This window comes from Achromobacter sp. UBA5777 (assembly GCF_002418565.1).
Taxonomy (GTDB): domain Bacteria; phylum Pseudomonadota; class Gammaproteobacteria; order Burkholderiales; family Burkholderiaceae_B; genus Achromobacter; species Achromobacter animicus.
The window spans coordinates 1,916-59,586 of sequence record NZ_DIEJ01000117.1; the positions used below are offsets into that span (position 1 = coordinate 1,916).

49 protein-coding genes (1 of these 49 cut by a window edge) are annotated in these 57,671 nt (G+C 65.3%); 25 read left to right on the plus strand and 24 right to left on the minus strand.

Annotated features, from left to right (window positions below):
- The 7 genes from B3446_RS08735 to B3446_RS08765 all read right to left on the minus strand — a co-directional run.
- Positions 1 to 1,243: 3-hydroxyacyl-CoA dehydrogenase NAD-binding domain-containing protein (locus B3446_RS08735; protein ID WP_291379852.1), on the minus strand; the 1,243-nt coding region annotated here is incomplete at its 3' end.
- A gap of 6 nt (positions 1,244 to 1,249) precedes the next feature.
- The gene (locus B3446_RS08740; RefSeq protein ID WP_291379854.1) at positions 1,250 to 2,230 is read right to left on the minus strand and encodes a Bug family tripartite tricarboxylate transporter substrate binding protein; all 981 of its coding nucleotides are present in this window, start codon (positions 2,228 to 2,230) and stop codon (positions 1,250 to 1,252) included.
- 39 nt (positions 2,231 to 2,269) lie between these two features.
- Positions 2,270 to 2,941: a CoA-transferase gene (locus tag B3446_RS08745; protein ID WP_191576359.1), complete on the minus strand. Its 672-nt coding sequence runs from the start codon at positions 2,939 to 2,941 to the stop codon at positions 2,270 to 2,272.
- A complete protein-coding gene (locus tag B3446_RS08750) occupies positions 2,931 to 3,608 on the minus strand; it encodes a 3-oxoacid CoA-transferase subunit A (protein ID WP_191576358.1) in 678 nt (225 codons plus the stop codon). The genes B3446_RS08745 and B3446_RS08750 overlap by 11 nt, the downstream gene beginning before the upstream one ends.
- A gap of 55 nt (positions 3,609 to 3,663) precedes the next feature.
- Positions 3,664 to 4,833, minus strand: coding sequence for a thiolase (locus B3446_RS08755; RefSeq protein ID WP_191576357.1), 1,170 nt, complete (start codon positions 4,831 to 4,833; stop codon positions 3,664 to 3,666).
- Entirely contained in the window at positions 4,830 to 5,228 is a 399-nt protein-coding gene (locus tag B3446_RS08760; protein WP_291379858.1) for a Zn-ribbon domain-containing OB-fold protein, read from the minus strand. The genes B3446_RS08755 and B3446_RS08760 overlap by 4 nt, the downstream gene beginning before the upstream one ends.
- Entirely contained in the window at positions 5,225 to 6,622 is a 1,398-nt protein-coding gene (locus B3446_RS08765; RefSeq protein ID WP_291379860.1) for a class-II fumarase/aspartase family protein, read from the minus strand. Before B3446_RS08765 ends, B3446_RS08760 begins: the two co-directional genes overlap by 4 nt.
- 124 nt (positions 6,623 to 6,746) lie before the next feature.
- Between B3446_RS08765 and B3446_RS08770 the strand changes: the two genes are divergently transcribed.
- A complete protein-coding gene (locus tag B3446_RS08770; RefSeq protein ID WP_191576354.1) occupies positions 6,747 to 7,478 on the plus strand; it encodes a GntR family transcriptional regulator in 732 nt (243 codons plus the stop codon).
- Positions 7,479 to 7,584: 106 nt separating this feature from the next.
- On the opposite strand, the gene B3446_RS08775 is transcribed toward B3446_RS08770, so the two are convergent.
- Positions 7,585 to 8,040 carry a fasciclin domain-containing protein gene (locus B3446_RS08775; protein ID WP_291379862.1) on the minus strand — a complete coding sequence of 152 codons (456 nt, stop codon included), beginning with the start codon at positions 8,038 to 8,040 and terminating at the stop codon, positions 7,585 to 7,587.
- Between B3446_RS08775 and B3446_RS08780 the strand changes: the two genes are divergently transcribed.
- Both B3446_RS08780 and B3446_RS08785 read left to right on the plus strand, forming a co-directional pair.
- Entirely contained in the window at positions 8,039 to 8,164 is a 126-nt protein-coding gene (locus tag B3446_RS08780) for a hypothetical protein (protein WP_291379864.1), read from the plus strand. The genes B3446_RS08775 and B3446_RS08780 overlap by 2 nt on opposite strands.
- 48 nt (positions 8,165 to 8,212) lie before the next feature.
- Positions 8,213 to 9,193, plus strand: a complete 981-nt coding sequence (locus B3446_RS08785; RefSeq protein WP_291379866.1) for a MerR family transcriptional regulator — start codon at positions 8,213 to 8,215, stop codon at positions 9,191 to 9,193.
- A gap of 114 nt (positions 9,194 to 9,307) precedes the next feature.
- Here the strand turns inward: B3446_RS08785 and B3446_RS08790 are convergent, their stop codons facing one another.
- The 5 genes from B3446_RS08790 to B3446_RS08810 all read right to left on the minus strand — a co-directional run bounded on the left by B3446_RS08790 (position 9,308) and on the right by B3446_RS08810 (position 18,046).
- A complete protein-coding gene (locus tag B3446_RS08790) occupies positions 9,308 to 12,319 on the minus strand; it encodes an autotransporter outer membrane beta-barrel domain-containing protein (RefSeq protein WP_291379868.1) in 3,012 nt (1,003 codons plus the stop codon).
- Between the two features lie 702 nt (positions 12,320 to 13,021).
- Positions 13,022 to 14,383, minus strand: coding sequence for a sensor histidine kinase (locus B3446_RS08795; protein WP_291379870.1), 1,362 nt, complete (start codon positions 14,381 to 14,383; stop codon positions 13,022 to 13,024).
- A 20-nt stretch (positions 14,384 to 14,403) separates the two neighbouring features.
- On the minus strand, positions 14,404 to 15,069 hold the full coding sequence (locus B3446_RS08800) for a response regulator transcription factor (RefSeq protein ID WP_291379872.1): 666 nt from the start codon (positions 15,067 to 15,069) through the stop codon (positions 14,404 to 14,406).
- An 88-nt stretch (positions 15,070 to 15,157) separates the two neighbouring features.
- A complete protein-coding gene (locus B3446_RS08805; RefSeq protein WP_291379874.1) occupies positions 15,158 to 16,780 on the minus strand; it encodes a methyl-accepting chemotaxis protein in 1,623 nt (540 codons plus the stop codon).
- Between the two features lie 156 nt (positions 16,781 to 16,936).
- Entirely contained in the window at positions 16,937 to 18,046 is a 1,110-nt protein-coding gene (locus B3446_RS08810) for a porin (protein ID WP_191576348.1), read from the minus strand.
- 343 nt (positions 18,047 to 18,389) lie between these two features.
- Between B3446_RS08810 and B3446_RS08815 the strand changes: the two genes are divergently transcribed.
- The 6 genes from B3446_RS08815 (at position 18,390) to B3446_RS08840 (ending at position 29,615) form a co-directional block, all read left to right on the plus strand.
- The gene (locus B3446_RS08815) at positions 18,390 to 20,279 is read left to right on the plus strand and encodes an amidohydrolase (RefSeq protein WP_291379955.1); all 1,890 of its coding nucleotides are present in this window, start codon (positions 18,390 to 18,392) and stop codon (positions 20,277 to 20,279) included.
- A gap of 12 nt (positions 20,280 to 20,291) precedes the next feature.
- Positions 20,292 to 20,720 carry a DoxX family protein gene (locus B3446_RS08820; RefSeq protein WP_291379876.1) on the plus strand — a complete coding sequence of 143 codons (429 nt, stop codon included), beginning with the start codon at positions 20,292 to 20,294 and terminating at the stop codon, positions 20,718 to 20,720.
- Between the two features lie 81 nt (positions 20,721 to 20,801).
- Entirely contained in the window at positions 20,802 to 21,485 is a 684-nt protein-coding gene (locus B3446_RS08825; protein ID WP_291379878.1) for a YoaK family protein, read from the plus strand.
- Positions 21,486 to 21,652: 167 nt separating this feature from the next.
- Positions 21,653 to 22,351, plus strand: coding sequence for a hydrolase (locus B3446_RS08830; RefSeq protein WP_191576344.1), 699 nt, complete (start codon positions 21,653 to 21,655; stop codon positions 22,349 to 22,351).
- A gap of 71 nt (positions 22,352 to 22,422) precedes the next feature.
- Positions 22,423 to 24,030, plus strand: coding sequence for an MFS transporter (locus B3446_RS08835; RefSeq protein WP_191576343.1), 1,608 nt, complete (start codon positions 22,423 to 22,425; stop codon positions 24,028 to 24,030).
- 125 nt (positions 24,031 to 24,155) lie between these two features.
- The gene (locus B3446_RS08840; protein ID WP_291379882.1) at positions 24,156 to 29,615 is read left to right on the plus strand and encodes an AAA family ATPase; all 5,460 of its coding nucleotides are present in this window, start codon (positions 24,156 to 24,158) and stop codon (positions 29,613 to 29,615) included.
- A 1-nt stretch (position 29,616) separates the two neighbouring features.
- Here the strand turns inward: B3446_RS08840 and B3446_RS08845 are convergent, their stop codons facing one another.
- The 3 genes from B3446_RS08845 to B3446_RS08855 all read right to left on the minus strand — a co-directional run bounded on the left by B3446_RS08845 (position 29,617) and on the right by B3446_RS08855 (position 31,915).
- On the minus strand, positions 29,617 to 30,300 hold the full coding sequence (locus B3446_RS08845) for a response regulator transcription factor (RefSeq protein WP_291379884.1): 684 nt from the start codon (positions 30,298 to 30,300) through the stop codon (positions 29,617 to 29,619).
- Positions 30,301 to 30,457: 157 nt separating this feature from the next.
- Positions 30,458 to 30,925: a hypothetical protein gene (locus tag B3446_RS08850; RefSeq protein WP_191576340.1), complete on the minus strand. Its 468-nt coding sequence runs from the start codon at positions 30,923 to 30,925 to the stop codon at positions 30,458 to 30,460.
- A 60-nt stretch (positions 30,926 to 30,985) separates the two neighbouring features.
- Positions 30,986 to 31,915 carry a LysR family transcriptional regulator gene (locus tag B3446_RS08855; RefSeq protein WP_291379887.1) on the minus strand — a complete coding sequence of 310 codons (930 nt, stop codon included), beginning with the start codon at positions 31,913 to 31,915 and terminating at the stop codon, positions 30,986 to 30,988.
- Positions 31,916 to 32,087: 172 nt separating this feature from the next.
- On the opposite strand from B3446_RS08855, the gene msuE reads away from it, so the two are divergent.
- The 3 genes from msuE to B3446_RS08870 all read left to right on the plus strand — a co-directional run bounded on the left by msuE (position 32,088) and on the right by B3446_RS08870 (position 34,818).
- Positions 32,088 to 32,669, plus strand: coding sequence for an FMN reductase (gene msuE, locus B3446_RS08860; protein WP_291379889.1), 582 nt, complete (start codon positions 32,088 to 32,090; stop codon positions 32,667 to 32,669).
- Between the two features lie 110 nt (positions 32,670 to 32,779).
- Positions 32,780 to 33,766 (plus strand): DUF1852 domain-containing protein, encoded by a 987-nt coding sequence (locus tag B3446_RS08865; RefSeq protein ID WP_279975817.1) that lies wholly within the window; start codon positions 32,780 to 32,782, stop codon positions 33,764 to 33,766.
- Positions 33,767 to 33,789: 23 nt separating this feature from the next.
- The gene (locus B3446_RS08870) at positions 33,790 to 34,818 is read left to right on the plus strand and encodes a methionine synthase (protein WP_291379892.1); all 1,029 of its coding nucleotides are present in this window, start codon (positions 33,790 to 33,792) and stop codon (positions 34,816 to 34,818) included.
- A 44-nt stretch (positions 34,819 to 34,862) separates the two neighbouring features.
- Here the strand turns inward: B3446_RS08870 and B3446_RS08875 are convergent, their stop codons facing one another.
- Together B3446_RS08875 and B3446_RS08880 are read right to left on the minus strand one after the other, a co-directional pair.
- On the minus strand, positions 34,863 to 35,744 hold the full coding sequence (locus B3446_RS08875; RefSeq protein ID WP_291379895.1) for a DMT family transporter: 882 nt from the start codon (positions 35,742 to 35,744) through the stop codon (positions 34,863 to 34,865).
- A gap of 6 nt (positions 35,745 to 35,750) precedes the next feature.
- Positions 35,751 to 36,722, minus strand: coding sequence for a bifunctional helix-turn-helix transcriptional regulator/GNAT family N-acetyltransferase (locus B3446_RS08880; protein ID WP_349680025.1), 972 nt, complete (start codon positions 36,720 to 36,722; stop codon positions 35,751 to 35,753).
- Between the two features lie 242 nt (positions 36,723 to 36,964).
- Between B3446_RS08880 and B3446_RS08885 the strand changes: the two genes are divergently transcribed.
- Positions 36,965 to 37,963 carry a Bug family tripartite tricarboxylate transporter substrate binding protein gene (locus B3446_RS08885; RefSeq protein ID WP_291379908.1) on the plus strand — a complete coding sequence of 333 codons (999 nt, stop codon included), beginning with the start codon at positions 36,965 to 36,967 and terminating at the stop codon, positions 37,961 to 37,963.
- 82 nt (positions 37,964 to 38,045) lie between these two features.
- Here the strand turns inward: B3446_RS08885 and B3446_RS08890 are convergent, their stop codons facing one another.
- Positions 38,046 to 38,978 (minus strand): LysR family transcriptional regulator, encoded by a 933-nt coding sequence (locus B3446_RS08890; protein ID WP_175123859.1) that lies wholly within the window; start codon positions 38,976 to 38,978, stop codon positions 38,046 to 38,048.
- Between the two features lie 114 nt (positions 38,979 to 39,092).
- Here B3446_RS08890 and B3446_RS08895 point away from each other — a divergent pair, with 114 nt between their 5' ends.
- The 7 genes from B3446_RS08895 (at position 39,093) to B3446_RS08925 (ending at position 46,423) form a co-directional block, all read left to right on the plus strand.
- Positions 39,093 to 39,776 (plus strand): RraA family protein, encoded by a 684-nt coding sequence (locus B3446_RS08895; protein WP_291379911.1) that lies wholly within the window; start codon positions 39,093 to 39,095, stop codon positions 39,774 to 39,776.
- Positions 39,773 to 41,155, plus strand: coding sequence for an amidase (locus tag B3446_RS08900; RefSeq protein ID WP_291379913.1), 1,383 nt, complete (start codon positions 39,773 to 39,775; stop codon positions 41,153 to 41,155). Before B3446_RS08895 ends, B3446_RS08900 begins: the two co-directional genes overlap by 4 nt.
- Positions 41,156 to 41,214: 59 nt before the next feature.
- On the plus strand, positions 41,215 to 42,273 hold the full coding sequence (locus B3446_RS08905; RefSeq protein WP_291379914.1) for a TRAP transporter substrate-binding protein: 1,059 nt from the start codon (positions 41,215 to 41,217) through the stop codon (positions 42,271 to 42,273).
- A gap of 16 nt (positions 42,274 to 42,289) precedes the next feature.
- Positions 42,290 to 42,898 carry a TRAP transporter small permease subunit gene (locus B3446_RS08910; protein WP_291379916.1) on the plus strand — a complete coding sequence of 203 codons (609 nt, stop codon included), beginning with the start codon at positions 42,290 to 42,292 and terminating at the stop codon, positions 42,896 to 42,898.
- Positions 42,899 to 42,901: 3 nt separating this feature from the next.
- Entirely contained in the window at positions 42,902 to 44,191 is a 1,290-nt protein-coding gene (locus B3446_RS08915; protein ID WP_291379918.1) for a TRAP transporter large permease, read from the plus strand.
- A gap of 237 nt (positions 44,192 to 44,428) precedes the next feature.
- Complete coding sequence (locus tag B3446_RS08920) at positions 44,429 to 45,406, plus strand: Bug family tripartite tricarboxylate transporter substrate binding protein (RefSeq protein WP_291379920.1); 978 nt, start codon at positions 44,429 to 44,431, stop codon at positions 45,404 to 45,406.
- Positions 45,407 to 45,445: 39 nt separating this feature from the next.
- Positions 45,446 to 46,423: a Bug family tripartite tricarboxylate transporter substrate binding protein gene (locus B3446_RS08925; RefSeq protein WP_291379922.1), complete on the plus strand. Its 978-nt coding sequence runs from the start codon at positions 45,446 to 45,448 to the stop codon at positions 46,421 to 46,423.
- Between the two features lie 11 nt (positions 46,424 to 46,434).
- Here B3446_RS08925 and B3446_RS08930 read toward each other — a convergent pair whose 3' ends face one another.
- Positions 46,435 to 47,364, minus strand: coding sequence for a LysR substrate-binding domain-containing protein (locus B3446_RS08930; protein WP_291379924.1), 930 nt, complete (start codon positions 47,362 to 47,364; stop codon positions 46,435 to 46,437).
- A 204-nt stretch (positions 47,365 to 47,568) separates the two neighbouring features.
- Here B3446_RS08930 and B3446_RS08935 point away from each other — a divergent pair, with 204 nt between their 5' ends.
- Positions 47,569 to 49,425 carry a CocE/NonD family hydrolase gene (locus B3446_RS08935; RefSeq protein ID WP_291379926.1) on the plus strand — a complete coding sequence of 619 codons (1,857 nt, stop codon included), beginning with the start codon at positions 47,569 to 47,571 and terminating at the stop codon, positions 49,423 to 49,425.
- Positions 49,422 to 49,934, plus strand: a complete 513-nt coding sequence (locus tag B3446_RS08940) for a GAF domain-containing protein (RefSeq protein WP_291379928.1) — start codon at positions 49,422 to 49,424, stop codon at positions 49,932 to 49,934. Before B3446_RS08935 ends, B3446_RS08940 begins: the two co-directional genes overlap by 4 nt.
- Positions 49,935 to 50,056: 122 nt before the next feature.
- Here B3446_RS08940 and B3446_RS08945 read toward each other — a convergent pair whose 3' ends face one another.
- Positions 50,057 to 51,466, minus strand: a complete 1,410-nt coding sequence (locus B3446_RS08945; RefSeq protein ID WP_291379930.1) for a PLP-dependent aminotransferase family protein — start codon at positions 51,464 to 51,466, stop codon at positions 50,057 to 50,059.
- A gap of 72 nt (positions 51,467 to 51,538) precedes the next feature.
- Between B3446_RS08945 and B3446_RS08950 the strand changes: the two genes are divergently transcribed.
- Positions 51,539 to 51,826, plus strand: a complete 288-nt coding sequence (locus tag B3446_RS08950; RefSeq protein WP_191576490.1) for a hypothetical protein — start codon at positions 51,539 to 51,541, stop codon at positions 51,824 to 51,826.
- Between the two features lie 92 nt (positions 51,827 to 51,918).
- On the opposite strand, the gene B3446_RS08955 is transcribed toward B3446_RS08950, so the two are convergent.
- A complete protein-coding gene (locus B3446_RS08955; RefSeq protein ID WP_291379933.1) occupies positions 51,919 to 53,523 on the minus strand; it encodes an MFS transporter in 1,605 nt (534 codons plus the stop codon).
- A gap of 69 nt (positions 53,524 to 53,592) precedes the next feature.
- Positions 53,593 to 54,297 carry a hydrolase gene (locus B3446_RS08960; RefSeq protein ID WP_291379935.1) on the minus strand — a complete coding sequence of 235 codons (705 nt, stop codon included), beginning with the start codon at positions 54,295 to 54,297 and terminating at the stop codon, positions 53,593 to 53,595.
- 337 nt (positions 54,298 to 54,634) lie between these two features.
- On the opposite strand from B3446_RS08960, the gene B3446_RS08965 reads away from it, so the two are divergent.
- Both B3446_RS08965 and B3446_RS08970 read left to right on the plus strand, forming a co-directional pair.
- Entirely contained in the window at positions 54,635 to 55,699 is a 1,065-nt protein-coding gene (locus B3446_RS08965) for an RDD family protein (RefSeq protein ID WP_291379937.1), read from the plus strand.
- Between the two features lie 29 nt (positions 55,700 to 55,728).
- Positions 55,729 to 57,264 (plus strand): tetratricopeptide repeat protein, encoded by a 1,536-nt coding sequence (locus B3446_RS08970; protein ID WP_291379939.1) that lies wholly within the window; start codon positions 55,729 to 55,731, stop codon positions 57,262 to 57,264.
- Positions 57,265 to 57,322: 58 nt separating this feature from the next.
- Here the strand turns inward: B3446_RS08970 and B3446_RS08975 are convergent, their stop codons facing one another.
- On the minus strand, positions 57,323 to 57,671 hold the 3' end of the coding sequence (locus tag B3446_RS08975; RefSeq protein ID WP_291379941.1) for a type VI immunity family protein. It continues 749 nt past the right edge of the window; 349 of the gene's 1,098 nt are visible here — the last part of the coding sequence; its start codon lies off the right edge, out of view; the stop codon is at positions 57,323 to 57,325.

Here is a 57,671-nt window from a genome sequence, read left to right on the forward strand (position 1 = left end):
CCTCTTGCAGGATCGCGCGCGCCTGGTCCCGCATGGCCGCGGACGTCACGGGCGTCAGCATGATCGTGCACCGCGTGTGAGTGAACAGCGGGTCGACGGCGACCACGCGCCGCGCGTCCAGATCCAGCCGGACGCACGCTGCCGTCGCGTCATCGCCAACAGGCAGCACCAGACAAAGCGCCGCGTCGGACGGCGTGTCCGCGGTCTCGAGCGTGGCGCCGCCCGCGGCCACGCGCGCCGCCAGCATGGCGCGGAAAGGAAGCTCGGACGGCGCGATCCACACGGGGATGCGCGGGTCCGCCACCACGGCCGCGCCGCAGTCGTCCTCCGCCTCCACGCGCTTGCCGTCCGCGTCGTACCGATAGAACCCCTGACCCGTCTTGCGCCCCAGCACGCCGCCCGCCAATCGCTGCCGCGTGATGATCGACGGCTGATGCCGCGCCTCGTCGAACCATTGGCGATAGATCGACTCTCCCGCCGGATGCGACACGTCCAGTCCGGTCAGGTCGAAGAGTTCGAAGGGGCCCATGCGAAAGCCGCACGCATCGCGCAGGATGGCGTCGATGCCGGCGAAGTCGCAGATCTGCTCGCCCGCAATGCGCAAGGCTTCGGGCTGATAGCCGCGGCTGGCATGGTTGGCGATGAAGCCCGGCGTATCGCGCGCCACGACGGGCGTGTGGCCCAGGCGACGCGTGAACGCCGTCAGCGTGTCGGCCAAGCCTGGCGCACTGCGCAGGCCGGGAATGACCTCCGCCAGCTTCATTCGCGGCACGGGGCTGAAGAAGTGCAGACCGCCGACCCGCTCCGGCAACGCGCATCCGCTAGCCACCTCGGTGACCAGGAGCGACGACGTGTTGGTCGCCAGCACACATTGCGGCGTGACGACCGCCTCCAGCTCGCGGAAGAGCGCCTGCTTGGCAGGCAGCGACTCGACAATGGCCTCGATCACCAGTTCGCAATCATGCAGATCCTGCAGCGCGTCCGCGGCGATCAGACGCGCATCGGCGCCTTCGGCCTGCTTCCGTGGAATCTTGCCGCGCGTGGCCAACGTCGCGAGCGACGCCAGAATGTCCTGCCGCGCCTGGCTGGCGGCGCCGGCGCGTGTGTCGTGCAGCCGGACCACGTATCCCGCCTGCGCGGCCACCTGCGCGATGCCGCGGCCCATCAGGCCCGCGCCCACCACGCCCACCTTCACGCCTGGCCGGTCCAGGTCAGGAAGACCCGTCGTCGATTCGCTACCCATATTGCCTCAGTCCAATTTGATGTTGGCGTCTTGAATGACCTTCTTCCAGCGTGCCGTCTCGTCGGCCACGAAGGTCCCGAATTCAGCCGGCGTCGAAGGCGTGACGATGTAGCCCAGCGGTTCAACCGTCTTGGGGAAGTCGGCGCCCTTGAGCACGTCGTTCAGCGCGCTGTTCAACTTGTCGATAACCGGTTGGGGGGTGCCCGCCGGCGCCACCAGGCCGTACCAGCCTGACACCTGGAAGCCGGGCAAGCCAGCCTCGGAGATGGTCGGCACCTCCGGCGCCAGCGACAGACGATCCTTGCTGGCAAAGCCCAGCACGCGCACGCGGCCGCTCTGCACCATATTCAGCGAATGCGGGCCGTCAAAGAGTCCGGAGACTTCGCCGCCCAGCGCCGCCGTCTGGGCCGGACCGCCACCCTTGTAGGGCACGTGCAGCAGGTCGATGCCGGCACTGGTCGCAAACAGCTCGATGGCCAGATGCGTGGTGTTGCCGTTGCCCGAGGAAGCCAGGGTCACCTTGCCCGGATTGGCCTTCGCGTAGGCAATCAGCTCGCCCACCGTCTTGGCCGGAAACTGCGAGTTGACGTAGAGCGCCATCGGCAGGGCGGCGATCTTGCCGACCGGCGCAAAATCCTTCTCGGTGTTGTACGGCAGGTTCTTGTACAGGCTGGGATTGATGGCATGCGCCGCCAGCACCAGGCCGACGGTGTAGCCGTCTGGATTGGCGCGCGCCACGGCCTGCGTGCCGATGCTGGAACCGGCGCCGGGCCGGTTCTCCACCACGATCGGCACGCCCAGCTTCTTGCCCAGCAAGACGGAAAGCGGACGCGCGACGACGTCGGCCGACCCGCCGGGCGGATAGCCCACGATGAGCTGGATGGGACGCTCGGGGTACTCCGCGTACGCCGTGGCCGATACGGCGGCCAATCCCAGCGACATGGCGGCCAGAACGCCGCCCTTCTTGATCTTGTGCAACAGGGTCATGGTGTCTCCTTCACTCGTTTTTATTGCGCGCGTTGCGCGTCAGGGTTCGATAAACGTCACTTCATCGGCGTAGGCCAGGGGCGCGGCGGTGGCCGCCTGCAACGCTTCGCGCGTCAGGCCGCGCAACATGCGGCGCACGACGAAGCCGCGCGCCGGATCGATGTCGATGACCGCCAGGTCCGTGTAGATCACGTCGGCCACGCCTGGACCGGTCAACGGCAGCGTGCAGGCGCTGACCAGCTTGGAATTGCCGTCGCGGTCGCAGTGCTGCATGGCAACGGCAACGCGGCGCGCGCCCGCCACGAGGTCCATCGCGCCGCCGATGCCGGGCACGTCGCCCGGCAGGCCAAGCGACCAGCTGGCCAGATCTCCGTTGGGCGCTACCTGAAAACCGCCCAGAATGGTCAGATCCAGATGCCCGCCGCGCATCATGGCGAACGACGTTGCCTGGTCGCAGATCGAAGACCCCGGCAGCAGTTGCACGGACACCTTGCTGGCGTTGATCAGGTCCGGGTCGGGCGTCTCGCCGTCGTGCAGACCGCGCAGGCCGAGGATGCCGTTCTCGCTGTGCAGAATGATCTCTTTGTCCGGCGCGATGCAGCCCGCCACCAGCGTGGGAATGCCGATGCCGACATTCACATAACTGCCGTCGGGAATGTCGTCCGCGACAATCTGCGCCACGCGCAGGCGGGAGAGGGGTTTAACCGTCATGGCGTGCCTCCAGGCGTACGACGCTTTGAACGAAGATGCCGGGCGTGTGCACGGCGTCGGCGGCGAGTCCGCCCAGCGGCACGATTTCGTTGACCTCGGCAATGGTGTGCCGCGCGGCCATCGCCATGACCGGTCCGAAGCCGCGCGCGGCCAGGCGGTAGGTCAGGTTGCCCCAGCGGTCCGCCTGATCGCCCTTGAGCAACGCAAAGTCTGCGGGCAGCGGATTCTCCAGCACATAGCCCTTGCCTTCATAGACGCGCTGCTCCTTGCCGTCGGCCACCGGCGTGCCGTACGACGTGGGCGTGAAGAACGGGCCCAGCCCGGCGCCGGCAGCGCGCATACGCTCCAGCAGCGTGCCCTGCGGCACGACTTCCAGTTCGATCTTGCCCGCGCGGTACAGGGCAGTGAACACGTCAGACCCCGACGACTTGGGATACGAGCAGATCACCTTGCGCACCAGGCCGGCCGACAGCAATGCCGCCAGTCCGTAATCGCCGGTGCCCGCGTTGTTGCTCACAATGGTCAGGTTGCGCGGTCCCGCGTCCTTCAACGCGTGCAGCAGCGCGCAGGGCAGACCCGAGTCGCCGAAGCCGGCCACCATCACGGTGGCCCCATCGCCGATCACACTGACCGCCTCTTGCAGCGAGGGAGATATCTTGTCGATCATGAACACTCCCTGCGGCGCGCGACACGCCGCAGGGCTCCAGGTTGGATGAATGAAATCAGAGCGCGGCCGCGGTGCCCAGCACGGCGGTGGACTGGCTGGACAAGGTGGCGCCGTTGCCGTGGACCAGCGCGATGTCGGCGGACCGCTGACGCGCGCCGGCCTGGCCGCGCAACTGCGCAACCGCCTCCAGCACCAGGAACACGCCGTACATGCCGGGGTGGCCGAACGACAGGCCGCCCCCATTGGTGTTGACCGGCAGCGACCCGCCGGGGCCGATGCGGCCGCCCTCCACGAAGCGGCCGCCTTCGCCCTTGGGGCAGAACCCCAGGTCTTCCAGGAACAGCAGCACATTGATGGTGAACGCGTCGTACAGGCAGACGAGGTCTACGTCCGGCACTTGCACGCCGGCCTGCGCCAGCGCCCGCGGCCCCGAGCGCGAGGCCGCGGTGACGGTCAGGTCCTGCATCGAAGAGATTTGCCGATGCCAGACCTCGGTGGCATTGCCCAACACATAGACCGGCGGTTGCGCCAGATCGCGCGCGCGGTCCGACCGCACCAGTACGAACGCGCCCGCGCCGTCGGTCAGGAGGCAGCAGTCGCGCACCGTCAGCGGATCGCACACCGGCCTTGCGGCCAGCACCTGATCGAGGCTGAGCGGATCGCGCGACCAGGCGTCCGGATTGAGCTGCGCCCACTCGCGCGCCGACACGGCCACCTGCGCCAGCTGCTCGCGGGTGGTGCCGTATTCGTGCATGTGGCGTGCGGCAGCCAGCGCGTAGGCGGTGATGGGCTGCAGCGGCTCGTACGGCGCCTCGAAAGGCTGCGGATCCAGCGCCGCGCGCATCTTGCCGACGGCGGCCCGGTTCATCGTGCCCGAGCGCTGCGTGCTGCCATAGCAGACCAGCACCGCGTTGCACTCGCCGGACATCAGCGCGTGGACGGCGGGCGCCAGGTGCGCGACGAAGCTCGAGCCGCCCAGCATGGTGCTGTCGATGAACGTGGGCTTGATGCCCAGGTATTCGGCCACCGGCATCGCCCACATCGTTGCCGACGCGCTGCACGTGCAGAGGCCGTCGATGTCGCTCATGCGCAGGCCGGCATCCGCCACGGCGCGCGCGCTCGCCTGCGCCAGGATTTCCATTTCAGTGAAGCCGGCGGCGTTGCCCAGGCCTGCGTGGCCGATGCCGGCAATCGCGGCCGCGCCGCGAAATGTGTTCTCTTTCATGCTTGCTCGTCCAGACTGAACACGACGCGGTTGGCGTCGCCATGGGCGCGCACCACGGCGCGCACGGCGTCGCCGATGCGGGGCCGGGCGGCAGGGGCGTTTTCGACGCGGCTCATCATGCGAAAGCCTTCTTCCAGATCGACGAGGCACACGTTATAGTCGCCGCCCGCCTCGGGCGAACGCCGGACCGTGGTGGTCGAATGAATGACGCCGCGGCCGCTCGGCTCGAACCAGTCAAAATCCCCGCCGCCGCACTGCGGGCAGATCTGGCGCGGATAGAAGACCGCCAGGCCGCAACCGCCACAGCGCGGCACGCGCCACACGCCCTGCGCCAGCGAACTGAAGTACGTCTGCTCCACGCCGACCGGCGCGTCCGTCTTGTGCACGGTGCTCATGCGCGGGCCTCCTGATGGGGATAGCCCAGCGCGCGCGAGCGGGCGCACGCCTGGTCGGCCAGCGCGGGCGCCTGGCCCAGATAGTTGGCGGGGTCGGTGATGCGCGCCAACGCCTCGCGGTCGAAGTGCTTGCTGACCTCGGGCGAATCCAGCAACGCCTCGGCCAGGCTGCACCCGCGTCCCAGCGCCGCGCGGCAGGCGTCGTAGACGATGTGATGCGCGTTGTGCCGGCCCAGCGCGGGCGCCAGCTCCATCATGACGGCCTCGGCCACGATCAGGCCGTGCGTCAGGCCCAGATTGGCGCCCATGCGTTCCACGTCCACGCTCAGCCCGCCCAGCGCGAATCGGGCCTGATGCAGCGCGCCGGCCGTCAGGATGAAACTCTGCGGAATGGCGATCCATTCCGCATGCCACGGCCCCGTTGCGCGCTCAAAGTCCTGCACCGCGGCATCCAGCATCAGGCCGGCGTGCTGGCGCACGGCCTTGGCCGCCGCGAGCATCAGTTCGCTAGAGATGGGATTGCACTTTTGCGGCATCGTGCTGCTGGCGCCACGGCCCTTCACGAAGGGTTCGCGCAGCTCGCCGAATTCCGTGGACGCCATGATCATCACATCGGTGGCGACCTTGCCCAGTGAACTGGCGATCAATGCCAACAGGTTGACCACCTCGGCCAGCGAGTCGCGCGCAACGTGCCAGGTCGTGGCCGGGACGGCCAGGCCCAGTTCCTTGGCCAGTTCGCGCTGCACCGCCAGTCCGTGCTCGCCCATGGAAGCCAACGTGCCCGCCGCCCCAGCAAGCTGCACGCACAGCACGCGATCGCGCAGCTGCGCCAGCCGTTCCTGATGCCGGTCGAACATCGACAGCCAGACGCCCGCCTTGTAGCCGAACGTGATGGGCAGCGCATGCTGCAAATGCGTGCGCCCAGCCATCGGCGTCGCGCGGTGACGCTCGGCCAGGCCCGCCAGCACTTCGCGCACTTCGGACAAGTCACGCTCGATCACGTCCAGGCCGGCGCGCACCTGCAACACGATGCCGGTGTCCATGATGTCCTGCGTGGTCGCGCCCCAGTGCAGATATCCGCCCGCGTCGCCGCATTGCGTGGCAAGCTGCTCGACCAGCGGGAGGATGGGGTAGCCCACGATGTCGGTCTGCTGACCCAGCCCGGGCAAATCCAGTTCGCCGGGCTTGACGCGGGCGGCGATCTGTTCGGCGGCCTCGGCCGGAATCAGCCCGAGTCGGGCCTGCGCGCGGGCCAGCGCGACCTCGACCTCGACATAGCGCGCAAGCGTCGCCTGATCGGAGAAAATCTCGCGGGCTTCGGCCGTGCCGAAGGCGTCACGAAAGAGAACAGAGTCGAGAACCGTGGTGGCCCCGCCCAGCAGAGAAACCGGCATGCTAACCTCGCTGAAACCACGAACATATCAATATGTTCGAACATATAGGAAGTCTAGGGATGCTTGGCGGACCGGGATATCGGGGTATACCCGCAGGTGCTTTGGAAAAGACTAGGAGCAATCCATGACACGGATGACAGCGGCGCGCCTGACGGCCGCGCTGAGCGAGGCGATCGTCGCGGGCCATCACAAGGTCGGCGACCTGCTGCCCACCGAATTGGAATTGGCGGCGCAGTACGACACCAGCCGGCACACGGTGCGGCTGGCGCTGCAAGAATTGCAGCAACTGGGTCTGGTATCGCGCCGCAAGAACGTCGGCACGCGCGTCGAGTCGGCGCGGCCCGCGGCCAACTACAAGCAGGCGCTGACTTCAATCGAGGGCGTGGTGCAGTTCGGCAAGGCGCACATGCGCGAGGTCATCGACGTGGCCGACGAAGTGGCCGACCTGACGCTGGCGCAGACACTGGGCTGTGCGGGCGGCACGCGCTGGCTGCGCATTTCAAGCCTGCGCCGCAATCGCGACGATGCGGCCAATCCGATCGGATGGACAGACGCATACCTGGACCCGGCCTATCGCGACGTCGTTCCGCGCGTGCGCGACAACCCGCAGGAATTGATCAGCAGCCTGATCGAGGCGAACTACGGCGTGAACATCGTGCAGATCCGCCAGGACATCGAAGCGGTCGCGCTGCCGGCGCGCGTGGCCGGTCCGTTGAACGCCGAGGCCGGCTCACCCGCGCTACGCATCTTGCGCAGCTACATCGACACGACGCGCCAGACCGTCGAGATCAGCGTCACGTACCATCCCGCCAGCCGTTTCCGGCTGACGATGGCGCTGGACCGGCATACGGAATAAAGCAAAAAAGGTAGGCCACGCACCGTCACGGTGGCCTACCAAGGCCGACATCGTTGCAGCCTGCGCAGTGCAGGCCGCGCATTGCAGCCCTCTCGTTGCAGCCCAATTACTTCGGCATGAGCACCGTGTCGATGACGTGGATGACGCCGTTATCCGCCACCACGTCCGTCTTCACGACCTTGGCGTTATCCACCATGACCGTCCCGCCATTGACCGTCACCGTCAGCGGGCTGCCTTGAACGGTTTTCACCTGGCCTGCCTTCACGTCCTTGGCCATGACCTTGCCCGGCACGACGTGATAGGTCAGGACCTTGGTCAGCGCCGCCTTGTCCTTCAACAGCGCGTCGAGCTTGTCCTTCGGCACCTTGGCGAAAGCCTCATCGGTCGGCGCAAACACGGTGAACGGCCCCGGACCCTTCAGCGTGTCCACCAGGCCGGCCGCCTGCACGGCGGTCACCAGGGTGTTGAACGACCCCGCGGATTTGGCGGTGTTGACGATGTCGGCGGCCTGCGCCGTGCCCAGCGCCAGGGTGAGCGAAATACCTGCCAGAAGACGTTTCATGATTGACTCCTTGTCCCGTGAACATCCGCGAAAAGCGGGGTTTGCGCAAAGCGGCGTCGAGATCGAAATTGAACCGCTTGAGGAGAAAATTTACGCGTCGGACGGCTTCTCGTCCACGTTTTGAACCGCTATTATTCAAACTTATCGGTTCAATATCGGGTCAACTGAAACCATGGAATCCAAGCAACCGGATGACGGCCGCATCACCTACCGCAGCGGCGTGGCGGCGCGGCTGGCGGGACTGTCGCCCGAGACCCTGCGCGTCTGGGAACGCCGCTACAACCTGTCGGGCGCGGAACGCTCGGCGCGTGGCCAGCGGCTTTATTCCGCCGAGCAGGTTCGCCGGCTCAGCCTGCTCAAGCAGCTGGTCGATCAGGGTCACGCCATCGGCGTGCTCGCCCCCATGTCCGTGGATCAGTTGCAGGAACTGGCGGGCGCCGCCGCGCACCAGCCCAAGACGCACGGGCCGTTGAGGCTGGGCGTGGTCGGCGCCAACCTGGCGCGGCGCATTACCGGCAGCGGACGCGACGGCCTGGACGTGATCGTCCAACACAGCTGGCCCCACCTTGAACAGGTCGCGCTCACGCCGCAGGACACCGGCGTCGAGGTACTGGTGATCGAACAGTCCGAACTGCACGAGAGCGCCTTGCCGCTGATCGTGGCCGCCGCGCAAGCATGCGGCCAAGCGGCCGTCGTGGTGCTGTACCGGTTCTGCGCCAGCGCGACCATCCGCGCGTTGCGCGCGCACGGCTGCCTGGCCGCCCGCGTTCCTGCCGACACCGGCGAGCTGCTGCAGTTGTGCCGGTCCGCGCTGGCGGGCGAGCGGTTGCCGACCGCGCCACAGCATCCGACCCTGGAGCTGCGCTTTGACGAGCATGCGCTCTTGACCATCATGGCGTCCGGTAGCGGCCTTGCCTGCGAATGCCCGAAGCACCTGGCCGATCTGTTGCTGATGGTGGGCAGCTTCGAACGCTACAGCGTCCAGTGCGCGTCCCGCAATGAAGACGACGCCCAACTGCACAGCGAACTCGGACGCGCAGCCGGGCAGGCACGCGCCATCCTGGAAGTTGCGATGGAACGCCTGGCCAGAGCCGAAGGGCTGCCGTTGCCGGCGGGGACGCCGAAGACCGACACCCAAAAGAAAACGCGCTGAAGGCAGAGCAGTAAGACCCTGCCTTCAGCGCGTGGCGCGTGCAAAGGAACGAGCCCGGATTCAAACCCGTTGCCGTACAGGCATCGGCATTGAACCGGCCCCGCCCCACGAGGCTCAGAAGCGCGTCATCAGCTTGAACATGCCCGACTGCTGGCGATTGCCGCCGCCAAACTGCGCGTCGTACGCCACGCCAGCCGTCGTGTTGCGCGTGATCGCCACTTCGGCGCCCAGGCCCAGCACGGCCGCGTTCTGCGCGATGGGAACGCCCGACACCGTGAAGGTGCTGCCGCCCTCGAAAGCCAGCTTCTGCGTGGGCTTCACATCGCCCATCGCATGGCGCCAACCCACCGTGGCCGTCAGGCGGCCCGGCGCGTCATCCGTGCCGATCAGCATGGCGCCGCGCAAGCCCAGCGTGGTGCTCGTCACATCGTCCTTGCTGCCCTCGCCGCGCAGGGCCGCGCTGCCGCCCGTTTCCTGGAAGTCGCGCGTGCGGACCTGGTTCCATGCCACGCCGGCAAAGGGTTCGATGGCGTAGGCGTCGCCTAGCGGCAGCTTGTAACCCAGTTCCGTGAACACCTGCGTTGACGACGCGTTATACGACGACTCGAGGCGCTGGTTCAGGCTGCCGGCCGCGATATTGCGCTTGGAATCGATCTCGTGCCAGGTGTAGGCCGCGCCCACCATGAAGCGCACATGTCCGGGACCGGCTTCAAAATTCTTGCCGCCGAAGACCGTGGCCGTGTAGCTGTCCACGCGCATGCGCGACGACACGTCGGAGATCGAGTTGTGGCTGCCGGTGTACCCGACCGCGCCGCCCAGACGCCAACCGCCGCCCACGTCGCCGTCACCGCCGACAAAGAGACCGCCCGCGGACTGATGCACGGTGGACGCATTGCCGTCGCCGCCGAAGGTGCTCCAGTTGCCGAAGGCCTGCGCCCAGATCGGCGATGCGCCGCTTTGCGGCAGGGCGTCTGACGACGACGCGCCCAATTGGGCCGTCGGCCGGCCGGCGCGCATCGGCGCGTCGAGGTTGCCGCGCAGATGCGACAGCGGCAGGGTGGTCACCGCATCACCCTGGCCTTGCAATACGCTGCCGGTGCTGGCGTACGCTTCGCCGGACAGTTGCTTCAAGGCCGCGCGCGCTTGCGCGGGAGACATGGCCAGCACGGCCGCCGTCACCTGGCTTGCACCCGTCGTCTTGCCTGCGCCATTGCCGCTGGCGATCAGCGACGAGTCGGCGCCGGGCGTGACGGGCGTGGTGACGATCGGGGCGGATTCATTGCCGTTGCCGGTGCCTGCCGCCGCCGAGCCATTGCCCGTCGTTGCCGATCCGTTGCCCGTCGTTGCGGAACCGTTACCCGTCGACGCCGAGCCGTTGCCCGCCGAGGCCGACCCATTGCCCGTCGATGCGGATCCGTTGCCCGCCGATGCAGAGCCGTCGCCAGCCGACGCCGAGCCATTGCCCGTCGACGCGGAACCGTTACCCGCCGAAGCCGAGCCATTACCGCTCGAAGGCGGCGCTTCCTGATCCAGCGCTCCACCGACGTTCGTTTCGTTCTCCGAACCGCCTACGCTGCCGATCGGCACGTCGTTACGCGAGAGCGTCATGAAAGCATTCTTCGCGTCATAGCTGAGCGACGGCGTCAGGAACGCGTAGTTGCTCGACACGCCCGTGAACCGGCCTTGAATGCCGCCGTCCGCGGTCAGGATGTTGTACGTCGTGCGCGGCGCGTAGTTGCCATTGGGCCCCACATGCGCGACCGTGCCGTCCAGCGTGGCAACGCCGGTCACATGGATGCGGTCGCTCAGCGTGCTGGTCGGATCGGCGTGCACGCGATAGATCGTGTCCTGGCCGAAGTTGAGATTGCCGTTGACCGTCAGCGTGCCCATCGGCGTGCCGTCGTTACCCGGCGAAATCACCGCCGTGGGGTACAGCGTCGTGCTGCCGACTTGGCCGACACCTGCCAGCACCACTTCGCGGCCGATGTCCATCGGGCCGTTCAGCTTGCCGTTGATCTCCAGCGCGCCGTCGGCGATGAAGATGGGGCCGGTCAGGTTGCTGCTGTCGCCGTTCAGGATGATGGAGCCGACGCCGGTCTTCACAAAACCTTCCGTGCCTTGCAGCGGGTTGTCGATGATGTCGACAAACTGGCCGGCCGCATACGTGCCGTCGCCGACGACGATGACGGGCGGGTTGCCGCCCGTGCCCGCCAGCGTGATCGGCGCGCCTTGCAGGCGATAGCGGTCCGTGGCGAACTGCAAGCCCGACGCACGCACCGGACCGGCGCTGCCGTCCACAGTGACCGTGCCCGCCGCGCCCGTGAAGATCGCATAGCCGCCGCTGGGCAGGGCGCCCGTGGCGTTCGTCGGGCTGCTCCAGTTGCCGCTCGTCGCCGTCCACGTACCGCTGCCGCCGCCCGCGGTTGCCGCGGAGGCCACACCATTGCCGTTCCACAGATTGGTGGTGCTGGGACCCAGGACCAGGTTGATGTGCTTGTCGCCGGTCAGCGTCTGGATCGTCGCGGCCGGCGCCGAGTCGCCGGAGACCGTGCCCAGCGTCAGTCCGCTGCCGCTCAGCGTGCCGCCGTACGACATGATGCGGTAAAAGCCCGCGTTGACCCCGTGCGTGCTGACCTTCACGTTCAACGTCGCGTTGTTCAGGGCAACGTTGCCGCCCACCTTGATGTTGTCGCCCGTGCCGGGTTGCGTGATGGGCAGTCCGGCGTAGCCGGTTTCGAAATCAAAGACACCGTTGTTGATCGACAGATTGCCGTTCACCACGAGATTGCCGTTGGAGACCCCCGTCGGCGTGTCCACCCAGTATCCCGGCGCCACGCGGGAATTTCCCGTCACGTTCAGGTCGCCACCGATCGACCCGAAACCCGCCACCGTGCCATTCGACATGGCATTGACGTTGCCGCCGATCGCCACGCCCGCACCGCCGCCATTACCGCCAATAACCGCCGTGCCGCCGTTGACATCAATGCCGCCGGGAAAGTTGGCCGACCCGTCAAACACCTGCGTATTGCCCGACCCGAGGGTCAGGTCCGCAGCGGTGACGTTCCCCACGTAGGACGCGCTCAGGGCGAGCGTCGCCGTCAGCCACTTCTTTGTGCCGTATGCCAAAACTTCAATCCTCCGGATTAATCGAGCTTCCTTTCACACATTGCCGATATGTTTAAAAAGTATCGACAAGTAATAATGCAGCCGGCGTGAATTTAGGGTCAGCTCTCGAAAAAAGGAGGCAATGTATAACGATTTTTTTACGTCCCCGTTAATAAATGGGGTTATATCCCGTTAATTATCAAAATAGGTCTACGGCATACGACCGATCTTTGTAGGAAGCACTACGCGCGGGTTATCCGAAGTATTTATATTGGTCGATCGGATACCATCTTTGCGAGGCGAACAGCCCAGTTGGATACCATCCGCTCCCCTTACGGTGCCGGTTATCGGACAGCGACTCACATACATTTCCGAAACAAAATGACACGACGGACTGGTCGACCCTTACCTTTTTGATTAATCCGGTCGGCGCTCCGCGCCCAACCTCAAAATGCGTATGAGCCGGGTGATTAATACCGCTAGTGAAAACGCCGCACGGGTTCTCACAGTTTTGGAACCGCATTCAGGGCACTGCGTGGCAACGTCGTGCCTCGCCACCAAGCGTTCCACGGACCACTTCAGTCCACCATTACGCTGCTCAAGCTGGCGGATCCGCTGCAATTCGTCCCGGCTTTGGACGGCGCGCAGATAAGCGCGCAGCCCGTCGAACGGTGGCCGTGTCTCACTGCGGCAGTCGGGCGTAACCATGTTCTCTCCACCCACCTATTGCGCCGGTGAGGCGGCGGCCACGGCGTCCGGCAGCGGAAACGTCACGCTCAAGCACACGCCACGCCCCTCGGCGCCGTCCTCCAACGTGACGCGCGCATTGTGCGAGCGGGCGATCCTTGCCACCAGGGCCAGCCCCAATCCGCTACCGTGGCTTGGCGCACCGGGCCCGCGGTAGAAGGGGTCGAAGATGCGCTCGCGCAGCGGCCGTGCGATGCCCGGGCCGTTGTCCGACACCGCCAACGTGACACTGTCGGCCGCCCGCTCCACCGCCACCCGGATCGAACTGCCGTCGCCGCTGTACCGGCCCGCGTTGTCCAGCAGGTTCCGAACCAGGATGCCCAGCGCATCGACCTGGCCCAGAATCTGGCCCGGGACGGCATCCACGGTGAGCTGCTGGCCGCGATGGACGAACGACGCCTGCATGTCCCGCAGCACAAAGCCCACGACGGAAGCGAGATTCACCGGTTCGAGCACGATGTCGTTCCTGTCGGTGCGCGCCAGGTCCAGCAGCTGCTCGACGATGCGCGCGCTGCGGCGGGTCGTCTCGGCGATCTTCTGCATCAGCATCTTCGCTTTGACGGGATCGTTGACCCGATATGCCGTATCCGCATACACGGCCAGCACCGCCAACGGCGTGCGCAGTTCGTGGGCGGCGTCGCCGATGAATCGCCGCTCGTTCTCGACGAGCGTCAGCACCCGCCGCTGCCGCTCGTTGATGGCGCGTATCAAGGGGCCCACTTCGGCGGGCACCGCGCGTTCGTCAACGGTCACGCCGTCGGTCACGCTGGCCTGCGCGATCTCCCGGCCGGCGCGGCCGAGCTTGCGCGTCGAACGGCAGACCACGAACATCGTGACGCTGCCGATTCCGGCAAACATCAGCAGCGTGATGATCGAGCCCAACTCGAAGCGGTCGGCAAGCCCCGCGTAGAACGCGCGCGTCGGCGTCGCGGCAACGATCTCAAAGCGTGCCGTCTCGTCCAATCCCGCATAAACGCGCCAGGTGTCGCCGCCCAAGAGGACGCACGAGAATCCGATGGAATTGACCTGCGCCATCCGCGTCCGTGGCGCGTCCGTCGACGCCAGCACCAGCCGGTTCGTCACGCGGTCCCAGACCTGGATCTCGGTCTTGCCGATGGATTGGCGCAACAGGACGGCGGGGACGGGCAGGTCGCGGGTGATGTCCTGCGTCACCGGCACCATCGCCAGAAAGAACGCAACGCTGTCGACCACCGCGCTCAGCTCATGATCGCGCGCCCCAGACTCTGTCCGCGTCAGGCTGCTCCAGTACAGACCGAACTGCACCAGCCACGACACCAGCAGCGCGCTGAAGATGCCCAGCAGAATCTGCGCGCGCATCGAATTCGTGACCCGGCGCATCAGCTGCCGTCCCGGGCCAGGCGATAGCCTTGGCCATGCACGTTCTCAATGGCGTCCTTGCCCAGCTTGCGCCGCAGGGCGTGAATGAACACGGCGATCGTATTGCTTTCGCCGGGCCGGCCGGCGCCGTAGAGATGCGCGCGCAGTTCTTCGGTGGACACCAGCCGGTCGGGATGCCTGAGCAGCATCTCCAGCGTGCGGAACTCCTGCTCGGACAGGCGCGTCGGCACCTCGTCGACAAAGGCCTCGCGGCGCCCGGGGTCCAGCTTCACATGACGCCAGGCCAACACCTTGTCGCCCGCCACGCCGCTGCGCCGGAGCAGCGCGCGCATGCGTGCAAAGAGTTCTGTGGGCTCGAACGGCTTGATGACGTAATCGTCGGCGCCCAGATCCAGCCCCTTGATGCGGTCGCTCAAGGCATCCCGCGCGGTGATCAGGATCACCGGCGCCGCGTCGCCACGCCGGCGCAGAAAGCGCAGCACGTCCAGGCCCGATCCGCGATGCAAGCCGATATCGAGCAGCACGATCGTGAAGGCATGCTCCAGAAGCAGCACCTTGGCGGCGTCGACTTCCTGCACCAGCGTCACCGCAAAGTCCAGCTCCTCGAGGGCCAGCGTCAGTGCGTCCGCGAACATCGCGTCGTCCTCGACCAACAGCACCCGCATGTCAGTTCCCCTCTGTGGGCGTTGTCAGCCTCTGCGCGGCGCGGCGGGCGTGCCGCGCATGCCGCATCATAAAAGGTCTGCCGCCGGCTCAGGCGTGCGCGGGCGCGGCCAACGCCAGCGGCTCGTAGCGCGCGCCCGGATGCGCCGCAGCCGTTCGCCGCTCCGTCTTGAAGCGCGCCACCGCCTGCAGCAGCTCCTTCGCCTGCGTGGCCATCGCGCCTGCCGCCGCGGCCGATTCCTCGACCAGCGCGGCGTTCTGCTGCGTCATCGTGTCCATCTGCGACACCGCCACGTTCACCTGTTCGATGCCACTGGTTTGCTCCGCCGAGGCCGAGGCGATTTCCACCGTCACCTCTTTCAGGCGGGCCACCGCGTCCAGCACCTTCTGCATCTGGTCGCCCGCCGTGGCCGCCAGCGACTCGCCGCCTTGCACCGCGCGCTTGGAATTCTCGATCAGGCCCTTGATCTCCTTGGCTGCCGTCGCGCTGCGTTGCGCCAGCGCGCGCACTTCGGTGGCCACCACCGCGAAGCCGCGGCCCTGTTCGCCGGCCCGCGCGGCTTCCACCGCCGCATTCAGCGCAAGAATATTCGTCTGGAACGCGATGCTGTCGATCACCGAGACGATCTCGCCGACGCGCTCGGCATCGGTCGAGATCGCACCGATCGCGTCCACCACCTGGCCCACCACGCGGCCGGCCTCAACCGTGAGCTGGCTGCAATCCACGGCGAGACTGCTGCCGCTGGCAGCGTTGTCCTGGTTCATCCGCACGGTCGAGGTCATTTCCTCGATGCTGGCGGCCGTTTCCTCCAGCGACGCAGCCTGCTCCTCGGTACGCTGCGACAGGTCGGCGTTGCCTTCTGCGATCTGGGCGGACGCCGTCGAGATGGACTCCGCCGCGCTGATGATGGTCCCCACCGTCGTCGCCAGTTGCATGCGCATCGTCTCCAGCGAATACATCAGGCTCGACCGGTCGCGTCCGTCCAGCGTGAGCGCAGTCGTGAGATCGCCGTTTGCAATGGCGCCTGCCAGCTTCTGCGCATCGGCAGGCTCGCCGCCAAGCTGACGCAGGATGCTGCGCGTGATCAGCCAGGCCGACAGCACACCGGCCAGCACGGCGATCGCCATGATCACGACGATTGCATTGCGCAGGCGCGCTGACGTCTGCGCGGCCTCTGCGGCCGATTCGTCACTGAGTTTGGTTTCCAGGTTGGCTAGCGCCATCAACTGGTCGAGCCAGGCGTCCTGCTTGGCGCGCAGCTCTTCACGCAGAATCCGGGCGGCTTCCTGCGCATTGTTCTGGCGCCCGGCTTCAAGGGCGCGCAGGTAGATGGGCGAGGCTTCCTGCTGCGCACGCTGCGCGGCGGCCAGCAGATCGGTCTCGGCGGGCAGCGTCCCTTCATCCTCGGCAAACATCTTTGCAAGCTGTTCGCTGGCTTGGCGATAGCGCGTCGCCATGTCTTCCGATCGGGTGATCTCATTCGCCACGGCTTGGGGGTCCGTGTACAGCACGATGTTGCGCACCACGATCGCCCGGCCCTGCACCAGCTCGCGCATCTGCAACGCCAGCTTCAGCTGCTGGTTGTTCACGTTGACGATGTCGGACATCGACTTGTCCAGCGTCCGCATGGCATACAGGGAAAGGCCCCCAAGCACCAGCAGCGCCAGGATAAGCAAGAGGAAACCGATAGCGAGGCGAGACCTCACTTTCATGGATGCAAGATTCATCATTCGCCTTTGTTGTGATCGGCAACCGGCTCATGACTACTCGCGCTATTGCAGCGCTGGCCCCACTGACAGGCGCCGCGCCGGCTGACGAGCGCGACTATAGCGAGGCAACAATTAATGAATCGTTAAGCCTCGCCAAGGCTAGAAGCTGTGCCGCAACCCCAACGCAATGGTCTGCGGGCTGGCGCCGGCGGTCACGCCAAGTTCATTGATGGCGAAATCGTAGGCCGCGTTCGAGCGATTCTTGATCTTCGAGTAATACGCATACACGGACGTGCGCTTGGACAAGGGCTGCTCGTAGCCGAGCGTGTATTGGACTGCGCCGGTGTTCTCGCCGCTGCGGACATAGCCCACCTGTTGCGTGGACGGCCCGGTACCGTTGGCGGCGTAGCCGACGGACGCATTGAGGCTGCCGGAACCCAGCTTCTGCACCAGCGACACGTAATAGCCCTTGCGGCGCAGATCGCCGGTGGCCGTCTGGTAGCGCAGTTGCTCGACGACAAGATTGATCGTGGTGGTCGGGAACGAATACGAGGCGCCCAGCTTGATGGCATCGTCGTGCGAGTCGGCCATCTGGTAGTTTCTGTGCAGTTCATAGGCCGCGACCAGCGCCAGCGGACCTTCCTTGTAGGCCGCGGACCACGAAAAGAGCTGGGGATTGCGCGGCGTCGTCATGCGCTCCTGCGGCAGGCCCCAAGTGAAGCCCGCGCTCAGGCCATGCCAGTCGGCCGACCGGAAATGCAGCGAGTTCTTTTGGCGCCGGTCGAACGAGCTGGTGTTCTCGACGTTGCCCGAGCTGGAGGCCGAACCGTTGCCCATCAGCGCCATGTACCCGGCCGTCATCGGATAGTACGGGTCCATCTTCATGGTCGACTCGGTGTAAGCCGTGTGCCAATTGCCCAGGAAGAACGTGCCGTAAGGCGACGCCAGCCCCAGGCGCGTGTTCCGGCTGGCGATCTCGCCTTGTCCGGTGTTGAGCGCGATGCCGCTTTCGATCTGGAAGATTGCCGAGAGACCATTGCCCAGGTCCTCTTCGCCCCGCAGGCCGAAAACCGACCGGTTGTTCGTCATGCGCGAGCCGGAGCCGGCATTGTCGCCGCCGCTGATCCAGGCGTATTCCAGTGCGGTGTTCAGCCGGCCGTATAGCGTGACGGATGACTGCGCCGTCGCGCTGCCCACGGCGCCACACAGCGCGGCCACCGCGCATCCACCAACCAGAACCCGTTTGCGCGCGTCGCGGCCAACCTTCATCTCATGCTCCTGTGCTTTCCGTGGGAATCCTGCGCGATGAACCCATGGGCACGGGATACGAGCGACCCCGGAACTGCAAGGCAGCACGCAAACCGGAAGACGATACGCGTGCATGCCGTGCCGGCGCCATTCGTCGATGGTATAGGGTGACGAACCTAATGTCGGATTGCGCCCCGGCGGGCGCCATGAAAACCTAGCCACCGCGAAATTAATCGAGGAGAGTGGCATGGCTTCGCGTCGACAAGTCCTGGGAGCGGCATCTTCGCTGGCTTCAGCGTTTGCGCTCAACAGCATGTGGGCAGGCCGGGCGAATGCCGGGTCGCAGAACCAGACCGGCACGCCGCTGGCGGACGGTCCCCCGGAAGTGATTTTCTACAACGGCCGCTTCACCACGCTGGACCGCGCCAATCCGGAAGCGGGCGCCGTCGCCGTGAAGGCCGGCAAGTTCGTCGCGGTGGGCAGCGATCGGGAAGTCCTGCGCCTGGCGGGACCGAACACCCGGCTGGTGGACCTGAAAAAGAAAGGCGTCCTGCCCGGGCTCTACGACAACCACACGCACGTCGTGCGCGGCGGCCTGAACTACAACATGGAGCTGCGCTGGGACGGCGTGCGGTCCCTGGCGGACGCCATGGAAATGCTGCGCCGCCAGGTCGCCAACACGCCCGCGCCCCAATGGGTGCGCGTGGTGGGCGGATTCACCGAGCACCAGTTCATTGAAAAGCGCCTGCCGACCATCGAGGAAATCAATGCGGTTGCGCCGGACACCCCCGTGTTCCTGCTGCATCTGTACGACCGCGCGCTGCTGAACGCCGCGGCGCTGCGCGTGGTGGGTTACACCCGGGACACGCCCGACCCCGAAGGCGGTCAGATCATCCGCGATTCGAACGGCAATCCGACGGGCCTGCTGCTGGCCAAGCCCAATGCCACGATCCTGTATTCCACGCTGGCCAAGGGTCCGAAGCTGCCGTTCGACTACCAGCTGAACTCCACGCGCCACTTCATGCGCGAGCTGAACCGGCTGGGCGTCACGGGCGTCATCGACGCCGGCGGCGGCTATCAGAACTATCCGGACGACTACGCCGTCATCCAGAAGCTGGCCGACGACAACCAGCTGACGGTCCGGCTGGCGTACAACCTCTTCACGCAAAAGCCCAAGCACGAGAAGGAAGACTTCCTGAACTGGACGTCTTCGGTGAAGTACAAGCAGGGCGACGATTATTTCCGCCACAACGGCGCGGGCGAAATGCTGGTGTTCTCGGCCGCCGACTTCGAGGACTTCCGCGTCGAACGCCCGGACATGCCGCCGGAGATGGAAGGCGAACTGGAAGAGGTCGTGCGCGTTCTGGTCCAGAACAAGTGGCCCTGGCGCCTGCACGCCACGTACGACGAAACCATCTCGCGGGCGCTGGACGTCTTCGAGAAAGTGCATCGCGACACGCCGCTGACCGGCATCAACTGGTTCTTCGATCACGCCGAGACGATCTCGGACAAGTCGATCGATCGGATCGCCGCGCTGGGCGGCGGCATTGCCGTGCAGCACCGCATGGCTTACCAGGGCGAATACTTTGTCGAGCGCTACGGCGCGAAGGCCGCGCAGGCCACGCCCCCGGTCAAGCGCATCTTGCAAAAGGGCGTGAAGACGTCCGCCGGTACGGATGCCACGCGCGTCGCGTCGTACAACCCGTGGATCTCGCTGTCGTGGATGACGACGGGCAAGACCGTGGGCGGCATGCCGCTGTATCCGCACGAAAACCTGCTGGACCGCGAGACGGCGCTGCGCATGTGGACTGAGAACGTCGCGTGGTTCTCCAACGACGAAGGCAAGCGCGGCCGCATCCAGGTGGGCCAGTTTGCCGACCTGATGGTCCCGTCCCAGGATTACTTCACGGTGGCGGACGAAGAGATTTCGTTCCTGACGTCCGACCTGACCGTGGTCGGCGGGCGCGTGGTCTACGGCGCGGGCGACTTCGCCAAGCTCGACGAGAACGCGCCGCCGCCCGCCATGCCCGACTGGTCGCCCACGCGCCTGTTCGGCGGCTATGCCGCCTGGGGCGACCCGGACGGCGCGGGACGCAATTCGCTGGACTACAAGCGCTTTGCCGCCGCCTGCGGATGCGCCACCGCCTGCGGCATGCACGGGCACAGCCACGCCAGCGCGTGGGCCTCCAGCGTGCCTGCCTCCGACCAGAAGTCGTTCTTCGGCGCGCTGGGCTGCTCATGCTGGGCCGTGTAAGGGACTGAATCCATGTCGAGCATTTCAACCTCGCTGGCCGGCATCGCGCGCCCTGTTCTCGGGGGCCGCGTTGCCCGCTTTGTCGCCTACCTTGGCTTGTGCGCGGCGTATCTGCAGGGCGGGCTGGTCAAGCTGACCGACTTTCCCGGCGCCATCGCGGAAATGACCCATTTCGGGCTCACGCCCGCGCCGTTCTTCGCCGTGGTCGTGATCGCGCTGGAGATCATCGCCTCGATCATGATCCTGATCGGCTGGCACCGCTGGATCGGCGCCCTGGCGCTGGCGCTCTTCACGCTCCTCGCCACGTTCGTCGCCCTGCAGTTCTGGGAAATGCCGCCCGGCCAGGCGCGCTTTTTCGCCGCCAACTCGTTCTTCGAGCACCTTGGGCTGGTCGGCGGATTCCTGCTGGTCATCTGGCAAGACCTGAACGAACGGCGGTAACGGCCTCTTCGCAGTGTCCGTCGCGCTGACCGCGCCGCCGGTCCAACGGGCACTGCGTCTTCCACGCTTACCTTGCACATCATGGAACAGACACCCGTATCTCCCCGATTCACCGGCCTCTTGGGCTTTAACGCGGGATACGTCGATACGGCGGGGTTCCTGGCGTTGAATGGCCTTTTCACGGCGCACGTGACCGGCAACTTCGTCACGCTGGGCGCCGCCTTCGTCCACGGCACGACCGGCGCCTTCGCCAAGCTCCTGGCCTTGCCGCTCTTCTGTGCCGTCGTCGTCCTGACGCGCCTGTTTGCATCCAGCCTCGCGGCCGCCGACACGGCCATGTCCAGGCTCATGTGCGCGAAGGTGCTGCTGCTGGCTGCCGCGGCCGCCGTTCTCATCGCCTACGGCCCGTTTTCCGACAGCGACGCGCCATTTGCCGTGATGGGCGGCATGCTGCTGGTCGCGGCCATGGGCATCCAGAATGCGATCCAGCGCATGCACCTGGGCAGTGCGCCGCCGTCCACGCTCATGACCGGGACCACCACGCAGGTGATGATCGACCTTGCCGATCTCTGCAAGGGCGTCTCCGGCGAAGCCCGCACGGCCGCCGTCGGCCGCCTGCGCAAGATGCTGCCCGCCCTGGCGGCCTTTGCGTCCGGCTGCGCCATCGCCGCGCTGTTGTATTGGGCGTCGCTGATGTGGTGTTTCGTGCTGCCGCCCGTCGTCGCCGCCCTGGCCACCCTGGGCATCAAGCGCGCCCCCGCCTGACCCTACTTGAAGGGGGACGCGCCATACCTTCGAACAATGTCGAAATGCGAACGTTTCCCATATTCTGACGATCTCGTTAAAGCTCGCGGCACAGCGGGCGAATGAGGCATCTTCATGCAGCAAGGCGCTATGCGTCCCCCTCTGATTCAATCTTCCAGGTGATATTCATGTCCCAAGCAAAGCTCGAAGTCCTGACCCCGCAGAACAGCCAGATCATCTTCATCGATCACCAGCCGCAAATGGCTTTCGGCGTGCAGTCGATCGACCGCCAGACGCTGAAGAACAACACCGTCGGCCTGGCCAAGGCCGCCAAGGTCTTCGGCGTTCCGACCACCATCACCACCGTCGAAACCGAGTCGTTCTCGGGCTACACCTACCCCGAACTGCTGGACGTGTTCCCGAACCAGAAGGTGCTGGAACGCACCTCGATGAACTCGTGGGACGACCAGAAGGTGCGTGACGCGCTGGCCGCCAACGGCCGCAAGAAGGTTGTGGTTGCCGGCCTGTGGACCGAAGTCTGCAACACCACCTTCGCGCTGTGCGCCATGCTGGAAGGCGAGTACGAGATCTACATGGTCTCCGATGCGTCGGGCGGCACGTCCAAGGAAGCGCATGACATGGCCATGCAACGCATGATCCAGGCTGGCGTCGTGCCGGTCACGTGGCAGCAAGTGCTGCTGGAATGGCAGCGCGACTGGGCCCACCGCGACTCCTACGATGCCGTGATGGAAATCGTGAAGGAACACTCGGGCGCCTACGGCATGGGCGTGGACTACGCCTACACCATGGTGCACAAGGCCAAGCAGCGCACGCAAACGGCCCACGACGCCATCGCACCGGTCGCCGCGCCCGTCATCGCCCGCTGATGCCCCACGGGCCCGCAGCCGCTCTCGCAGCGGCCGCGGGCCTTTTTGCTTTCTTCCGCAGCCTGCCCGCCATGACGACCGCCGACATCCGACCCGCTGACCCAGCCCCGCCTTCCTCTCCCTTCGCCTATTCCGCCTTCACGGTGATCTGGGTCGCAACCGTCTTGTCGAACATCGGCACCTGGATGCACGACGTGGGCGCCGGATGGCTCATGACGTCGCTGTCGCCGTCGCCGATGTTCGTGGCGCTGGTGCAGACCGCGGGCGCCTTGCCCGTGTTCCTGCTGTCGCTCCTGGCCGGCGCGCTGGCCGACACGATGGACCGCCGTAAGCTGCTGTTGATGGTGCAGATCGCGATGGGCTTTATCGCCCTGGCGTTGGGCCTGGTGGTCTGGTTTGGGCTGACCACGCCGTGGGTGCTGCTGGGCTTCACGCTGCTGATGGGCATCGGCACGGCGTTGTCGGCGCCGGCCTGGCAGGCCATCGTCCCCAGCCTGGTGCCGCGTCCGTCGCTGCAGCAGGCCATCGCCACCAACAGCGTGGGCATCAACGTCAGCCGCGCCATTGGTCCGGCGCTGGCCGGCGTGCTGATCACCAGCCTGGGCGTGGCGATTCCGTTCTTTGTGAACGCGGTCAGCTTCATCGTGGTTGTGGCCGCACTGATCTGGTGGAAGCCGCCGGTCGCCGCCGAGAAGCGCCTGCCGCGCGAGCAGCTGTTTCATGCCATGCGTGCCGGCCTGCGCTTTGCACTGCACAGCAAGCCGCTGAAATCCACGCTGGTCCGCGCCGTCGCGTTCTTCCTGTTTGCCAGCGCCTACTGGGCCTTGCTGCCGGTGATCGTGCGGCAGGTGCTGCAGGGCGGCGCCTTGCTGTACGGCATCATCCTGGGCTGCGTCGGCGCCGGTGCGGTGATCGGCGCCATTGTGCTGCCGCCGCTGCGCAAGAAGCTCGGTCCTGACCGCAGCGTCATGGCCGGCACGCTGGGCACGGCGCTCACATTGGTGGTCTTTGCGGTGATCCCGCATCCCGTCGTCGCCGGTGCGTTCAGCTTTCTGGCGGGCGCGTCGTGGATCATGGTGCTGACCTCGCTCAATGTGTCCGCCCAGGTGGCGCTGCCCGACTGGGTGCGCGCACGCGGGCTGGCGATCTTCGTCACGGTGTTCTTCGGCTCGATGACCGCCGGCAGCATGATCTGGGGACAGACGGCCGTACGCGCCGGCGTTCCCACGGCCCTGCTGATCGCGGCCGCGGGCTCCGTCGTGGCGATGCTGCTGACCCGCAAGGCCAAGCTGCAACTGGGCGCCGACCTGGACCTCGCGCCGTCGATGCACTGGCCCGAGCCCCTGATCGGCCAGCACGTCACGCATGATCGCGGCCCGGTGATGATTACCGTGGAATACCTGATCGATCCGGCACGCGGCGCGGACTTCGTGCAGGCCATGCAGCATGCCGGCGCCGAACGCCGCCGCGACGGCGCGTATGCGTGGGGCATTTTTGAAGACGCCGCCCAGCCCGGCCGCTACCTTGAATACTTCCTGGTGATGTCGTGGCTGGAGCACCTGCGCCAGCACGAGCGTGTCACCCACGCCGACGAGGACCAGCAGGCGGAAGTGCGCGCCTTCCACATCGGCGACACGCCGCCGCGGGTGTCGCACTTCGTCGCCCCCATCCCGCAATAACGGGCAGCAGGATGAGACCGGCGCTGCCCGCACACACCGTTACAAGCGAAGCATGATTCCTGACTAGAATTGCGCCGACAGGGATTTTGATGCCGCGCGCCGACAGGCCGCGGCTTAGGTGTGACATGGATAGCGCTCCTCGCTTCGAGGCAGTCAACGGAGCCCGCTTCGAGGTTCTGTGGGTGGATGGCGACCGGGTCTTCGGGCGCGGCGCCTCGAAGCTGGCCGTCTGGCTCAGGCCGAACGACAGCTCGGAATGCGCGCGGCACCTGCTGGAACAGGAATACGGCCTGCGCGACTACCTGCATCCGGGCTGGGCGGCCGTGCCGACCGAGCTGGCGCGCGTCGGCGGCTCCACCGTCCTGTATCTGCAGGATCCCGGCGGACAACCGCTGGCCACGCACCACTCGCGGGCAATGCCCGCCCCGGCATTTCTCCGCTTCGCCATCGCGGTGGCGATGTCGCTGGGCAAGATGCACAACGCCGGGCTGATCCATCGGAATCTCAAGCCGGCGCACATTCTGTTCAACGAGCAGGACGCGGCCGCTCACCTGACCGGCTTTTCATTTTCCACGCCGCTCGGCGCCTATCAGACGGCGCCCGCCTCAACGCCGGGCGACATCGTCGGCACCCCGGCCTACATGGCCCCCGAACAGTCCGGCCGCTCCGGCCACCGCGCCGACGCGCGGTCCGATCTGTATTCGCTGGGCGTCGTCTTCTATGAAGCCTTGACCGGCGAGCTTCCGTTCCAAGCCGAATCGGCGCTGACCTGGCTGCACAGCCATACGGCGCGTGTACCCGTGGCGCCCGCCGAACGCGACCCCGGCATCTGCGCCGAGCTCTCGGCCATCGTCATGAAGCTGCTTGAGAAATCGGCGGACGACCGGTATCAGACGGCAGAAGGGCTTGCCGCGGATCTGCAGTGCTGCCTGACCACGCTGACGGCCGGCCCCGACGCCGCGCCGGACTTCGTGCTGGGCCGCTACGATCACCCGGGGCGTGTGCGCGTGCCGGCCACGCTGTACGGCCGGGGCACCGAGCTGGACATCCTGCTCGGCGCCATGGGCCGGGTGGCGGGATCCGGCCGCGCCGAAGTGGTGCTGATTTCCGGCGAACCGGGTGTCGGCAAGTCCATCCTCATCGAAGAGCTGCATCGCGTCGTCGGCAGCCAATACACCCTGCTCGCCAAGGGCAAGGGCGATCCCCACAGCCACGCCGGTCCCTACGCTGCGCTGGTCGAGGCGGCGCGAGGCCTGCTTCAGGCCGTGCTTGCCAAGAACGAAAGCGATCTGGGCGAGTGGCGCGAAAAGCTGCGCGTGGTGGTTTCCGCCGGCGGCGACAGCCTGCTCGCGTTGATTCCCGAACTGGCGATGATCGTGCCGGACGCGTCGGGCCTGCTGGCCGAAGGCGACGCCAAGGCGCGGTTGCGCCTGGCCTTTCAGCATCTGTTCTGCGCGTTCTCGTCGCCAGGCCATCCGCTGATCCTGTTCCTGGACGACCTGCAGTCGACCGACGCCGCCACGCTGCGCGTCATCGAACAGCTGGCGCAGATGGATCTTCAGAACATCCTGGTCGTGGGCGTGTACCGCGCCGAAGACATGACGGCGCGCCACGCGCTCACCGCCTTCATCGACAGCCTGCGCGCCAATACGATTCCCCTGACCGAGATCGCGCTCACCAACCTGCACGAGCGCGATTCCGCCCGCCTGATCGCCGATGCGCTGCAAAGCAAGTCGCCGTGGATCGATCCGCTGGTCAGCCTGGTGCAGGCCAAGACGGCCGGCAATCCCTGCTTCATGCTTCGCTTCCTGGCCACGCTTACGGCCGAGGGACTGCTGCACTACGACCCGCGCCGCCAGCGCTGGATCTGGGATGCGGACGCCATCCGCGAACAGGCGTACACCGACAACGTGGTCGGCATCATCATCCAGCAGGTCGAGAGGTTGCCGGCGGACAGCCGCGAAGCCATTCAACACATGGCGTGCCTGGGACACGACACGTCGCTCGACAAGCTTGCGCTCGCGCTGGACTGGCCGCGACTCGACGTTGCCACCGCCATGCGTGAATGCGAGCGGCAGAGCCTCGTGTTCCGGACCGGCGACGTGTACCGCTTTCCGCACGACCGCGTGCAGGCGGCCAGCTATGCGCTGATTCCCGAACGGCAGCGCGCGGCCACGCACCTGGCGATCGGCCGGCGGCTCGCGCAGGACCTCGAACCCGAACAACTGAAGGCGCAGGCATTTGAACTGGTCGACCAGTTCAACCGGGCATGGCAACTGGTGCACAGCCAGGAAGAACGCGTCCGGCTTGCTCATCTGAACGCCCTGGCCGGCGCGCTGGCCAAGGACACCGCCGACTATTCCGCGGCCATCCGATATCTGGAGGCCGCCTCGGCGTTCCTGTCCGACGACGGCAGGCAGCATCAACCGGCGCTGGCCTTCACCATCGAGATCACTCGCGCCGAATGCGAGTTCCGCAGGGGCGCGGTGGCAAGCGCCAAGCATCGGCTGGCCCGGCTGGGAGAGCGCGAAGGGCCATTGCCGGAACTGGCCCGCGTGACACAGTTGCGCGTTGAAGTGTTCATGGCGCTGGGCGAGCGGCACGAGGCCATTGACGCCGGGCTGCACTACCTGCGCCGCGCCGGCATCGACTGGACGGCTAGCCCGTCCGATGAAGTCGTATCCAGCGAGTACGCCGAGTTCAATGCGCTGCGCGACGGCCGGCCTGCGGCTGCCCTGCTCGGCCTACCTGAGATGCAGGACGCCGACGCGGAAGGCACGATGGGCGTTCTGACCGCGCTGCTGCCTCCGGCCTGGACGCTCTTTGCGAATCTGCGCGAGCGCGTCATTCTGCGCATGGCCAACCTGAGCCTGCGCCATGGCAATACGGATGCGTCCAGCCTGGGTTACGCGTGGCTGGGCATGATCCTGGCCGCGCGCACCGGCGACTACGCAGACGGCTACGCCTTCGGCAAGCTGGGCGTCGACCTGATCCAGCAGCGCGGACAGGTCCGTTTCAGCGCGCGGGTCTATCAGGTGTTCGGCGGACAGATCGTGCCGTGGTCGCAGCCCGTCAGCCAGGCGCGCGACCTGCTGCAAACCGCCTTCGAACTGGCCAGCCTGCAGGGCGACTGGACCTATGCGTCCTTCGCGCTGAACAGCCTGGTCACGCACATGCTGGCCACCGGCGGCGCGCTGAACACCATCCGCGCCGACGCCAGCCGCGGCCTCGCCTTCGCACGCAAGGCGGGTCTTGAAGTCCTGGACCGATATACGTCGCAGCTTCAGCTGGCCAAAATGCTGCAGGGCCTCACGACCCAATTCGGCACGCTCGACGACGCCGGTTTCAGCGAGGCCGAATTCGAACGGAAGATTCAGGCCGAGCCCGGCCGGAACGTCACGGCCTGCTGGCACTACCTGCGCAAGCTTCAGGCCCGGGTGTTCGCCGGTGATTTCACCAGCGCCGTGCGCGCCAGCCAGGAAGCCTCCGCGTTCGTCTGGACGTCGCTGGCGTTCATCGAGGAGATGGAATTCCACTTCTATTCCGCGTTGGCCCGCGCCTGGTGTCCCGTGCCAAAGTGTCCGTCGGAACGCGCCGCGGCGCTGGCCGCCGTAAAGGCCCACCTTGAGAAGCTGCGTCCGTGGGCCGCGTCCAGCCCGTCCAACTTCCAGAGCCAGCAGATGCTGATCGACGCCGAAGTCGCGCGGCTGAACGGCAATGTGCTGGACGCGATGCAACGCTACGACGACGCCATCCGTTGCGCCAGCGATCACGGCCTCGTGCATGTCGAGGGGCTGGCCAATGAATGCGCCGCGCGCTTCTTCGAGAGCCGCGGCCAGCAGCGCATCGCGCACACGTATCTGCAACATGCACGCGCGTGTTACCAGCACTGGGGCGCGTCGGGCAAGGTCAGGCAGATCGATGCTTTGTATCCCACGCTTTTCGTGGACCGCCGCAGCGCCGCGCAGGGCTCCACCATCGAAACCCCGGTGGAAAGCCTGGATCTGGGCACCGTCATCGACATCTCCCGCGCGCTGGCCAGCGCGCTGGATCTGCAGACCTTGCTCGACAAGCTGATGAAGATCGCGCTGGAACAAGCGGGTGCGACGCGCGGCGTGCTTGTCCTGCATTCCGACGGCGAACTGTATGCCCGCGCGATCGCGACCACATCCGGTGATTCCGTGACGATCAGCCAGCGCCCCCAACCGCTCGACGAAGCCGGCCTGCCGCAGCAGATCGTGAACTACGGCTGGCGGACCGGCGAGACCATCGTCCTCGACGACGCGTGGATGACGGGCGCATTCACCGGCGACCCGTACGTGCGCGCCGCGCGGCTGCCGTCCGTGTTGTGCCTGTCGTTGACGACGCAGTCCAAATCCATCGGCGTGCTGTACCTGGAAAACACCCTGGCGCGCGGCGTATTCGCGCCGCACCGGACCGCCGTGCTGCGCCTGCTGGCGTCGCAAGCCGCCATTGCCATCGAACGCGCGCGCCTGTACCGCGATCTGGCGCACCGCGAGGCCCGCATACAGCGGTTGGTCGAAGCCAACATCATCGGCATCTGGTTCTGGCGCGACGACGGCCAAGTGCTGGAAGCCAATGACCTGTTCCTGTCCATGACCGGCTACGACCGCGAGGACGTCGGCGCGGGCCGGCTGCGATGGACGGCACTGGTGTCGCGCAGCGGCGCGGTGTCGCTGGATGAACTGTTGCTGCGCGAGACCGCCGAGCCGGTCGAGACCGAACTGATCCGCAAGGATGGCCGCCGCGTGCCCGTGCTGCTGGGCTCCGCCCGGTTCGCGGCCGACGACAACCAGGGCGTGTCGTTCGTCCTGGACCTGTCCGAACGCAAGGCGGCAGAAGCCAAGATGCAGCAGATCCAATCGGATCTCGCGCACGTCACGCGCATGACCACCGTCAGCTCGATGACGGCATCCATTGCGCACGATGTCAGCCAGCCGGTGTCGGCAGTGCTGACCGAAGCGCAGGCCGCGCTGAACTGGATTGCGCGCACGCCGCCCAATACCGAAGAAGTCGCCGAGTCCTTGCGGCGCATCGTGCGCAGCGGCCAACGCGCCGGCTCGATCATCTCGGGTGTGCGTGCGCTGATCAAAAAGGCCCCGGCGGCCTTCGGTCCGATCGAACTGAACGGGCTGGTGAAGGAAACGCTGTCGCTGCTGCGCAGCGAACTCGATTGCAGCGACGTCCAAGTAATCCTGGATCTGGCTGATGGAGATCTGCTCACATCCGGAGACCGCGTTCAGCTGCAGCAGGTTCTGCTCAACCTGTATGTCAACGCGGTCGACGCCATGAAGCACGAGCCCTCTGCGCGGCAACTGACTGTCGTCACCCGGCTTGCCTCAGACGACGAAGTGCTTGTGGAGGTGCTGGATACCGGCAGCGGCATCGACGCGGCGTCGGTGAAGAAACTGTTCGACCCCTTTTTCACCACCAAGACCAAGGGCCTGGGAATGGGTCTTGCCATCTGCCGCGAGATCATCCAGTTGCATCACGGCCAGATGTGGGCGCGGCCCAACAGCCCGGCGGGCGCGGTGTTCTACTTTTCGCTGCCCGCGCAGGCTTGAGTCATTCGCCGTCGCCCGCCTCGGCTTCGTCGCGCGAGGCCGGCGCGTGCGCGGCCACGCGCGGGTTGACCTTCATGATCATCTGCACCAGCTGGGCAAAGCTGCGCGCCTGCATCTTCCGGTACGCGCTGGCCCGGTGCGCCTTGACCGTCACTTCGCTGATCCCCAGCTGCTCGGCGACTTCCTTGTTCAAGCAGCCGGACGCGATCAACTCGATCACCTGCTGCTCGCGCGCGGTCAACGAGCGATAAAGCGCCATGACCTTTTCGAACTCCTGCTCCTTTGCGCGACGCGCGACGTCCGACTCCAGTGCGCGGTGCACGGAATCCAGCAGCCGCTGCTCGGAAATCGGCTTTTCCAGGAAATCGATCGCGCCGGCCTTCATGGCCTTGACCGTCTGCCGGATGTCGCCAAAGCCAGTGACCACCACGATGGGAATGTGATCGCCCAGTTCGCGCATGCGCGCCTGCAACGCCAGACCGTCGCCATCCGACAATTGCAGATCCAGAATCAGACAGGAAGGCACCGGCGGCCGCGCCGCCGCCTGAAAGGCGCTGATCGAGTCGAAGGTTTCGGCGTAGATCCCGATGGACGACAGCAAGCGAAACAGCGAGTCGCTGACCTCGGCGTGATCGTCCACGATGTACACAATCGCAGAGGGTGCGCCGGATTTTTGAATGTTCAACGCTATGACTCCTTGCGGGGCGCGGCGCAATGCTTGCTTGCGTCGCATGCCTCATAGGGCAGCCACCAGATACAAATGCTGCGAGTTTAAGCGTTGAGATTTGTCCCCTTTATCTGCGGGCGGCCGGAGCCGCCATGCAGATATCCCGCCAGGGGTCTTACTTCTTCTTATTGCAATCGATCACGCTGGCGTGCTCGATGATGTCGTTCTTGTCGGTGAACAGCGTGATGCTGCAGAAGTAATCGATCACCGTGCGGTTTTCCGTGTAGCCCACCTTGCGATAGACCGGTTCACTGCTCACCGGCATCTGGCCGCTCACGCCCTGACCACCGATGGTGACCGAGGTGGTCCGCTGCCCGACGTATTCGACGCCGGTCTGCACGAACACCTTCTCGTCCGTGGTGTGGGTCTGCACGCGATTCCACGCGTAGAAACCGCCGCTGCCATAGGACGATGGACCCATGCCCTGATCCGGCTTGCCAAACAGCTTGAACGCGTTCTTGGCCGGTTGGCCCACCAACTTCTGGGCCGCAATCTCAATGTCGTTAGGCGCGGCAGGCTGCATGGCGCAACCGCTGAGGGCCAGAATCGCGAGGGCCAGGAAACCGTGCTTGAGTGACGGCATGGAAACAGACTCCTTGGGGAGATGTTGGGGATGCCAAGCATACCCGCTTATGCGTCCCCGTTAGACGTCCGGCGTCGTGGCAGTCGCGGCATCGGTGGCCTTCGCAGTGGCGGGTTGTCGCGCCATCTCGATAAACGCCCGCTGGTAATCCAGGGCGTCGTCCGCCTCGCGCGACCCCAGGAAGATCTGTTTGGGAATACCGCGTGGTCCCAACCGCACCGGCACCAGATCCATCTTGATCGCGTACTCCTCGACCAGCCAGCGCGGCAGCGCGGCCACGCCGCGGCCGCTGGCCACCATCTGCAACATGATGTCTGTGGTTTCGATCGCCTTGTGCCGCTTGGGCGTGACGCCGGCCTTCAAGAGGAACTGGTTGTAGATGTCCAGCCGTTCGATATCGACGGGATAGCTGATGAGCACTTCCTGCGTCAGCTGCTCGGGCTTGACGTAGGTAACCGACGCCAGCGGATGCCCCTTGGCGACAACCAGCACCTGCTCGTAATCGAACACCGGTTCGAACTTCAGGCCCGGCTTGAACAGCGGATCGGGCGTGACCAACAGGTCGATCTCGTAGCCGAAGAGCGCGCCAATGCCGCCGAACTGGAACTTCTGTTTGACGTCCACATCCACATCCGGCCACGCCGCCAGATACGGCGCCACCACCTTCAGCAGCCACTGATAGCAGGGGTGACATTCCATGCCGATGCGCAGCGCACCGCGTTCGCCCTGGGCGAACTGGCCCAGCCGCTCCTCGGCCAGGTCCAGCTGCGGCAGCACCCGGTTCGCCACCGCCAGCAGATATTGGCCGGCCTGCGTCAGGCGCAATCGTCTTCCTTCGCGCAGCCAGATATCGGTGCCGAGCTGCACCTCCAGCTTCTTCATGCTGTGGCTCAGCGCCGACTGGGTCAGGTTCAGCACGCCAGCGGCGGCCGTCAACGAACCTTGCTTTTCGACCTGCTGGACGATGCTCAGATGGATACGTTCAAGCATTCTTATGATCTAGATTCATGGATTTGTGAAATAAAACCATTTTACGTCATGGATTTTGATATTTAGCATTGCGTTCTTGTTTGCCGCTGTGTTCCGCACGTTGACCCGATCAACACGCATGTTCCATGGCAAGTCGACCCCCTCCGTGCCGATTGGCTCCATGGAAGCAAAGATGACACACCCCCTACGCTTGGTCGCCGTCTCCGGCGGCATGCAACGTCCCTCCAGGACCACCGCCCTGGCGGAGGAACTGCTGACGCTGATCGCCAACGAAATCCCCTGCGAACCCCGGCTGGTCGAAATGGGCCGGATCGCCCCGCAGCTTGCCGGCGCGACGTGGCGCTCGAACTTGCCCGACACGGTCGAGCGCGAGTTGGCCGCCGTGGAGCAAGCCGATGTCCTGGTGGTGGCAACGCCCGTCTATCGCGGCTCTTACACCGGCCTGTTCAAGCATTTCTTCGATTTCATTCATCAGGACGCGCTGATCGACAAGCCGGTCCTCCTGGCCGCCACCGGCGGCAGCCAACGCCATGCGCTGATCATCGACCACCAGTTGCGGCCGTTGTTCAGCTTCTTTCAGGCGCGCACGCTGCCGCTGGGCATCTACGCCACCGACGAGGACTTCGTCGACTACCGGCTTAAGAACGACGCGCTGATCGAGCGTGCCGGACTGGCCGTCCAACGTGCACTGCCGCTGGTCGAACTGACCCGGCAGATGCGAGCCGCCGCGGCCGTGGAAGCCATCGCGGCCTGACGTCCAGGCCCAGCCGCTTTCACAGCAAGCCGCACAGAAGCGGCTCCGAAAACGCCGGCCCCGTTCACCCCGAATTCACGCTAATCGCAGCACTTTTGCATCCGACCATCATGAACAAAGACTTCACCTTCAGCATCAAAAGCCTACGCTTCGATGAAAACTATCAGCCGTCGGACAGCACGCGCATCACGACCAACTTCGCCAATCTGGCCCGAGGCGAAAGCCGCGAGCAGAATCTGCGCAACACGCTGAAGATGATCGACAGCCGTTTCAATGACCTGGCGCATTGGGACAACCCCACGGGCGATCGTTACGCCGTCGAGCTCGACATCATCACCGCCGAGATGACGCTGGGCGCAAACGGCAATGCCAATGCGTTTCCGCTGATCGAGGTGCTGAAGACCAACATCGTCGACAAGAAGACCGGCAACCGCATCGACGGCATCGTCGGGAACAACTTCTCGTCCTACGTGCGCGACTACGACTTCAGCGTGTTGCTGCCCGAATACAACGACAACAAATCCACGTTCAGCACGCCGGACGACTTCGGCGACCTGCACGGCAAGCTGTTCAAGCACTTCGTTGAATCCGAGGCCTACAAGGCGAACTTCAAGAAGCCGCCGGTCATCTGCATCAGCGTCTCCAGCAGCAAGACCTATCACCGCACCGACAACCACCACCCGATCCTGGGCGTGGAGTATCAGCAAAGCGAATTCTCGCCGACCGACCAGTACTTCGAGAAGATGGGGCTGCAAGTTCGCTACTTCATGCCGCCGAACAGTGTTGCGCCGTTGGCGTTTTACTTCCAAGACGACCTGCTGGGCGCCTACACCAATCTTGAGCTCATCGGCACCATCAGCACGATGGAAGCCTTCCAGCGCATCTACCGCCCGGAAATCTACAACGCCAATTCCGCGGCCGGGAAGCGCTACCAACCCAGCCTGAAGAACCAGGATTACTCGCTGACGCAGATCGTGTACGACCGCGTCGAACGCAGCCAGCTGGCCGTCAAACAGGGCAAGTTTGCGGAGGCGCACTTCATCAAGCCGTACAAGCACGTGCTTGATCAATGGGCTGCCAGCCACTCCCACCAATAAACGATCACAGACGGACACCCGCCATGAAAAAGCTTTTGCCCACCTCGACCGCCGGCAGCCTGCCCAAACCCTCCTGGCTTGCCCAGCCCGAAAAGCTCTGGTCGCCCTGGAGCCTGCAAGACGAACAACTGATCGAAGGCAAGCAGGACGCCCTGATCCTCGCGCTGAAGGAACAGGAACTGGCCGGCATCGACATCGTCAGCGATGGCGAGCAGACGCGTCAGCACTTCGTCACCACGTTCATCGAGCATCTGGACGGCGTTGACTTCGAAAAGCGCGAAACCGTCCGCATCCGCGACCGCTACGACGCCAGCGTGCCCACCGTCGTCGGCGCCGTCAGCCGCCAGAAGCCCGTCTTCGTCGAAGACGCCAAGTTCCTGCGCCGGCAGACCAAGCAGCCGATCAAGTGGGCGCTGCCCGGTCCCATGACCATGATCGACACTCTGTACGACGCCCACTACAAGAGCCGCGAAAAGCTGGCCTGGGAATTCGCGAAGATCCTGAACCAGGAAGCCCGCGAACTCGAAGCCGCTGGCGTCGACATCATCCAGTTCGACGAACCTGCGTTCAACGTCTTCTTCGACGAAGTGAACGACTGGGGCGTCGCGACGCTGGAACGCGCCATCGAAGGCCTGAAGTGCGAAACCGCCGTGCACATCTGCTACGGCTACGGCATCAAGGCCAATACCGACTGGAAGAAGACGCTGGGTTCGGAATGGCGCCAGTACGAGGAATCGTTCCCCAAGCTGCAGAAGTCCAGCATCGACATCGTCTCGCTGGAATGCCATAACTCGCACGTGCCCATCGACCTGATCGAACTGATTCGCGGCAAGAAGGTGATGGTCGGCGCCATCGACGTGGCCAATCACGCCGTCGAAACGCCGGAAGAAGTCGCCAACACACTGCGCACGGCACTCAAGTTCGTGGACGTCGACAAGCTGTATCCGTGCACCAACTGCGGCATGGCGCCGTTGCCGCGTGCCGTGGCGAAGGGCAAGTTGAATGCGCTGAGCGCGGGTGCGGAGATCATTCGCCGGGAACTTGCCGCCTGACGTCGCAGGCGGCAAGCGGCTGGGCGGTGCCTGGCAACCTCCGATCAGTTCGCCTTCGGCCTGCGTGTTGCAATGACCAAGCCCGCGGCGACCATCACGAGGGCGACCAACACCGCCATCGGCGGAAGCCGTTGCGACAGGATCGCCTCGATAATCGCGGCGGTCACCGGGCCAAGGGCTTGGAAGGCGGTGACCTTGCTTGCCGCCAGCTTGCCCAGCGCCCACAACCAGCAAAAATAGCCCAGACCGCTCGATAGCCCAAGGAACGCGACGTTGGCCCATTCCAGCCGATTCAGCGCGGGAATCAGCGGCTGCGACGTGAGGACGCAGAATCCCAACAGGAACACGACCGCCGAAACCATCGCCAGCCGGCAGGTCGCAAGCGCCGGATAGCGGCGCAGGTATGGCGCGTACAGAATGCTCGTCACGGCGCCGACGATGGTGGCCGATACCAACGCCAACACGCCCCAGCTGCTGTTCGCCATGTCGGCCGAGGACTCGGAAGGCGTCAGCAGCAGATATGCAACCCCGGCCATCGCGATGCACACGCCAACCAGGCCTCGGCCACTAAATGGCTCCTTGCCTGTGAGCACCGCAAGACACATCGTCACCAGCGGCATCGTGGCAAACACAAGCGCGCACACGGTTGCCGACACTGTCAGCAGCGCATGGTTGAGCAATAGCACCAATACCGCGAACTGAAAAATGCCCAGCGCGGTGATGGCCGCGGCATCCTTGACCCTGAAGGGTGTTCGTGCGGCCGAACCGATCGGCAGCAGCAGGACTGCGGCTCCGATCAGATAGCGCAGAAACGCCAGAGTGGCGGGCGAGACGGCACTGGACACCACGCTTGTGGAAACCATCGCCGCGCCAACGAGCACCCCCACCGCCGCCGCGGCAGCGATCGCGTTGAGCTCGGTCCGCATGGAAGTTCACCCAGGTTGGTGGCTGGACGCGGGTTTAATCCTGGTGAATTGCTGCTCTGTGACGATGCTTCCCCACTGTTGGCCGTCTTCCTCGTGCACGAGCTTGAAGCCCACGGACTCATACAACTTGCGCGCTGCATCGAGGCCCTTGAAGGTCCACAACTGACACTCGGGAAAACCGAACCGGTCACAGAAATCCAGGGCAGTTCCGATCAGCTTTCGGCCGATCCCGCCGCCGCGGCATCCGTCATCCAGGATGAACCAGCGCAGATGCGCCTGGTTGTTGCCGAGGTCTTGGCCGTCTATGGCGATGGAGCCCACAATCCGGTCGTTCTGGATCGCCGTCCACACCCCATTGCACGGCTCGCCGAGCCGCCCCGTAAACTCGGCAATCCCCGTGGCCACCTGGCTTTCGAAGAATTGGCCAAAGCCCGAGTGCTTTGAATAGAAGGCCGCATGCATCTCGGCCACGCGTCCCACCAGACCGGGTCGATATCCCGACACGATCTGCACCGTATCCAGCGCGGCCGATGACTGCGTCCCGTGGCTGGCCTTGAGCGCTCTGGCGTACTCCGACAACCCTTGCGCGACCGCCTGCTGTTGCGAGGGATTCAGGTGCGCCATCGCCGTGGTGACCTGATTCCGTCCGTAGGCGTGGATACGCTTGACCAACGCCTTGCCCTTGCCGGTCAGCGTCAGTTGCTTCAGTCGCGCATCCTCCGGCGTGGCCGACTCGGCAATCTCGCCCGCGGCGATGAGTTTGGACAGCATGCGACTGACACTGGATTTCTCCAGACCAAGCGCGCTGACCAGGTGGGCCGCCGCCACCATGCCCTGGGCATCGATTTCCAGCAACGCGTGCACAGCTGAAGCGGAGTAGGCGGTGCCCGCCAAGGTAGGCCGCATGAAGCCCAGCTCGCGCACGATCGTGCGCGACGCGGCTCGGATCTCGTCTATCGATTTGGCGGGCATCTGCATGGCGTATCCCATTAAGTTGTATTACACAACGACCATGTTGTGCAATACAACCAAACCTGTCAAGCAGATTGACACGCCGGGATAACCCGTAATAACAAGAATCTCTCAAATCAGCGGGCATTTGTGATTACTGGCGCTTCAAATCCGCGTGCTAATTTTTCCCTGCAATTCAAAGCTCGCTTCATAACACTCAAGGGAATCACACCATGCACGCCGTGGGAAAAGCATGCCGCAAGGCAGGGATGGCATCGTCCGTTCGCAGCACGTTCTTGAAGTTGATGGCGCCGGCGCTGATCGCCGGGTTGGCGCTGGGCATGACCGCCGCGCCAGTCCAGGCTGCCGACTTCCCGGGCGACAAGCCGATCAGCCTGGTTGTGCCGTTCCCCGCTGGCGGGGGCACCGACTTCATCGGCCGCCTGCTCGCCGCAGAGATGGGCAAGGCGCTCAAGAGCACCATCGTGGTCGAGAACAAGGGCGGCGCCAACAGCAACATCGGCACTGCCTATGTGACGCAGGCTCGGCCCGACGGCCACACGCTGCTGGTGTCGGGCGTGGGCATCGCCACCAACCAGGGCCTCTACAGCAAGCTGCCCTACAAACTCGATCAACTCGACCAGATCGCGATCCTGGCCTTCGGCGCCGACGTGCTGGTGACCGCGCCCGGCTTTCCGGCCAAGACGCTGGCCGAGTTCGTAGCGCTGGTGCAAAAAGAGCCCGGCAAGTACTCCTACGCTTCGTCGGGAAACGGGACCACCGGTCACCTGGGCATGGAAATGCTCAAGCAGCGCGCCAAGCTGGACATCATGCACGTGCCGTATAACGGAGGCTCGGCCGCGATCAACGATGTGCTCGCGGGCCGCGTCGATGTGCTGTTCGTCAATCAGGACACCGCGCTGCCGCACGTGCGCGCCGGCAAGCTGCGCGCGCTGGCCATTGGCAGCCCCCAACGCAATCCCACCTATCCCGACACGCCCACCGTGGCCGAGAGCGGCTATCCCGGTTTCTCCTCCGAATACTGGTTTGGCCTGTCAGCCCCGGCGGGCGTGCCGGCGCCGGTGTTCCAGCAACTGTTCGAGGCCACCCGCACCGCCATGCAGTCGCCCGCCATTCAGGAAAAGCTGGGCGCCGTCGGCCTGGTGATTCCGCAGCTCACGGATCGCAAGCAATTCGTGACACTGGTGGACGCCGAGGTGCAGAAGTGGGGCGAGGTCGTGCGGGTGTCGGGTGCGCGTATCGATTGAGCGTGACGCAGTGCAGTCCGGGCGACCCGGGACGTGCGCGATGACATGACGCCAGATCGGGGCCGCTTGCGCGGCCCCGTTGTCATGCCTGGCCAGCGTTCGCCGGCGCGGCGTCGATGGGCGCCAGGAAGTTCAGGCGCATGAGCGTATCGCGCGTGATGTCCACGATCGAGTCGATATGCGCACCGTGCGAGGCGGTCAGATACGAGATATAGAAGCGCGCCGGCGGGATCGGCGGATCGGCGGGCAGGGCGCGCAATACGCCCATGGTCAGCATGTCCTGCAGCAACGGCACCGGCAGGATGCCGATCGCGTGGCCCGCCGCGATCAGGCGCGAGATGAGCGCAAGAGAATTGGTGGTGCTGGGTCCCGACATGTCGACGCCGCCCGACGCCAGCCAGTTTTCAACCACCGTATAGAGCGTGGAGGGCGGGGAGTGCGTAGCGATGTGATGGCCACGCGCGTGCTCGGCACGAAACGGATCGGCCGTGATGTGCAGCGTGGGCGAGGCCACCCAATGAAACGTCATCCAGCCGATGAACACGTCGGTGATGGTGTCGCCCGTGGCCGGATTCGTCAGCAGCGCCATGTCCAGCTCGCCCGCATTGAGCTTGCTGTTGAGCACCGATCCCACGTCCACCGTCATCTCCAGCGCGAGCGACGGATAGTGTTCCTTGAGCTGCGCGATCACGGCGGTGAGGCCCACGTTGGCCGAGCACTCGTCCGCGCCCAGCCGCAACTTGCCGCCCAGGCTGCGATCCTTGCCAAAGTGTTCGAGCTGGCGCGTGCTGTGCAGCGCGCTCTCGGCATGACGCAATGCCGACTGGCCCACGTCGGTCAGCGTCACGCGCTGGCGCGAGCGATCAAAGAGCTGCACCTCCAACGCGCCTTCCAGTTCGCGGATGCGGGCCGAGACGGCTGGCTGCGTCACGTGCAGATGGCGCGCAGCCGCATGGATGCTGCCCAGCTTGGCAGTCCAGTAAAAGGCCTCAAGCTGGCTTAGGGTTATCCGCATGATAAGAACTCTTTTTCAAACTGCGCCGAAACTTTGATTATTGGCCCGGAAAGCCCGCGTGATACCTTTTTTTCACCGGCTTCCGAGCCTTTTTCATTGTAGTGAAGACAAGCGATGTATCTGATTCATCCCATGCCCGAGGCTTTGCCGCACGAAGATCTGGCGCTGCTGCTGAAGGCGGAGCCGGCCACCATCGGGCACTTCCAGACCACCGGCTTCATGCGCGGCGACATCCGCGCGCATCAGCAGGACGTGCGCATCGCCGGACCGGCCGTGACGGTGCGCATGCCCGGCAACGACGGCGGCATTCTGCATCATGCGATGGCCTGCGTGCGCCCTGGCGACGTGCTGGTGATCGATCGAGCTGGCGAGGCCGTGACAGCAGCCTTCGGCGGCGCGATGGCCTACGCCGCCAAGCAGGCCGGTGTGGCCGGCATCATCGTGGACGGCCTTGTGACCGATCTTGGCGAACTGCGCCAGCACGGCATGCCGGTGTGGTCGCGCGGGCCTTCTCCCATCACCACGCGCTTGCTGGGTCACGAGGGCGAGTTCTGCGGCACGATCCACTGCGGTGGCGTTACGGTGCGGCCCGGCGCGGCCGTGCTGGCCGACGAAAACGGCGTGCTGGTGCTTGATCGCGCCGCCGTGCGCGCCGCCGCGCAGCAGGCCATCGACTTCCAGACCCAGGAGCAGAGCACGCTGGCGCGCCTGCGTGCCGGCGAGAAGTTTCCCGACATCGTGGGTTCGCGCGCGCTGATCGAACGCGCCATCGCGGCGGCCCAAGGAGCAAACGCATGAGCATCGACCTCGACATCACCGACCTCGCGCAGCGCCTGCGCCGCCGCGAGCTGCGATCCGAAACGCTGGTGAGCGACTACCTTGCGCGCATCGCCGCGCTCGACGGCTGGCTGCACGCGTATGTGGCCGTGTACGCCGACGAGGCGCTCGCCGCCGCGCGCGCCGCCGACCTGCAATTGGACCAGGGCATCTGGCTCGGCCCGCTGCACGGCGTGCCGATCGCGCTTAAAGATCTGATCGACATCGCAGGCCAGCCCACCACCATCGGCTCGCCCATCCACGCCAACACCATTGCCTCGCACACGGCCGAGCTGGTGCGGCAATTGCAGCGCGCCGGCGCCATCATCCTGGGCAAGACCCACATGGTGCAGTTCGCCATGGGCGCGTGGGGTCCCAATCAGCACATGGGCACGCCGCGCAATCCGTGGGATGACCGCGTGCACCGAATTCCGGGCGGGTCGAGCAGCGGCTCGGCCGTCGCCGTGGCCGGACGCCTGGCTCCGGTCGCCATTGGCACCGACACCGGCGGCTCGGTGCGCGTGCCCGCCAGTTACTGCGGCATCACGGGCTTCAAGCCGACCGTGGGCCGCATCTCGTCGCAGGGCGTGGTCACGCTGAGCCAGACGCTCGACAGCGTCGGCATCTTCGCGCACAGCGCCGCTGACGCACGCCTCGTGTTCGAGGCGCTTGCGCCGGCTGAACCGGGCGAGTGGCGCGAGCCGCTGGACGCGTCGCGCTTTGGCATCGCCGGCGTCACGCTGGGCCGTCTGCCAGAGGCGTTTCTCACCGACGTTACGCCCGCCGTGCGACGCGCCTATGAAGCATCCATCGCGTTGTATCAGCGCCTTGGCGCGCAGATCGTGGAAATCACGCCGCCCGCCACGCTGTCCGAGTTCAAGGCCGTGACGGGCGACATCATGATGACCGAAGGCGTGGCCTCGTTCGAGCGCGAGATGACCGACCTGAAGTTGCCGGTTGACGACTCCGTGCGGCCGCGCCTGCTTGCAGCCCTCGAGGTACCGGCCTTGCGCTACTTGGCTGCGCTGCGCGAACGCGACCGCCTGCAGGCCGCGATGGAAGCGCGGCTGGAGAGCGTGGCGGGACTGCTCACGCCCACCACGCTCACCACCGCGCTGCCGCTCGACGAGGTCGATCACGGCAACGCGCCCGTCCACTACACACGCATCGGCAATCTGTTGCAGATGTGCGGCGTATCGGTGCCCAATGGCCGCGACGACGCGGATCTGCCCACCGGCCTGCAGATTCTCTGCCCGGGCGGCGAAGACCGGCTGGCGCTGTATCTGGCCGAAGTGTTCCAGCGTCATTCCGATTGGCATCGCGTGCGCGCCGACACCCGCGCACCGGCGGCCACGGCATAACCCGATGCCGAGGCAGGGCGCGCGCAGCGCGCGTGCCCATACACAAACAGGGGGAAAACATGAAACGAAGCATTCTGGCGGCGCTGCTGGCGGCCGTCGCGACCTCGCTCGCCGCACCCGCGCCCGCCCGCGCCCAGGCCGCCGCCTTGCCCGAAACCCACTTCGCCGTCGTCGGCGGCGGCAGCCACAACTACACCTTCGGCGCGGTTGAAAGGCCGTTCTGGGAGAAGACCCTGCCCGAAGCCTCCAGCGGCCAAGTCACGGCAGAGCTGATCGGCCTGTCCGAGAGCGGCCTGAAAGGCCCTGAGATCGTGCGCCTGATGCGAGCCGGCGCCCTCGACGTCGGCATGGGCGTGTTCGCCTTCGTCAGCGGAGACGACCCCACCTTCGAAGGCGTCGACCTGCCCGGCATGGCGACCGACTACGCCACGGCGCGCAAGATGGTGGCCGCCTACCGCCCGGTGCTGGAACAGCGCATGCTCAAGCGCCACGGGGTGCGGCTGCTGGCCACCGTGCCGTACACGGCCCAGGTGTTCTTCTGCCGCGCACCGGTAAAGAGCCTATCCGACCTGAAAGGCCGCAAGGTGCGCACCCGCGGCAGCAACATGGCCGAATACGTGCGCGCACTGGGCGCATCGCCAGTGACCATTGCATTTGCCGAGGTGATTCCCGCCTTGCAGACCGGCGTGGTCGATTGCGCGGTGACCGGCATCGGCTCGGGCAACGCCGCGAAGTGGTACGACGTAGCCAAGCATCTTTATCTGCTGCCGATCGACTGGTCCATCGGCTTTTATGCCATCGCCGAGCGCCGCTGGCAGAAGCTGGATCCTGCCGTGCAGCAGTTCATGCTCAAGGAAGCGAAGGTGCTGGAAGAACGCCTGTGGGACGAGACCGGCCGCGAGGGCGACTATGCACTAGCCTGCAACACCGGACAGGGCGAATGCCGCATCCACACCCCGGCCGACATGCAGGCCACCGCGCCCACCGAGGCCGAGCGCGACACATTGCGCGAGGTCGCCACGGAGATGGCGAGCCGCTGGGCGCGGCGCTGCGGCGAGGAATGCGCCGCCAACTGGAGCGCGTCCGTGGGCCAGGCCCTGGGCGTGACGCTGCGCTGAACTTCAAGGAACTTTCATGACGACAGAAACGCAAGGATCGCTACGCCTGCTCGACCGCGTGGCACGCATCGGCGCCTGGATCGGCGGACTCGGGCTGCTGCTCGTGTCCTGGCTCATCGTGGCCGACCTGATCGCACGCAAGGTCGCGGGCGTCTCGCTCGGCGGCGCCGACGAGCTGGCCGGCTACACGCTGGCGGTGGCCAGCGCCTGGGCCTTTCCCATCACCTTGCTGCGCCGCTCGCACATCCGGGTCGACGTGGTCTACACGCATCTGCCCGCCAAGACGCGGGTTGTGCTCGACCTGTTCGCACTGGCCTGCCTCGGCGTGTTCGTAGGCACGCTGACGTGGCACGCGTGGTTCGTGCTGGCCGACTCCATCGCCTTTCAGTCGGTGTCCAACACGCCCCTGCAGGTGCCGCAATGGATTCCGCAATCGCTCTGGTTCGCCGGCTACGCATTCTTCCTGCTCACCATCGTGGTGCTGGGCGCTTGCGCGCTGGGCCGCGTCATGCGCGGCCGCTGGCAAGCGTTCAACGCGCTGATCGGCATCCACTCGGTAGAAGAGGGCATTGAAGAAGAAACCGCCGACGTGCCCGTGCCGGCGCGCACGCAACCCCAGGAGTGAGCCATGTTGATAATGACGATTTCCATGCTGCTCGGCCTTCTGGCGCTGAGCGTGACCGCCGCCGCCACGGTGGGGCTGTTGGGCATGAGCCTGGCCGGCGTCTATTCGCCGCTGAAGCTGACCAACGCCATCGGTGAACTGGCCTGGGGCACCAGCGCCGAATTCCTGCTGGTCGCGATTCCGCTCTATGTCCTGATGGGCGAACTGCTGGTGCATTCCGGCGTGGCCGGCCGCATGTATGGCGCCGTGTCCAAGTGGGTCTCGTGGCTGCCGGGCGGACTGATGAACGCCAACATCGGCGCCTCCGCCATGTTCTCGGCCACCAGCGGATCAAGCGTGGCTACCGCCGCCACCATCGCCACACTGGCCCTGCCGGAGCAGCGCAAGTCGGGCTACAACGCGCCGCTCTTCCTGGGCTCGATCGCGGCCGGCGGGACACTCGGCATCCTGATACCGCCGTCGATCAACATGATCGTGTATGCGCTGATTGCCAACGTGTCGGTGCCCAAGCTCTACCTGGCCGCCACGCTGCCCGGCATCCTGCTCACCGCGCTCTTCATCGCGCTGATCGTGGGCCTGTGCCTGTGGCGTCCAAGCCTGGCCGGCAAACGCCCCACAGTGAGCTGGGCCGAACGCATCGCCGCCCTGCCGCACCTGGTGCCGCCGCTGGCGATCTTCGCGCTGGTGATCGGCGTGATCTACGGCGGCATCGCCACCGCCAGCGAATCCGCCGCGCTTGGCGTGGTGGCCGCCACCCTGCTGTGCGCCTACAAGCGCGTGCTCACCTGGGAAATGCTGGGTCGCGCCTTCGAGGCCACGCTGCGCACCACCGGCATGATCATCCTGATCACGCTGGCCGCTTTCTTCCTGAACTTCGTGCTGTCCTCGATCGGCCTGACCACCTTGCTGGTCAACGCCGTAACCAGCCTGGACCTGCCGCCGCTGGGCATGATGCTGGCCATCATCCTGTTCTACATCCTGCTCGGCTGCTTCATGGACACGCTTGCCATGCTGGTCACCACCGCCCCGCTCACCGTGCCTATCGTCATGGCGCTGGGCTACGACCCGGTGTGGTTCGGCGTGATGCTGATCGTGCTGTGCGAAATGGGTCAGCTCACGCCGCCGTTCGGGATGAACCTGTTCGTGGTGCACAGCGTGCGCGGGCAGGGCAAATTCATGGATGTGGTGGTGGGCGTGCTGCCGTTCCTGGTGATGCTGTTGCTGATGATCGTGCTGCTGCTGGCGGTGCCGCAACTGGCGTTGTGGTTGCCGGGGCAGATGGCTACGCTGTGAGGGCCTGCCGGGGCGCGTTCGCTGACGCGGACGCACCCGGGACCCAGGCATGCCCTCACCTGGGATAAACCCGCGCGTGCAGACCATTTCCCGCGGATTCTCCCCGTATCAAAGGTTTTTCCTATAGGTCCATCGCAATCCCATATTTGAGCCGTTGACGCAGGCTCCCTACTATTTCCCCAACATGCCCATCACGGGCAGAAGGGCGCCTCAAGTCGCCGAGTCAGGGGAAATCACATGCAGTGGGAACGTCGTTTTTGGAGCGCCTTGTTCGGCGCGGCGGTGCTGTGCAGCGCGCAAGCGGGTGCCGCGAACACATTTCCTGACCGTCCGGTCAGGTTGATCGTGCCGCAATCGGCGGGATCGGGCGGCGATGTGGTCGCCCGACTGCTGGGAGAGAAGATCGGTTCGGCGCTTGGGCAACCCATCGTGGTCGAGAACCGTCCGGGCGCCAACGGCATCATTGCCGCCAGCTTCGTCGCGAAGGCGCCCGCCGACGGCTATACCCTGATGCTCGCCGGGGTCTCGCAGATGAGCTTCAATCCGCGGCTATACAAATCTCTGGCGTATCAGGCGGATAAGGACTTCACCTACGTCTCGCCAGTCGTCGACACCCCCTTTCTTCTGGTTGCCAGCAAGAACAGCGGCATCAAATCGCTGAAGGATCTGCAGGCGGCCGCCAAAGCCAAGCCCGGCACGCTGAGCTTTGCCAGCGCGGGTGCCGGCAATTCCACCCATCTGTCGACGGAAATGATTGCGGAGGCGGCGGGCATCAAGCTGATGCATGTGCCGTTCAAGGGCTCGGGACCGGCGCTGAACGCCGTGTTGGGCGGACAGGTCGACCTGATGACCAGCGTGCTGGGCGCCGCGTTGCCGCAGGTTGCTGCCGGGAATCTGGTGCCGCTGGCGGTGTTGGCCGACAGCCGCGCGCCGGATCTGCCCGATGTGCCGACACTACGCGAGGCCGGCATTCAGGCGCCCGTGATGCCCGGATGGTTTGCGGTGGTGGGGCCGGCCGCGATGGACGAGGCTGTGGTGTCCAAGCTGAATGCGGCAGTGCAGGCGTCGTTGGCCGACAAGGCGATTCAGGAACGTCTGCGTGCGCTTTACCTGGTGCCCATTCCGGGCACGGCACAGGGCATCGCACAACGGGCAGCCTCGGATGCCGACGTCTGGGGCGCATTCATCCAGCGTGCCGGCGTCCAGGCCGAATAGCGCGATCCGATCCGATCAACCTCTCGTTCGAGAAACGGCATGAAGACCTCTTTATTTGCCTTCAGTCTTAGCCTGGCTATGGCGGCCGGCGGCCTGCCGGCCGCGCACGCGGAGCCGGCTTGGCCGAGCAAACCCATACGCCTCATCGTTCCCTTCGCGGCGGGCGGATCCACCGATATCGTGGCGCGCAAGATAGGCCAGAAGCTGGGCGAAAAGGTCGGCCAGCCCGTCGTGGTGGAAAACAAACCTGGCGCCGGCGGCACGATCGGCGCGGCCTACGCGCGCAGCCAGCCCGGCGACGGCTACACCCTGTTCCTGGGTACGGTCAGCACGCAATCCGTCGCGCCGTTCCTGTACAAGTCCCTGACGTACGATCCGGTGGCCGACTTTACGGCGTTGGCCATGATCGCCACCGTGCCCAACGTAGTCGTCGTCAACAAGTCGCTGGGTATTTCGACGCTGGCGGACCTGGTGAAGCAGGCGCGTTCCCGGCAGGGCGGAATCAGCTATGGCTCCAGCGGCCAGGGGTCTTCGAATCATCTTGCCACCGAAGGTCTGCGTGCCAGCCTGAACGTGCCGTTCACCCATGTACCCTACCGCGGTTCGGGCCCGGCGCTGACCGACACCATGGCAGGCCACGTCGACTTCATGCTGGACGTGGTGATGACTTCGTTGCCCTATATCCAGCGAGGTGATTTGAAAGCCGTGGCGGTGACGTCTAAGGAACGGGTAAGCGTCCTGCCCGACGTACCCACCGTGGCCGAGCAGGGATATCCGGAATTCGAGGCCATCGGCTGGTTCGGCCTGTTTGCGCCAAAGGGAATGCCCGCGCCGTTGATCGATCAGATTACGACCTCGATTACGGACGTCTTGAACGGGAACGACATGAAGCAGTACTTCCTCGCGCAAGGCGCGGTGCCCGGCGGTGCGACGGGCAAGGCGTTCGAAGCGGTGGTGGCCAAGGACCGGGAGCATTGGGGCAAGGTGGCCAAGGCCGCCGGCATCAACCCGGAATAGCGGGCTTGGCGCTATGCGCCAAGCCAGGTCACCCCTTGCCACCGCTTGCTGGTTACCAGATCGCGCGCGGTCTCGATCACCAGATCGTGTATCGCCATGCAAGCCAGACTGCTCTGCGCCTGAGCGGACAGGCACAGCGACGCGCGACGATGGAAGTTCGGATCGTTGATGGGGATCGCCGTCACCGATGCACCTGGCGCTTCGCTGCCAGCCAACGCCGAGGTCGGCAGGATGGTCCAGCCCCGCTTCGCGCGAACGGCGGACAGCAGGATCGATACCGCACTGGTTTCCGCGACAAGCGTGTATTGAAGGCCCGCCTCGGCAAACGCCCGTTCGATCAGCACCCGGATGGAATTGGGAAAGCTGGGCAGCAACAGCGGCAGCCCGGCCACGTCTTGCAACGTGACGGCTTTGACGCCGCCGGGCAACCGCGATCCGACCAGCATCAGTTCTTCGTCGAGCAACGGCGTGACCTGCATGCGGGGCTGCTGCTGCACATCCATGGCGATCGCCACGTCCATCCGCTGGCGGGCGACGGCTTCGCCGAGGTCGGCGCTGCTGCCTTCAATCAGTTCCAGCGTCACCTCGGGCATGCGCGCCGACACCGCTTCTATGAGCAGGTCGGCCAACACGCGCGATGTGCTGGTGGGCAGGCCCAGGGTAACGTGGCCCGCCGGCGTATCCCGTCCGCGCTCCACCGCGACGCGTGCCTCTTCCACTTGCCTCAACACCATCTTCGCGTGCCGATACAGCACACGGCCGATGTCGGTGGTGCTGACGCCCATCGGGCTGCGCACCAGCAGCCGCGTGTTGAACTCGGCTTCCAGGTTGGCCACGTGCTGGCTGAGCGAGGGCTGGGCGATGTGTAGTGCTTCGGCCGCCGCGGTGATGCTTTCGAGTTCGACGATCCGGGTGAAGTAACGCAACTGCCTCAGGTCCATAAGCTTTACCTATTGCTTGTCTATGGCTGCTATCAAACCATGGGCTGCGCGAGGTTGGTTCATGGTGAATACCCTAGGTTTCAAGCGTGATCTAGCTGCATTTACCCATCTATAGGTTTGGCCTATGCATATATAGAAAAGCCGTATTGGATTCCCGATTCCGCGCTTTCTAAGATGCCAGCATCTCCGATGATCAGGACCGTCATGCATTCCACTCAAAGCCAATCCGCCGCCTGGAAAGTCACCCCCGACGCGTATGCGCGATCCCGTCCGGAAACGCATGCGATTCCCGATCCCGTCTCGTGCTATCTCACGATGCGCGACGGATGCCGCCTTGCCATCGATGTGTATGTGCCGCAGCCCATCGGGCAAGCCGGCGACGCCGGCAGCCGCTATCCCACGATCACCTTGTTCACGCCCTACTACCGGCGCTTCAAGACGGATCCGCACGCCGAGGGCGAGCGGGCGCCGAACATCGCAAAGTTCCGCGATTACCTTGTGCCTCGCGGCTATGCGCTGGTGGTCATCGACGTGCGCGGCACGGGGGCAAGCTTCGGCACCCGCGACAGTTTCCGGTCGCCACGCGAACGCGACGACAGCGTGGAGGTCGTGGATTGGATCGTCGCGCAGCCATGGTCCGATGGCGTGGTGGGCGCCACGGGCATTTCCTATCTGGGTGCGGCGTCGGACTTTCTGGCCAGCACGGGCCATCCTGCAGTACGCGCGATCGCGCCGCTGTTTTCGGTGTGGGACACCTACGCCGACAACTACTTTCCCGGCGGCATCGCCTTGAAGGCCCTGACGCAAAGCTACGACGATCTGATGGTGGCGATGGATCACGATCAGCGCCACATGTTGGCGAGCGTCGTGTATTACTCCAATCCCGCCTATGAGGGGCCGCAACCGGTGGACGAGGATCCTTCCGGCGCGCTGCTGGCACAGGCCATCCAGGAGCATCTGGGAAACTTCCGGCAAACGGAGTTCATGCCCGAATTCCGCTATCGCGAAGATCCTTTGCCTTACGACCCGGCATTCAGTTCCGCCTCCTTCAGCCCCTACAGCGTCTCGCCCGGCATCAGCAAGGATGTCGCGGTGCTGTCGGTGTCGGGCTGGATGGACGGGGCGGGCTACATGAACGGCGCGATCTCGCGATTTCTCACTTTGGCGGACAATCCCCGTCACCTGCTGCTGGGCCCGTGGGACCACGGCGCCCGCATCGATGTGTCGCCGTGGCGCGGCACGCAGATGGCCGACTTTCCGTGGCTGGCGGAAGTGCTGCGATTTTTCGACCATTACCTGCTCGGCCTGCCCACCGGCCTGGACGCGGAAGACCCGGTGCACTACTGCGCCTTGCATGCCGAGCAATGGCGCAGCGCATCGCAATGGCCGCCGCTGCCAGCCGCTGATGACACCGTGCTGTTTCTGCAGGCAGGCGCGACGCTGACGAACAATCCGGACGCCGAAGCGGGCGCCACGCGCCATCAGGTCGACTTCTCCATCGGCACCGGCCGGGGAACGCGCTACGAGCGCATCGCCGCCATCAACAGCACGGAATACTATCCGGATTGGCAGGGCCGAACCGACCGCATGGCAAGCTTTACATCCGAGCCGCTGACGCGTTCGGCCGAACTGGCCGGCCACGCGGTGGCGGAGATCTGGCTGTCCAGCAATGAACCGGACGGCGCCTTGTTCGTATACCTGACCGAGGTCGAGGCGGACGGCACCGAACGTTATGTCACGGAAGGTCTGCTGCGCTTGCTGCACCGGAAGGAAGCGCCGTGCCCGGCCACGTATCGCACGACCTGGCCGTTTCGCACGTTCAGCAAAGGCGATGCCGCGCCCATGACGCCGGGACGACAAGAGCGCATTCGGCTTGCGTTGCTACCCACTGCATGGCGGTTTTCGAAAGGCAGCCGGATACGCATATCGATTGCCGGGGCAGATCGGGATCATTGCGGACAGGTGCCTCATGGCCGGCCACCGTTGTGGGAGATCGGCCACGGCGCTGGCCAGGCCTCGCGCATCCGCTTGCCGCTGGGCTTCGACAAGGAAAACACATGACGCAAGGCGACACCGAACATGGGCTTGGGCTGGCGGCGGGTCTGTCGTGGGCGGAGCTTGATTCGCTTGCGGCGGCCGTTGCCGCCCCCGAGTCGCACGCCTTGCTGGCATGCGTGGACCGCTTGTTGAACCAGCATGTCGGACACAAGTTGTTTACCGCTTTGCAGTATCGCCACGCCGAGGGACTGGCCGTCAGGCTCTACAGCAGCCGTCCGGACATCTATCCCGCGTCAGGCGCCAAGCAGATCGGTGGCGCCCCCGCGCTGACGCGCATGTTCCAAACTGGCCGCGCGCAACTGGCCCCCGACGCCGCGGCCGTGCGAGCTGACTTTCTGGATGCGTCGAGCATCTTTGCGCTGGGATGTGAAAGCGTTCTGAACGTGCCCGTCATGCATCGCGGCCAGTTGCTGGGGCAGATCAATCTGCTGCATGACGCGCACCATTTTCAGCCGCATCACGTTGGCATCGCGTCCACATTGGCGCAGATGGCGGCGGTCGCGTTTCGCTGACAGGCCGGTACGAACAGAAATCTTGAAAATCGCACCGGTCGACGCGCAAGCATCAAGCGCTCGTGAGTCGCCAGGGCGTACTCGCGAGGGCTGAGGTTGATGGCGGGGACGGCCCCTGCAAATCAGACGTCGTGTGAAACCCGTCCGGCCATGTCGCCCTTGAGCAAGTCCGCCAACCGGTTCAGACCGTGCGTCAAACGCGTCCGATCAATCGCTCCCCCCAACGACACACGGAGCGCCAAGGGACTGAACGATCCGGTTGAGAACGACCCAGAGTCAGTGACACTCACACCCTGTTCAAGCGCGGTTTGAATCAGCCGGTATAGATCGATATGACCCGGCAACTGCAGCCAGAGATGCAGCCCGTTCGGGTCGGCCTGAATCTCCCCCGGCAGGATCGACGCGGCAATGGCTTGCCGATGCTGCAGCTCACGCTTGACCTGCGCCATCCATTGCACCGCGGAACCCGACTCGATCCACGTCGACGCCATCTCCGTCATCCAGGGCGTGGGCATCAGCGCCAGCGAGCGCAGCGCATCGAGCACGGGCGTCAACGGCTCGCCAGCGGGTACGACCAGGTATGCGGTTCGCAGACCGGGCGCGATGCATTTCGATAGCGTCGACACGTAGTAGACCGGCGTCGACGAGGTGTTGGCAACCAACGAAAACATCGTGCTCGGCGGCCGCTCCGCCAACAGCCAGTACGGATCGTCTTCGATGACGGGCAGCGCGAATTTCTTGGCCACCCGCAGCAGCTCGGTTCGCCGCTCGGAGGACAGCGTCAGCGCGGTCGGGTTCTGAATTGTCGGATTCAAGTACAGCATTGCCGGTCGATGCTTCTGGCACACGCGCTCGAGGTCCGCGGGGTCCATGCCGAATGCATCTGACTGCACCCCGACGGCCACGCGCTGCAGCAGCCGGGCCGCAGCCAGGAAGCCAGGGTAGGTCAGCGCATCGCACGCAATCGCCTCTCCGGCCTGGCTCCTGGCCAGAAGCAGGGCTGCGATCGCGGTTTGCGCGCCGGGGCAGACCACGATCCGGTCAGTGTCCACGCTGCCCAGCACCGGCTGCAGCCATTTCGCCCCGGCTGCACGATGCCGCGCGTCCCCCGCCCCCACGTGATAGCTCAGCAGATCCATGGAGCTTGCCGCAGCCTGCGTCGCGCCGCTGCCTTCTGCAAGCATCTGCGAAAACGCTGCGCTGCCGAGCAACGGCGGGATGTTCATCCCCAGGTCGATCGTGCCGCCTGCTGCCGACCCAGAATAGGCCACATAAGTCCCGCCGGCCCCCTGCGCTTCCAGAATCCCTTTCTGCCGAACTTCCGAATACGCCCGCGTGACGGTCGTGAGATCGACGCCCAGTGTCTGGGCCAGTTCACGCTGCGTGGGAAGGCGATCGCCTGGCCGCAGAACTCCGTCTTCCACCGCGGTGACGATCTGCGTGGCGATTTGCTGATACCGGGAGCCCGCGCCGGCGGTAAGGGGCCGCACCCACGACAGGCTTGCTTTTTTCAGACGACGCGAGAGAGCCATGTTTGATTCTTGGAGTTTTGGCCACTTCCGCGGGTGGCTGGGAGGTACGAACCGGGCAATTCAACTGCTTGTATGGATTTTGGCAGTAGAATTCGAAATCTTGTATGGATTTTAGCACTCGCTCCGCGCCCTCCTGATCTTGTTCAGCGTCCGCGTGTAGCGATCAAGCTGCTCAAGCAGCGTTTTGAGGAAATGATGAATTTCTGGGTCCCTTTAGCCTTCGGTACGTTCAAGCTCGGCGTGCTGGGCGTGTGCATGTTCCTCGCCATCAAGTCGCATCGCGAAGGCGCTAGAAAAGAGAAAGAAAAGAAAGAGATGGAACGCCTCGAAAGTCTCAAGGCGCTATCCCAGGAACGTTGAGCAGATCAGCTTCTCCCCGAGATGATGCCCAGCATTGCATCCAGGCATAAAAAAATGCGGCTCGAGTGAGCCGCATTCGATAACAACAAAGCTTACGACTGCTGCGGTGCCACGAAGTGAGACACCTTCGGCGGCGCATCGCCGATGTGGAAACCGCGCACTTCGGCCTGCTGGTCCGCGTCGGCGTGGGTCACACGCTCATGTTGGCGCAGGTGTTCCAGCCACGACGTCACCAGGAAGTATTCCAGGTAGCGGCCCGGCTGCGCCGCATCTTCAAAGATCCCCCAGGCGTAGGCTCCGTCGCGGCGGCGCTCGGCGCCGGCATGTTGCATGGCCTGCACGAAGTCTGCGCCGCGTGCCGGGTCGATCAGGTATTCCACCGTGATCATGACCGGGCCGCGATCATGCGACACCTGCTGATCGATCAGAGGCTCGGGCCAGTGCATCGACGGTGCGAGGTCCAGGTCGGCCCCCAGTTGCAGCTTGGCCTTGCGGGTCAGCAGCATCGCAATCACCGAGCCGGCGGCGGCGATCAGCATGGCGGCGGGGACGCCGGCATGCACCGCGGTTTGGCCCCAGATCATGCTGCCCGCCGTCATCGAGCCGAAGAACACCGTCACGAAGATCGCCAGGCCACGAGCACGCACCCAGTCCGGCAGGGCAACCTGCGCCGATACGTTGAGCGAGGTCAGCACCATGATCCACGACGCGCCGGCCAGGAAGCTGAACGCACCGGCCACCACGGGATGCGGGATCACCGCAAAGACCACCAATGTGAGCGCCGTGCCCAGCGTACCCGCCATGACGCTGCGGTCAGGACCGAGCTTCTTGCGCAGCGGCGGCAACACCATCGCGCCAATCACCGCACCCGCACCGACGCAGCCCAGAATGATGCCGTACAGCAAGGCGCCGCCATTCAGCACTTGGCGCACGATCACCGGCAGCAGGGCCCAGTAGGCGCTGGCGAACAGAAAGAACGCAACGGCACGAACCAGCGTGGATTTGAGCGGCTTGCTGTGCAGTGCAAAGCGCAGACCGGCACGCATGGCATGAAACAGCTGCTCGCGCGGCAGGCGCTTCTCGGCGGCGACCGGCGGCTTCCACCAGATCAGTGCGGCTACAACCACGATGAAGCTGACCGCGTTCACAAAAAACGGAATCGCCACGCCCAGGCTGGTGATCAGCACGCCGGCCAGCGCCGGGCCGATCGCACGGCTGACGTTGATACCCACGCTGTTGGTCGCGATGGCTTGCTGCAGCGAAGGACGCGGCACCAGGCTGGGGACGATGGCCTGCCAGGCAGGCGCCGACAATGCGGTGCCGATGCCCATCAGCAGCGTGAAGCCCAACAGCACCCACGGCGTGGTCAGGCCGAACCAGACCACCAGACCGAGCGCCAGGGCGATAAATCCCATGGCGATCTGCACCATCAACAACAGCTTGCGGCGATCCATCGTGTCGGCCAACGCGCCGGCCAGGAGCGACAGCAGGAATACCGGCAGCGCACCTGCGGTCTGCACCAGCGCCACGAACATCGGCGACGGCGACAACGACGTCATGAGCCATCCGGCGCCCACGTCATGCATCCAGGTGCCGATGTTGGACAGCACGGTGGCGATCCAGATCACGGAGAAGGCGGAATAGGCGAAAGGCGAGGACGGCTGGGCGTCGGCGGGGCGGGTGTCGGCGGTCGTCATGGGAGGCTCCGGGGCTGCCGGTCGGTACGAGAAAAAAAAGCCCGCGGCATCGGCCGCGGGCCTGGGGATTTAGCGAGCGACGACAGGCGCAGCGACGGGCGCGATAGCGTCGTGGGCGGTCTGCGTGCGCTGCGCGGCCTTGTGCACCATCGTGTAGGCGTAGTCCACGCCCATGCCGTACGCGCCCGAGTGTTCCTTGACGATTTCCATCACGGCATCGTACGACTCGCGGCGGGCCCAATCGCGCTGCCATTCCAGCAGCACTTGCTGCCACGTCACCGGCACGACGCCAGCCTGGATCATGCGTTGCATGGCCATGTCATGCGCTTCCTTGGACGTGCCGCCCGACGCGTCGGACACCATGTAGATCTCGTACTCGCCTTCCAGCATGGCGCACAGCGCAAAGGTGGTGTTGCAGACTTCGGTCCACAGGCCGGCGACGATCACCTTCTTGCGGCCATTGGCGGCGAGCTGGTCGCGCACCTTCTGGTCATCCCACGAGTTCATCGAGGTGCGTTCCAGCACTTTCTTTTCCGGGAAGACATCGAGCAATTCGGGGTAGGTGTAGCCGGAGAAAGATTCGGTCTCGACGGTGGTGATGATGGTCGGAATGTCGAACGCCTTGGCGCCCTTGGCGAGACCCACGACGTTGTTCTTGAGCGTCTGGCGGTCGATCGACTGCACGCCGAAAGCCATTTGCGGTTGGTGATCGATGAAGATGATCTGGCTGTTTTCGGGGGTCAGCACTTCGAGCTTGGCGGTGGTGTTGGTCATGTCAGTGTCCTTGAAGAAGTAGGTTTGGGGTGTTGCCTGCAGCGCGTTGCTGCGATGAACAGAACTATATTCTTCGGGACAATCTGCCGGTAGATGGGGATTTTTGCCTTCATCGTTCTTTTTATAGAACGATGGCTGCTTGCTGACCTGCGCAGCGACGCCTTCCACCGTCCGTGCAATCAACCGGTCCGGCGACTGGCCCGATCCCGAGCTGCCAAAGACGATCACGGCATCGTGGTGCCCATGTAAGTGCAATGGCGCCACCAGATCGGGGCGACATGGGTATCATCCGCAGTCCTGCCGCTCAGACCGGCTTTAGCATCCCGCCTCAGATCCCATGCAATGCCCTCGCTGCAACTGGCAGAACCCGGCCGCCAACAAGGTGTGCTTCAGCTGCAAGGCCGTCTTGCCGGTTACTGCCCACGCGGCGCCCGCCCAGCGGCCCGACCCGCGCGTCGACGCCCCCATCTTTCCCGGCATCTGGGCCCGACTGGCCGCCACGGCGTTCGACGCCATCGTCATGGTGGCCGCCATGATCGGTCTGTCCATGGCCGCTTCATACACCTATCAAGGCCTGACGGGCGCAGACGGACCCGTGCTTCTGGCAATAGCCGGCGGGCTGCTGGGCTTTCTGCTGCCCGCTTTCATGGACGCCTGGGGCAATGGGTCCCCGGGCAAACGTCTCTTCAAACAACGGGTGGTGACGCGCAAGGGCAGCTCACCGGGACTGCTGCGCTCGATCTGGCGGCATACCCTGAAGTACGCGCTGAACATGGCGCTCCCCGGCCTCTTCCACCACATACAGCAAGCTGTTTTTGGCGAGCGCGCCATGCACAACGCCCTCGCCGGCACTCACGTGGTGTCCAGCCAGGCCAATCCGCGGGCCGTGCTGCCCGCGCTGGCCCGGGTTCGCGCCGTCACGGGCGCGGGCCGCTTTCTGTTCATCGTGTTCGGCATGGTGGGGCTGGTCCTGGCCGGCATGGTGATCGCAGTCGTCGCCCTGGACAAAGATAACGGAGACAATCCGCTGCGCGCCGACGTCATACACCTGGACCTCGTGTCGGATCCCGTGCGCCTGCTCGCGGAAAGCCACTACCAGCGCACGAAGACGTTTGCGCCGGACATGGCCGCGCTCGGCGTGACGCTTGAATCGCTGCGAACCAGCGGCTTCAGCAAGCTGGAGATGAATCCCGTCAACGGGGTGCTGCGCTTTACCATCGCGGGCGATCCCGGCACCGCGGACTCACCTTCGTTGGGCGGCAAGCACCTGGTCTATCTGCCCGAGCTGCGGTCCGAAAAGAAGGGCGGCGGCGTGCGCCGTTGGCGATGCGGCAGCGACGACATCCCGCGCGAAGACCGCCCCTACAGTTGCCGTCACGAAGCCGGCGCCCTGGCGCGCTAGTCCGATCTTCCGAACAGAGAACCTTGCGCATGTCCAGCCTGATCGAATCCATCCACCGCGCCGATGACAGCGGCGACCTTGCCCAAATGGTTGCCCTGAGCGAACAAGGTCTGCGCGAACAGCCAGATCTCGCCGTCATGTGGGCACTGCGCGCCCGCTATCACGACCAGCGCCGCGCGTACGCGCAGCGTGACTCGGACCTGGACCGCGCGTTGGCGCTGGATCCGCAATGCAGCGACGCCATTCGCTTGCGAGTCACCGCGCTCTACGACGCGGGCCAACAGCAGCAGGCCTGGCGCCTTTTGCGCGAGGCCCAGACACGTGCGCCGTCGCACTTCGGATTGCTGATGGCCGAGGGCTACCTGTTGATCAACGACGGTCAACTGGACGACGCCATTGCCCGCTGGACCCGCGCCTCGCAAATGCGCCCATTCTCCGCGGCGCCGCATTGCTACATCGGATCCAATCTGCACAACGCAGGCCGCTACCAGGACGCTCTTCCCTACCATCAACGCGCCGTCGCGCTGGCGCCCAACAACGGTGGCTTTCATTACGACGCCGGCAACAACTACCGCCGTCTGGGTGACCTGAACAACGCCATCGCGATGTTCGACCGCGCCCGCGCCCTCCTGGGCGAGCAGAACGCGATCCAGCACAATCGCGCCTCGTGCCTCCAGGCGCTCGGACGCCATGAAGACGCGGTGGAGGAATGGACCAGCCTGCTGCGCCGCGAACCCGACTGGGACTGGCCCCTCGAGGGCAAGGCGCGCTCCCTGCACCGCCTGGGCCGAGCCGACGAAGCGGCGCCGCTATGGCATCGCCTGGACGCGCTCTCGGACAGCGGCTGGGAAGGCCGCAAGGAGCAAGCCCGCGAGTATGTGCGCAGCGGCGACCCTGAGCTGGCGGAAGCGGCATTGCAGGGCCTGGACCCGCTTTCCAGCGGCGACGCCCAGCTGTTGTTCGTCGCCGGCAATGCGCAGCGCGATCAGCGCCGCTGGGAAGCCGCGCTGACCTATTACCTGCGCGGCTACGAACTCGCGCCCGACAACGACTTCCTGCCCGGCAACGCCGCCGACATGCTGAACCGGCTGGAACGCTACGATGAGGCCTTGCCCTTGTCGGAGGTCGCGATCTCGCTGGATCCCGATTGGCTGAAGTGGCGCCGCGCACGCATCGAGGCGCTGACCCACCTGGGCCGCGCAACCGAGGCCGTGGCTGACGCAGACCAGGCGATGGCGCGCTGGCCCGACAGCGGCCCTTTGCACGCCGAACGCGTCAATGCGCTGATCGCCGCCGGTCGCTATGAGGAAGCGCTTGCCGCCTGCGACCGCCTTATTGCGCTGGATCCCGACTACCGAAGCTGGGCGCTGTTCTCACGCGGAGAAACCTACGGCCACATGAAGCGCCATGCTGAATCGGCGCTGGCATTCCGCCAAGCGTCGGCCTCGTACCAACAGAACGGCAAGCCTCAGTTCCAGGAGCTGTCGATGCAGAATGCGCTGGCTGCGGAACAGGCCGCGGCCGCGCCGCGCGGAATTCTCGGCCGCCTATTTGGCCGCAAATAGGTGTCGAGATTCGTTCCTTCAGCTTTCAGAATCGGGCTGGGCTGGTTCCCCGGCTGCGCTACAGCCGGTCGTCCAAAGTGTGAGTTGTATCTAGCCGAGGCGTATCAAGGAGTCGTGCCTTGACGTCGAGCAGCTCTTCGTCAGATACATCAAAGCGCTCAACCCATGCTTCGCCTTTTAGTCCGGTCAGCCGCGGTTCGCCGGCGGCACTGGCCGCCAGGTGTAACCCGAACACCGCACTGCGCAGCGATTTGAGCGCTGCGTTAGGTAGCGCGTACTGCGGAGGCTTAGGGTCGATAGCCGTCGCAGCAAGGTCGGGTTCATTGCCAGCCTGAATGACGATGCCAGCGCCGTAGTCATAGAAGGCGAACCAGTCTGGCGGCAATTCCGAGCGCAACGTGTGCAAG

Bases quoted from the DNA above. Each gene is read 5' to 3' on its own strand.
- B3446_RS08960 (WP_291379935.1), bottom strand. From the start codon at position 54,297: ATGACCAACACCACCGCCAAGCTCGAAGTGCTGACCCCCGAAAACAGC.
- msuE (WP_291379889.1), top strand. From the start codon at position 32,088: ATGACACACCCCCTACGCTTGGTCGCCGTCTCCGGCGGCATGCAACGT.
- B3446_RS08775 (WP_291379862.1), bottom strand. From the start codon at position 8,040: ATGAAACGTCTTCTGGCAGGTATTTCGCTCACCCTGGCGCTGGGCACG.
- B3446_RS08970 (WP_291379939.1), top strand. From the start codon at position 55,729: ATGTCCAGCCTGATCGAATCCATCCACCGCGCCGATGACAGCGGCGAC.
- B3446_RS08880 (WP_349680025.1), bottom strand. From the start codon at position 36,722: ATGCAGATGCCCGCCAAATCGATAGACGAGATCCGAGCCGCGTCGCGC.
- B3446_RS08935 (WP_291379926.1), top strand. From the start codon at position 47,569: ATGCATTCCACTCAAAGCCAATCCGCCGCCTGGAAAGTCACCCCCGAC.
- B3446_RS08765 (WP_291379860.1), bottom strand. From the start codon at position 6,622: ATGCCGGTTTCTCTGCTGGGCGGGGCCACCACGGTTCTCGACTCTGTT.
- B3446_RS08950 (WP_191576490.1), top strand. From the start codon at position 51,539: ATGGATTTTGGCAGTAGAATTCGAAATCTTGTATGGATTTTAGCACTC.
- B3446_RS08885 (WP_291379908.1), top strand. From the start codon at position 36,965: ATGGCATCGTCCGTTCGCAGCACGTTCTTGAAGTTGATGGCGCCGGCG.
- B3446_RS08785 (WP_291379866.1), top strand. From the start codon at position 8,213: ATGGAATCCAAGCAACCGGATGACGGCCGCATCACCTACCGCAGCGGC.
- B3446_RS08840 (WP_291379882.1), top strand. From the start codon at position 24,156: ATGGATAGCGCTCCTCGCTTCGAGGCAGTCAACGGAGCCCGCTTCGAG.
- B3446_RS08770 (WP_191576354.1), top strand. From the start codon at position 6,747: ATGACACGGATGACAGCGGCGCGCCTGACGGCCGCGCTGAGCGAGGCG.
- B3446_RS08855 (WP_291379887.1), bottom strand. From the start codon at position 31,915: ATGCTTGAACGTATCCATCTGAGCATCGTCCAGCAGGTCGAAAAGCAA.
- B3446_RS08870 (WP_291379892.1), top strand. From the start codon at position 33,790: ATGAAAAAGCTTTTGCCCACCTCGACCGCCGGCAGCCTGCCCAAACCC.
- B3446_RS08810 (WP_191576348.1), bottom strand. From the start codon at position 18,046: ATGAAGGTTGGCCGCGACGCGCGCAAACGGGTTCTGGTTGGTGGATGC.
- B3446_RS08915 (WP_291379918.1), top strand. From the start codon at position 42,902: ATGTTGATAATGACGATTTCCATGCTGCTCGGCCTTCTGGCGCTGAGC.
- B3446_RS08905 (WP_291379914.1), top strand. From the start codon at position 41,215: ATGAAACGAAGCATTCTGGCGGCGCTGCTGGCGGCCGTCGCGACCTCG.
- B3446_RS08900 (WP_291379913.1), top strand. From the start codon at position 39,773: ATGAGCATCGACCTCGACATCACCGACCTCGCGCAGCGCCTGCGCCGC.
- B3446_RS08940 (WP_291379928.1), top strand. From the start codon at position 49,422: ATGACGCAAGGCGACACCGAACATGGGCTTGGGCTGGCGGCGGGTCTG.
- B3446_RS08930 (WP_291379924.1), bottom strand. From the start codon at position 47,364: ATGGACCTGAGGCAGTTGCGTTACTTCACCCGGATCGTCGAACTCGAA.
- B3446_RS08890 (WP_175123859.1), bottom strand. From the start codon at position 38,978: ATGCGGATAACCCTAAGCCAGCTTGAGGCCTTTTACTGGACTGCCAAG.
- B3446_RS08875 (WP_291379895.1), bottom strand. From the start codon at position 35,744: ATGCGGACCGAGCTCAACGCGATCGCTGCCGCGGCGGCGGTGGGGGTG.
- B3446_RS08800 (WP_291379872.1), bottom strand. From the start codon at position 15,069: ATGCGGGTGCTGTTGGTCGAGGACGACGCGATGTTCGCGGACGCACTG.
- B3446_RS08945 (WP_291379930.1), bottom strand. From the start codon at position 51,466: ATGGCTCTCTCGCGTCGTCTGAAAAAAGCAAGCCTGTCGTGGGTGCGG.
- B3446_RS08895 (WP_291379911.1), top strand. From the start codon at position 39,093: ATGTATCTGATTCATCCCATGCCCGAGGCTTTGCCGCACGAAGATCTG.
- B3446_RS08850 (WP_191576340.1), bottom strand. From the start codon at position 30,925: ATGCCGTCACTCAAGCACGGTTTCCTGGCCCTCGCGATTCTGGCCCTC.
- B3446_RS08755 (WP_191576357.1), bottom strand. From the start codon at position 4,833: ATGAAAGAGAACACATTTCGCGGCGCGGCCGCGATTGCCGGCATCGGC.
- B3446_RS08910 (WP_291379916.1), top strand. From the start codon at position 42,290: ATGACGACAGAAACGCAAGGATCGCTACGCCTGCTCGACCGCGTGGCA.
- B3446_RS08955 (WP_291379933.1), bottom strand. From the start codon at position 53,523: ATGACGACCGCCGACACCCGCCCCGCCGACGCCCAGCCGTCCTCGCCT.
- B3446_RS08835 (WP_191576343.1), top strand. From the start codon at position 22,423: ATGACGACCGCCGACATCCGACCCGCTGACCCAGCCCCGCCTTCCTCT.
- B3446_RS08740 (WP_291379854.1), bottom strand. From the start codon at position 2,230: ATGACCCTGTTGCACAAGATCAAGAAGGGCGGCGTTCTGGCCGCCATG.
- B3446_RS08745 (WP_191576359.1), bottom strand. From the start codon at position 2,941: ATGACGGTTAAACCCCTCTCCCGCCTGCGCGTGGCGCAGATTGTCGCG.
- B3446_RS08795 (WP_291379870.1), bottom strand. From the start codon at position 14,383: ATGCGCGCGCAGATTCTGCTGGGCATCTTCAGCGCGCTGCTGGTGTCG.
- B3446_RS08805 (WP_291379874.1), bottom strand. From the start codon at position 16,780: ATGAAAGTGAGGTCTCGCCTCGCTATCGGTTTCCTCTTGCTTATCCTG.
- B3446_RS08920 (WP_291379920.1), top strand. From the start codon at position 44,429: ATGCAGTGGGAACGTCGTTTTTGGAGCGCCTTGTTCGGCGCGGCGGTG.
- B3446_RS08750 (WP_191576358.1), bottom strand. From the start codon at position 3,608: ATGATCGACAAGATATCTCCCTCGCTGCAAGAGGCGGTCAGTGTGATC.
- B3446_RS08760 (WP_291379858.1), bottom strand. From the start codon at position 5,228: ATGAGCACCGTGCACAAGACGGACGCGCCGGTCGGCGTGGAGCAGACG.
- B3446_RS08780 (WP_291379864.1), top strand. From the start codon at position 8,039: ATGATTGACTCCTTGTCCCGTGAACATCCGCGAAAAGCGGGGTTTGCG.
- B3446_RS08820 (WP_291379876.1), top strand. From the start codon at position 20,292: ATGTCGAGCATTTCAACCTCGCTGGCCGGCATCGCGCGCCCTGTTCTC.
- B3446_RS08825 (WP_291379878.1), top strand. From the start codon at position 20,802: ATGGAACAGACACCCGTATCTCCCCGATTCACCGGCCTCTTGGGCTTT.
- B3446_RS08830 (WP_191576344.1), top strand. From the start codon at position 21,653: ATGTCCCAAGCAAAGCTCGAAGTCCTGACCCCGCAGAACAGCCAGATC.
- B3446_RS08865 (WP_279975817.1), top strand. From the start codon at position 32,780: ATGAACAAAGACTTCACCTTCAGCATCAAAAGCCTACGCTTCGATGAA.
- B3446_RS08925 (WP_291379922.1), top strand. From the start codon at position 45,446: ATGAAGACCTCTTTATTTGCCTTCAGTCTTAGCCTGGCTATGGCGGCC.
- B3446_RS08965 (WP_291379937.1), top strand. From the start codon at position 54,635: ATGCAATGCCCTCGCTGCAACTGGCAGAACCCGGCCGCCAACAAGGTG.